Source organism: Neisseria sp. HMSC075C10 (assembly GCF_001815615.1).
GTDB classification, from domain to species: domain Bacteria; phylum Pseudomonadota; class Gammaproteobacteria; order Burkholderiales; family Neisseriaceae; genus Neisseria; species Neisseria subflava_A.
This window is the reverse complement of sequence record NZ_KV821266.1, coordinates 128487-182813: the sequence shown is the minus strand read 5'-3', so window position 1 is coordinate 182813 and position 54327 is coordinate 128487. Positions and strand designations below refer to the sequence as shown.

General features: G+C 50.8%; 69 protein-coding genes and 1 pseudogene (1 of these 70 cut by a window edge). 57 read left to right on the top strand and 13 right to left on the bottom strand.

Annotated features, from left to right (window positions below):
- The 3 genes in view from infB to rimP are tightly spaced (at most 27 nt apart) and all read right to left on the bottom strand, a layout consistent with a single transcriptional unit that may run on beyond the window.
- Positions 1–759 carry the 5' end (the start) of a translation initiation factor IF-2 gene (gene infB / locus HMPREF3047_RS08380; protein WP_070713318.1) on the bottom strand. Its footprint begins 2133 nt before the window's first position, so the window shows 759 of its 2892 coding nt (coding positions 1–759); its start codon is at positions 757–759; its stop codon lies beyond the left edge, outside the window.
- A gap of 11 nt (positions 760–770) precedes the next feature.
- Positions 771–2276 (bottom strand): transcription termination factor NusA, encoded by a 1506-nt coding sequence (nusA, locus tag HMPREF3047_RS08375; RefSeq protein ID WP_070713315.1) that lies wholly within the window; start codon positions 2274–2276, stop codon positions 771–773.
- A gap of 27 nt (positions 2277–2303) precedes the next feature.
- Positions 2304–2735 (bottom strand): ribosome maturation factor RimP, encoded by a 432-nt coding sequence (gene rimP / locus HMPREF3047_RS08370; RefSeq protein ID WP_003685973.1) that lies wholly within the window; start codon positions 2733–2735, stop codon positions 2304–2306.
- Between the two features lie 344 nt (positions 2736–3079).
- Between rimP and serC the strand changes: the two genes are divergently transcribed.
- Positions 3080–4186 (top strand): phosphoserine transaminase, encoded by a 1107-nt coding sequence (gene serC / locus HMPREF3047_RS08365; protein ID WP_070713312.1) that lies wholly within the window; start codon positions 3080–3082, stop codon positions 4184–4186.
- A gap of 62 nt (positions 4187–4248) precedes the next feature.
- On the opposite strand, the gene HMPREF3047_RS08360 is transcribed toward serC, so the two are convergent.
- The 3 genes from HMPREF3047_RS08360 to rnhA form a co-directional block, all read right to left on the bottom strand.
- The gene (locus tag HMPREF3047_RS08360) at positions 4249–5442 is read right to left on the bottom strand and encodes an LD-carboxypeptidase (protein ID WP_070713308.1); all 1194 of its coding nucleotides are present in this window, start codon (positions 5440–5442) and stop codon (positions 4249–4251) included.
- Positions 5443–5515: 73 nt separating this feature from the next.
- Positions 5516–5914: an HIT family protein gene (locus HMPREF3047_RS08355; RefSeq protein WP_070645494.1), complete on the bottom strand. Its 399-nt coding sequence runs from the start codon at positions 5912–5914 to the stop codon at positions 5516–5518.
- 322 nt (positions 5915–6236) lie between these two features.
- Positions 6237–6674 (bottom strand): ribonuclease HI, encoded by a 438-nt coding sequence (gene rnhA / locus HMPREF3047_RS08350; protein WP_036473212.1) that lies wholly within the window; start codon positions 6672–6674, stop codon positions 6237–6239.
- A 141-nt stretch (positions 6675–6815) separates the two neighbouring features.
- Here rnhA and HMPREF3047_RS08345 point away from each other — a divergent pair, with 141 nt between their 5' ends.
- Both HMPREF3047_RS08345 and tehB read left to right on the top strand, forming a co-directional pair.
- Positions 6816–7205, top strand: a complete 390-nt coding sequence (locus tag HMPREF3047_RS08345; RefSeq protein ID WP_003678731.1) for a PH domain-containing protein — start codon at positions 6816–6818, stop codon at positions 7203–7205.
- Between the two features lie 12 nt (positions 7206–7217).
- Positions 7218–8087 carry an SAM-dependent methyltransferase TehB gene (tehB, locus tag HMPREF3047_RS08340; protein ID WP_070713303.1) on the top strand — a complete coding sequence of 290 codons (870 nt, stop codon included), beginning with the start codon at positions 7218–7220 and terminating at the stop codon, positions 8085–8087.
- Between the two features lie 57 nt (positions 8088–8144).
- Here tehB and HMPREF3047_RS08335 read toward each other — a convergent pair whose 3' ends face one another.
- Complete coding sequence (locus HMPREF3047_RS08335) at positions 8145–8645, bottom strand: GNAT family N-acetyltransferase (protein ID WP_070713300.1); 501 nt, start codon at positions 8643–8645, stop codon at positions 8145–8147.
- A gap of 13 nt (positions 8646–8658) precedes the next feature.
- Positions 8659–9195 carry an isochorismatase family protein gene (locus tag HMPREF3047_RS08330; protein WP_070713298.1) on the bottom strand — a complete coding sequence of 179 codons (537 nt, stop codon included), beginning with the start codon at positions 9193–9195 and terminating at the stop codon, positions 8659–8661.
- A gap of 153 nt (positions 9196–9348) precedes the next feature.
- Between HMPREF3047_RS08330 and argS the strand changes: the two genes are divergently transcribed.
- Positions 9349–11067, top strand: coding sequence for an arginine--tRNA ligase (argS, locus tag HMPREF3047_RS08325; RefSeq protein WP_070713296.1), 1719 nt, complete (start codon positions 9349–9351; stop codon positions 11065–11067).
- Positions 11068–11224: 157 nt separating this feature from the next.
- On the opposite strand, the gene HMPREF3047_RS08320 is transcribed toward argS, so the two are convergent.
- Positions 11225–11581: a SpoIIAA family protein gene (locus HMPREF3047_RS08320; RefSeq protein ID WP_003745709.1), complete on the bottom strand. Its 357-nt coding sequence runs from the start codon at positions 11579–11581 to the stop codon at positions 11225–11227.
- A gap of 18 nt (positions 11582–11599) precedes the next feature.
- Positions 11600–12490 carry a DMT family transporter gene (locus HMPREF3047_RS08315; protein WP_070713294.1) on the bottom strand — a complete coding sequence of 297 codons (891 nt, stop codon included), beginning with the start codon at positions 12488–12490 and terminating at the stop codon, positions 11600–11602.
- Between the two features lie 173 nt (positions 12491–12663).
- Between HMPREF3047_RS08315 and HMPREF3047_RS08310 the strand changes: the two genes are divergently transcribed.
- The gene (locus tag HMPREF3047_RS08310; protein WP_070583580.1) at positions 12664–13011 is read left to right on the top strand and encodes a cupin domain-containing protein; all 348 of its coding nucleotides are present in this window, start codon (positions 12664–12666) and stop codon (positions 13009–13011) included.
- A 73-nt stretch (positions 13012–13084) separates the two neighbouring features.
- Here the strand turns inward: HMPREF3047_RS08310 and HMPREF3047_RS08305 are convergent, their stop codons facing one another.
- Positions 13085–13837 (bottom strand): CPBP family glutamic-type intramembrane protease, encoded by a 753-nt coding sequence (locus HMPREF3047_RS08305; RefSeq protein WP_070583579.1) that lies wholly within the window; start codon positions 13835–13837, stop codon positions 13085–13087.
- 206 nt (positions 13838–14043) lie between these two features.
- Here HMPREF3047_RS08305 and HMPREF3047_RS08300 point away from each other — a divergent pair, with 206 nt between their 5' ends.
- Entirely contained in the window at positions 14044–14442 is a 399-nt protein-coding gene (locus tag HMPREF3047_RS08300) for a DUF350 domain-containing protein (RefSeq protein WP_210389033.1), read from the top strand.
- Between the two features lie 201 nt (positions 14443–14643).
- On the opposite strand, the gene HMPREF3047_RS08295 is transcribed toward HMPREF3047_RS08300, so the two are convergent.
- Positions 14644–15486 carry an outer membrane beta-barrel protein gene (locus HMPREF3047_RS08295; RefSeq protein WP_070583578.1) on the bottom strand — a complete coding sequence of 281 codons (843 nt, stop codon included), beginning with the start codon at positions 15484–15486 and terminating at the stop codon, positions 14644–14646.
- A gap of 406 nt (positions 15487–15892) precedes the next feature.
- Between HMPREF3047_RS08295 and HMPREF3047_RS08290 the strand changes: the two genes are divergently transcribed.
- Positions 15893–16906, top strand: a complete 1014-nt coding sequence (locus HMPREF3047_RS08290; RefSeq protein WP_070713291.1) for an SPFH domain-containing protein — start codon at positions 15893–15895, stop codon at positions 16904–16906.
- A gap of 220 nt (positions 16907–17126) precedes the next feature.
- Here the strand turns inward: HMPREF3047_RS08290 and HMPREF3047_RS08285 are convergent, their stop codons facing one another.
- Positions 17127–17846 carry a S24 family peptidase gene (locus HMPREF3047_RS08285; RefSeq protein WP_070713288.1) on the bottom strand — a complete coding sequence of 240 codons (720 nt, stop codon included), beginning with the start codon at positions 17844–17846 and terminating at the stop codon, positions 17127–17129.
- 237 nt (positions 17847–18083) lie between these two features.
- Here HMPREF3047_RS08285 and HMPREF3047_RS08280 point away from each other — a divergent pair, with 237 nt between their 5' ends.
- From HMPREF3047_RS08280 to HMPREF3047_RS08050, 50 genes and pseudogenes are all read left to right on the top strand, one after another.
- Entirely contained in the window at positions 18084–18332 is a 249-nt protein-coding gene (locus HMPREF3047_RS08280) for a helix-turn-helix domain-containing protein (RefSeq protein ID WP_039862369.1), read from the top strand.
- Between the two features lie 74 nt (positions 18333–18406).
- Positions 18407–20407, top strand: coding sequence for a Mu transposase C-terminal domain-containing protein (locus tag HMPREF3047_RS08275; protein ID WP_070713429.1), 2001 nt, complete (start codon positions 18407–18409; stop codon positions 20405–20407).
- A 35-nt stretch (positions 20408–20442) separates the two neighbouring features.
- The gene (locus HMPREF3047_RS08270) at positions 20443–21357 is read left to right on the top strand and encodes an AAA family ATPase (RefSeq protein ID WP_070713285.1); all 915 of its coding nucleotides are present in this window, start codon (positions 20443–20445) and stop codon (positions 21355–21357) included.
- Positions 21358–21372: 15 nt separating this feature from the next.
- Positions 21373–21615, top strand: a complete 243-nt coding sequence (locus HMPREF3047_RS08265) for a toxin PIN (protein WP_004520480.1) — start codon at positions 21373–21375, stop codon at positions 21613–21615.
- A 27-nt stretch (positions 21616–21642) separates the two neighbouring features.
- Positions 21643–21882, top strand: a complete 240-nt coding sequence (locus HMPREF3047_RS08260) for a hypothetical protein (RefSeq protein ID WP_070713282.1) — start codon at positions 21643–21645, stop codon at positions 21880–21882.
- A gap of 99 nt (positions 21883–21981) precedes the next feature.
- Complete coding sequence (locus tag HMPREF3047_RS11440; RefSeq protein ID WP_162837291.1) at positions 21982–22137, top strand: hypothetical protein; 156 nt, start codon at positions 21982–21984, stop codon at positions 22135–22137.
- On the top strand, positions 22134–22256 hold the full coding sequence (locus HMPREF3047_RS11600; protein ID WP_256388732.1) for a hypothetical protein: 123 nt from the start codon (positions 22134–22136) through the stop codon (positions 22254–22256). The genes HMPREF3047_RS11440 and HMPREF3047_RS11600 overlap by 4 nt, the downstream gene beginning before the upstream one ends.
- Positions 22257–22443: 187 nt before the next feature.
- A complete protein-coding gene (locus tag HMPREF3047_RS08255; RefSeq protein WP_168165906.1) occupies positions 22444–22977 on the top strand; it encodes a type 2 periplasmic-binding domain-containing protein in 534 nt (177 codons plus the stop codon).
- Positions 22977–23174, top strand: coding sequence for a pyrophosphate-energized proton pump (locus HMPREF3047_RS08250; protein WP_070713277.1), 198 nt, complete (start codon positions 22977–22979; stop codon positions 23172–23174). Before HMPREF3047_RS08255 ends, HMPREF3047_RS08250 begins: the two co-directional genes overlap by 1 nt.
- Positions 23171–23527: a hypothetical protein gene (locus HMPREF3047_RS08245; protein WP_070713274.1), complete on the top strand. Its 357-nt coding sequence runs from the start codon at positions 23171–23173 to the stop codon at positions 23525–23527. Before HMPREF3047_RS08250 ends, HMPREF3047_RS08245 begins: the two co-directional genes overlap by 4 nt.
- Entirely contained in the window at positions 23524–24351 is an 828-nt protein-coding gene (locus HMPREF3047_RS08240) for a hypothetical protein (RefSeq protein ID WP_070713271.1), read from the top strand. Before HMPREF3047_RS08245 ends, HMPREF3047_RS08240 begins: the two co-directional genes overlap by 4 nt.
- A gap of 1 nt (position 24352) precedes the next feature.
- Positions 24353–24580, top strand: coding sequence for a hypothetical protein (locus HMPREF3047_RS08235; protein WP_070713269.1), 228 nt, complete (start codon positions 24353–24355; stop codon positions 24578–24580).
- 14 nt (positions 24581–24594) lie between these two features.
- A complete protein-coding gene (locus HMPREF3047_RS08230; RefSeq protein WP_070713267.1) occupies positions 24595–24798 on the top strand; it encodes a hypothetical protein in 204 nt (67 codons plus the stop codon).
- A 17-nt stretch (positions 24799–24815) separates the two neighbouring features.
- Positions 24816–25337, top strand: coding sequence for a host-nuclease inhibitor Gam family protein (locus HMPREF3047_RS08225; protein ID WP_070713265.1), 522 nt, complete (start codon positions 24816–24818; stop codon positions 25335–25337).
- A gap of 280 nt (positions 25338–25617) precedes the next feature.
- A complete protein-coding gene (locus HMPREF3047_RS08220) occupies positions 25618–26109 on the top strand; it encodes a DUF4760 domain-containing protein (protein WP_083315960.1) in 492 nt (163 codons plus the stop codon).
- Between the two features lie 146 nt (positions 26110–26255).
- On the top strand, positions 26256–26654 hold the full coding sequence (locus HMPREF3047_RS08215; RefSeq protein WP_070713263.1) for a gp16 family protein: 399 nt from the start codon (positions 26256–26258) through the stop codon (positions 26652–26654).
- 2 nt (positions 26655–26656) lie between these two features.
- Positions 26657–27136 (top strand): Mor transcription activator family protein, encoded by a 480-nt coding sequence (locus HMPREF3047_RS08210; RefSeq protein ID WP_070713260.1) that lies wholly within the window; start codon positions 26657–26659, stop codon positions 27134–27136.
- Between the two features lie 159 nt (positions 27137–27295).
- The gene (locus HMPREF3047_RS08205; RefSeq protein ID WP_070588113.1) at positions 27296–27841 is read left to right on the top strand and encodes an N-acetylmuramoyl-L-alanine amidase; all 546 of its coding nucleotides are present in this window, start codon (positions 27296–27298) and stop codon (positions 27839–27841) included.
- A complete protein-coding gene (locus HMPREF3047_RS08200; RefSeq protein ID WP_070588112.1) occupies positions 27838–28041 on the top strand; it encodes a hypothetical protein in 204 nt (67 codons plus the stop codon). The genes HMPREF3047_RS08205 and HMPREF3047_RS08200 overlap by 4 nt, the downstream gene beginning before the upstream one ends.
- A gap of 33 nt (positions 28042–28074) precedes the next feature.
- Entirely contained in the window at positions 28075–28311 is a 237-nt protein-coding gene (locus tag HMPREF3047_RS08195; RefSeq protein WP_070588120.1) for a hypothetical protein, read from the top strand.
- Positions 28283–28702: pseudogene (locus HMPREF3047_RS08190) on the top strand (hypothetical protein). Before HMPREF3047_RS08195 ends, HMPREF3047_RS08190 begins: the two are co-directional and overlap by 29 nt.
- Positions 28599–28916, top strand: coding sequence for a hypothetical protein (locus HMPREF3047_RS11675; protein ID WP_349267142.1), 318 nt, complete (start codon positions 28599–28601; stop codon positions 28914–28916). Before HMPREF3047_RS08190 ends, HMPREF3047_RS11675 begins: the two are co-directional and overlap by 104 nt.
- Positions 28913–29242 carry a hypothetical protein gene (locus HMPREF3047_RS08180; RefSeq protein ID WP_070713257.1) on the top strand — a complete coding sequence of 110 codons (330 nt, stop codon included), beginning with the start codon at positions 28913–28915 and terminating at the stop codon, positions 29240–29242. The genes HMPREF3047_RS11675 and HMPREF3047_RS08180 overlap by 4 nt, the downstream gene beginning before the upstream one ends.
- Before the next feature lie 11 nt (positions 29243–29253).
- Positions 29254–29520, top strand: coding sequence for a hypothetical protein (locus HMPREF3047_RS08175; protein ID WP_002213614.1), 267 nt, complete (start codon positions 29254–29256; stop codon positions 29518–29520).
- Positions 29517–29714 carry a hypothetical protein gene (locus HMPREF3047_RS08170; protein WP_049227001.1) on the top strand — a complete coding sequence of 66 codons (198 nt, stop codon included), beginning with the start codon at positions 29517–29519 and terminating at the stop codon, positions 29712–29714. Before HMPREF3047_RS08175 ends, HMPREF3047_RS08170 begins: the two co-directional genes overlap by 4 nt.
- Position 29715: 1 nt before the next feature.
- Positions 29716–30222 (top strand): DUF1804 family protein, encoded by a 507-nt coding sequence (locus HMPREF3047_RS08165; RefSeq protein ID WP_049226999.1) that lies wholly within the window; start codon positions 29716–29718, stop codon positions 30220–30222.
- 14 nt (positions 30223–30236) lie between these two features.
- Positions 30237–31847, top strand: coding sequence for a phage terminase large subunit (gene terL, locus HMPREF3047_RS08160; protein ID WP_070713253.1), 1611 nt, complete (start codon positions 30237–30239; stop codon positions 31845–31847).
- 2 nt (positions 31848–31849) lie between these two features.
- On the top strand, positions 31850–32047 hold the full coding sequence (locus HMPREF3047_RS08155; protein WP_063076052.1) for a hypothetical protein: 198 nt from the start codon (positions 31850–31852) through the stop codon (positions 32045–32047).
- A gap of 50 nt (positions 32048–32097) precedes the next feature.
- A complete protein-coding gene (locus tag HMPREF3047_RS08150; RefSeq protein WP_070713250.1) occupies positions 32098–33543 on the top strand; it encodes a phage portal protein family protein in 1446 nt (481 codons plus the stop codon).
- Positions 33530–34825: a phage minor head protein gene (locus tag HMPREF3047_RS08145; protein WP_070713249.1), complete on the top strand. Its 1296-nt coding sequence runs from the start codon at positions 33530–33532 to the stop codon at positions 34823–34825. Before HMPREF3047_RS08150 ends, HMPREF3047_RS08145 begins: the two co-directional genes overlap by 14 nt.
- Positions 34826–34828: 3 nt before the next feature.
- Positions 34829–35128 carry a glycine cleavage system H protein gene (locus tag HMPREF3047_RS08140; protein ID WP_070713247.1) on the top strand — a complete coding sequence of 100 codons (300 nt, stop codon included), beginning with the start codon at positions 34829–34831 and terminating at the stop codon, positions 35126–35128.
- 429 nt (positions 35129–35557) lie between these two features.
- Positions 35558–36508, top strand: a complete 951-nt coding sequence (locus HMPREF3047_RS08135) for a hypothetical protein (protein WP_070713243.1) — start codon at positions 35558–35560, stop codon at positions 36506–36508.
- Positions 36501–36863 (top strand): oxaloacetate decarboxylase alpha chain, encoded by a 363-nt coding sequence (locus HMPREF3047_RS08130; RefSeq protein ID WP_070713241.1) that lies wholly within the window; start codon positions 36501–36503, stop codon positions 36861–36863. The genes HMPREF3047_RS08135 and HMPREF3047_RS08130 overlap by 8 nt, the downstream gene beginning before the upstream one ends.
- 15 nt (positions 36864–36878) lie before the next feature.
- Entirely contained in the window at positions 36879–37868 is a 990-nt protein-coding gene (locus tag HMPREF3047_RS08125) for a major capsid protein (protein WP_070713239.1), read from the top strand.
- Between the two features lie 58 nt (positions 37869–37926).
- Positions 37927–38337: a phage protein Gp36 family protein gene (locus HMPREF3047_RS08120; protein ID WP_049323787.1), complete on the top strand. Its 411-nt coding sequence runs from the start codon at positions 37927–37929 to the stop codon at positions 38335–38337.
- Positions 38338–38340: 3 nt separating this feature from the next.
- Positions 38341–38772, top strand: coding sequence for a phage virion morphogenesis protein (locus HMPREF3047_RS08115; protein WP_070713235.1), 432 nt, complete (start codon positions 38341–38343; stop codon positions 38770–38772).
- 1 nt (position 38773) lies between these two features.
- Entirely contained in the window at positions 38774–39238 is a 465-nt protein-coding gene (locus HMPREF3047_RS08110) for a phage tail terminator protein (RefSeq protein WP_070713234.1), read from the top strand.
- Positions 39239–39250: 12 nt separating this feature from the next.
- Positions 39251–40009, top strand: coding sequence for a phage tail tube protein (locus HMPREF3047_RS08105; protein WP_070713230.1), 759 nt, complete (start codon positions 39251–39253; stop codon positions 40007–40009).
- Positions 40010–40118: 109 nt separating this feature from the next.
- Positions 40119–44174, top strand: a complete 4056-nt coding sequence (locus HMPREF3047_RS08100) for a phage tail tape measure protein (protein ID WP_070713228.1) — start codon at positions 40119–40121, stop codon at positions 44172–44174.
- Between the two features lie 103 nt (positions 44175–44277).
- Entirely contained in the window at positions 44278–44688 is a 411-nt protein-coding gene (locus HMPREF3047_RS08095) for a hypothetical protein (RefSeq protein WP_049323793.1), read from the top strand.
- A 46-nt stretch (positions 44689–44734) separates the two neighbouring features.
- Positions 44735–46576: a hypothetical protein gene (locus tag HMPREF3047_RS08090; RefSeq protein ID WP_239662119.1), complete on the top strand. Its 1842-nt coding sequence runs from the start codon at positions 44735–44737 to the stop codon at positions 46574–46576.
- 335 nt (positions 46577–46911) lie between these two features.
- Positions 46912–48270 (top strand): hypothetical protein, encoded by a 1359-nt coding sequence (locus tag HMPREF3047_RS08085; protein ID WP_283127043.1) that lies wholly within the window; start codon positions 46912–46914, stop codon positions 48268–48270.
- 130 nt (positions 48271–48400) lie between these two features.
- Positions 48401–48790, top strand: a complete 390-nt coding sequence (locus tag HMPREF3047_RS08080; RefSeq protein ID WP_070713222.1) for a hypothetical protein — start codon at positions 48401–48403, stop codon at positions 48788–48790.
- A 92-nt stretch (positions 48791–48882) separates the two neighbouring features.
- Positions 48883–49800 (top strand): hypothetical protein, encoded by a 918-nt coding sequence (locus tag HMPREF3047_RS08075; protein WP_070713218.1) that lies wholly within the window; start codon positions 48883–48885, stop codon positions 49798–49800.
- A gap of 3 nt (positions 49801–49803) precedes the next feature.
- Positions 49804–50181 carry a hypothetical protein gene (locus HMPREF3047_RS08070; protein ID WP_070713215.1) on the top strand — a complete coding sequence of 126 codons (378 nt, stop codon included), beginning with the start codon at positions 49804–49806 and terminating at the stop codon, positions 50179–50181.
- 11 nt (positions 50182–50192) lie between these two features.
- A complete protein-coding gene (locus tag HMPREF3047_RS08065) occupies positions 50193–52058 on the top strand; it encodes a hypothetical protein (protein ID WP_070713213.1) in 1866 nt (621 codons plus the stop codon).
- 83 nt (positions 52059–52141) lie between these two features.
- Positions 52142–52372: a hypothetical protein gene (locus HMPREF3047_RS08060; RefSeq protein ID WP_049323799.1), complete on the top strand. Its 231-nt coding sequence runs from the start codon at positions 52142–52144 to the stop codon at positions 52370–52372.
- A 75-nt stretch (positions 52373–52447) separates the two neighbouring features.
- Positions 52448–53704 carry a hypothetical protein gene (locus HMPREF3047_RS11505; RefSeq protein WP_070713208.1) on the top strand — a complete coding sequence of 419 codons (1257 nt, stop codon included), beginning with the start codon at positions 52448–52450 and terminating at the stop codon, positions 53702–53704.
- Positions 53705–53886: 182 nt separating this feature from the next.
- On the top strand, positions 53887–54006 hold the full coding sequence (locus HMPREF3047_RS11080) for a zinc finger domain-containing protein (protein ID WP_311457636.1): 120 nt from the start codon (positions 53887–53889) through the stop codon (positions 54004–54006).
- Between the two features lie 81 nt (positions 54007–54087).
- On the top strand, positions 54088–54327 hold a 240-nt coding region (locus tag HMPREF3047_RS08050), incomplete at its 3' end, for a DNA adenine methylase (RefSeq protein WP_141756568.1).

The following is a 54327-nucleotide window of genomic DNA, read 5'->3' as shown; positions in this document are numbered from 1 at the left end:
GGCGGCAGCACGACGGGCTTCTTCATCGCGTTGAGCCTGTTCTTCCACGCTGACGACAGGTTGCGGTACGGCAGGAGCAGCAGGTTTGGCTACCTTTTTCGCTTCTTTGCCTTTGCCGCCTTTGTCTTGTTTGGCTTTGGCAGGTTTTTTGGCTTCAGCTGGTTTTTCACCTTCAACGGATTTTTCAGACGGCTTGTTGTCTGCTTTAGCCTCAACTTTTGCTTCGGTCTTGGCTTCTACGGCTTCAACCGGTTTGGCTTCTTCTTTTTTGGCTTCGGCAGGTTTGCCTTCCGCTTTTGGTGCGGCTTTGGCTGCTTTCAGTCTGGCTGCTTCAGCCTCTGCTTTGGCGCGGGCTTCGGCCTTTGCGGCAGCTTCTGCTTCAGCTTTGGCTTTTTCTTCGGCAGCTTGAGCGGCTGCTTTTTCTGCTTCGGCTCTTTGGTTTTCTGCTGCTACTTTGGCTTTGGCTTCTGCTGCCAATTCTTCGGAAGAAGGAATGGTAACGGCACGGCTGCGGCGGCGTGTTTCCACTTTTACGCCGTCAACGGTGCTGACTTCGGTTTTTTTGCGGCGGATGCTGATGGTGCCGCTGTTGCTGCCGTTTTTCTTTTGCAGGTAAGCAGTCAACAGTTGTTTGTCGTCAGTGGTTATGCTGTCATTGCCGCTGTTTTTGTTGACCCCGGCTTCTTTCAATTGTTTAAGCAAATCATCGACGGGGCGGTTTAGTTCGGCGGCAAATTGCGCTACGGTTGTATTACTCATTCATTACCCCCTTAGTTATTTTCTTCAGTAAACCAGTGTTCGCGTGCAGCCAAAATCACTTTTTTGGCTTCTTCTTCGTCAATACCGGTAATTTCGACCAATTCGTCAACAGACAACTCGGCCAGATCATCGCGTTGGGTAACGCCGGCTTCGGCCAGTTTGCGCAACATATCGGAATCTACGCCGTCCAGATTGCGCATGTCTTCAGACACTTCACCCAGTTTTTCTTCTGCGGCGATGGTAATGGTCAGGATCGCGTCGCGTGCGCGGTTGCGCAGGGTTTCAACGATTTCTTCGTCAAAGCCGTCAATCGAGAGCAATTCTGCCGCTGGAACGTAAGCAACTTCTTCCAATGTGGCAAAGCCTTCTTCCACCAAGATATCGGCGGTTTCGTCGTCGATGTTCAAGTGGGTGGTGAAGAGGTTGCGGATAACGGCATCTTCGGCGGCATTGCGCTCGTCGGCTTCTTCAACGGTCATGATGTTCAGCTGCCAGCCTGTCAGGATGGAAGCCAGGCGGACGTTTTGACCGCCGCGGCCGATAGCCAGTGCCAGTTGGTTTTCGTCAACGATCACGTCAACCGCGTGTTTGTCTTCATCAATCACGATACGGCTCACTTCGGCAGGAGACAGCGCATTCATCACGAATTGGGCAGGCTCAGGAGACCACAATACGATGTCGATGCGTTCGCCGGACAATTCGTTGCTCACGGCGTTAACACGGGAACCGCGCACGCCGATACAAGTACCCTGCGGGTCGATGCGTTGGTCGTTGGCTTTAACGGCAACTTTGGCGCGTTGACCTGGGTCGCGTGCTACTTCGCGGATTTCCAACAGGCCGTCTGCAATTTCAGGCACTTCGTTGGCGTAGAGTTTGGCCAAGAAGTCGCCGCTGGTACGGCTCAAAATAACTTGTTTGCGGCCGGTATTGCCGATTTCGTCCACGCGCAGGAAGAGGGCGCGGATGCGGTCGCCGCTGCGGAAGTTTTCACGCGGAATCATTTCTTCGCGCGGAATCAGGGCGTCAAGTTTGCCCGCGACGACTTCAACGATGATGCCGTGGCGCTCGACACGTTTTACTGTACCGGAAACGATGTCTTCTTTAGAGGCGAGGAACTCGTTCAGGTTTTGCTCGCGCTCCGCATCACGGATGCGTTGCAGGATGATTTGTTTGGCAGTTTGCGCGGCTTGGCGGCCGAAGCCTTCGTTTGGCAGCTGCTCTTCGTAGTATTCGCCGATTTGGATGGTTGTGCCGGGAATTTCTTCTTGGATTTCCTCGATGGTTTTTTCTACGTCGGGGTAGGTGTAGTCTTCATCGGCAACAATCAGCCAGCGGCGGAAGGTTTGGTATTCGCCGGTATCGCGGTCGATTTCGACGCGCACGTCCATGTGCTCGCGGTCGGCTTTTTTCTTGGCAGCAGTAGAGAGAGCGAATTCAAGGGCTTTGAATACGACTTCCGTTTCAACGTTTTTTTCACTTGCCAGCGCTTCGGCCAGCTGTAACATTTCGCGACTCATTTTCTAGAATCTCCAAGTAATCGGTTTTTAAAATTTAAATTCGGGGCGCAAACGGGCTTTATCGATGTTGCTCAATTCGATTTGGGCAGTTTTGCCGTCGAAAGAGACGGTAACGATGTCGTTTTCGCAAGATTCGATGCGGCCGATGAAGTTTTTCTGACCATCAATCGGCAGGCGTGTTTTGATTTTGGCGTTCTGGCCGGCAAAGCGTACGAAGTCGGCGGCTTTTTTCAGCGGACGGTCAAGGCCAGGGCTGGAGATTTCCAAACGTTTGTAGTCGATGTCTTCAACCATAAACACGCGGCTCAGATGGTTGCTGACAGTGGCGCAGTCTTCGACGGTGATGCCGCCTTCTTTATCGATGAAAACGCGCAAATCGCCTTGTGCGGTCAGTTCGAAATCGACCAGCTCGTAGCCCAAGCCGGGCAGGGTTTTATCAAGAATGCTTTGAATATCCATGCTTCTCCAGAAGTACATAAACAAAAAAATGGCCGCGCGGCCATTTTTCGTGTGATTTGAAAAATTGGCCTATTATAACTGTTTTCAAGATAAAAGAAAAGTGTTGATTTGGCGTGGATTTTTTGAAGTGATTGCTTAAATGTAAAGGATAGGGTTGAGGCCGTCTGAAAAGGAAATTGTTGACAAGTTTTGATGTAGTGTTTTTGAAATTTTTTTTGAAAAACAAATAATTGGTATTTCTTTATTTTCAGGCGGCCTTGTATTTCCGGATTTTTCGTGCTTGCACAATGTGCAAGGCGGTTCTACAATTTCTTTATACCCACCGAATAAGAAAGAAGGCTGCAATGTCCGCACACCCGATTTACAATTTTTCCGCAGGTCCTGCCGTATTGCCGGAAGCGGTATTGCGTACCGCGCAACAGGAAATGCTCGACTACAACGGTACGGGATTCCCCGTGATGGCGATGAGCCACCGTTCGGATATGTTTTTGAGTATTCTGCATCATGCCGAACAAGACTTGCGCCAGCTTTTGAATATTCCGTCCAACTATAAAATCCTGTTTTTACAGGGCGGTGCGACCACGCAATTCAATATGGCGGCCATGAATTTGGCGTACGGTTTTGCGACTGCTGACGCGGTGGTAACGGGCAACTGGAGCCGTATTGCCTATGAGCAGATGAGCCGTTTGAGTAATGCCGAAATCCGTTTGGCCGCGCATGGCGGCGAACAATATGCCTATAAAAACCTGCCTGCGGTTGAGGATTGGGATGTCAACCCGAATTCTGCGTTTGTTCATTTTGCGATTAATGAAACCGTAAACGGCTTGCAGTATCAAAACGTCCCCAAACTTTCAGACGGCCTGCCGCCGCTGGTGTGCGATATGTCGAGCGAGATTTTGTCGCGTGAGTTTAATGTATCCGATTACGGCTTGATTTATGCAGGCGCACAAAAAAATATCGGCCCTGCCGGTGCGACCGTGGTCATTATCCGCGAGGATTTGCTGGAGCGTTGTCCAAACGATATTCCCGATGTGTTCAACTACCGTTCGCATATCAACCGCGACGGTATGTACAACACGCCTTCCACTTATGCGATTTATATGTCGGGCTTGGTGTTCCGCTGGCTGCAAACGCAGGGCGGTGTGAAAAAAATTGAAGCGGTCAATCGAATAAAGGCGCAAACCTTGTATGAGACGATAGATGGCAGCGGCGGTTTTTACATCAACGATATTCATCCTGATGCGCGCTCCAAGATGAATGTGGTCTTCAAAACCGCAAGCGAAGACTTGGACCGCCGCTTTGTGTTGGAAGCCGAGTTGCAGGGCTTGTGCCTGCTCAAGGGTTATAAAACCGTCGGTGGTATGCGTGCCAGCATTTACAATGCGATGCCGCTTGAAGGTGTGAACGCGTTGGCCGACTTTATGAAAGATTTCCAACGACGTTATGGTTAAGACTTAAGATAAAAAGGCCGTCTGAAACTGGGTTTCAGACGGCCTTTTGATTTGAACAAGCCTTATTCGGTGACTTCTTCAGTAATGCTGTCGCGGTAGATGGTGCTGTCGTAAGTCGGAACAGGAGGCGGCAGCAGGCTGTCGAGTGTCAGTGCGGACGGGTTCAGCGTAGGGTAGCCGCTGAAGGTTACGGAATAACCGCCGTTGCCGGTACTGCGGACTTTGGCATGCGCGCCCAAAGGGAAAGTGGTTTTGTTGGTGATGTGGCCGAATGGGAAGCCGGTCAACACAGGGATCTTGGCGGTGCGCGAAATGTGGTTGACGACGGCGGAGAAATCGTAGCTGGAGTCGTACACGTCGCGGATGGTGCCCATGCGGAAATCGCCGAAGATGATGGCGCGTTGTTTTTGCAAAACACCTGACAGATAAAGCGTATTGAGCATGCGCTCGATGCGGTAGGGTTGCTCGCTGACGTCTTCGATAAAGAGGATGCCGCCTTGAATATCGGGCATGTAAGGCGTACCGGCAAGGGAGGCGAGAACGCTGAGGTTGCCGCCCCACAATGTGCCTTCGACGTTGACATCGGCGCGTTGGATGGTCGGAACATCAACAATGTTGACGTTGTTGGTCGTGCCGCGGATGAACGAATCCATGGTAAATACGCTGGGGTCTGCTTTGCCGAATTCGCTGTACACCATCGGGCCTGCAAAGCTCATCATATTGCCTTTGGCTAACAGGGCGAGTTGGACGGCGCACACGTCGCTGAAACCGAAGAATAATGTGCCGCGTTCGCGCATTCTGGCGCCGAGTGAGGCAAAGTCAATTTGCGGCAGGATGCGTGCCGCGCCGTAGCCGCCGCGCAGGCCCATCAAGACTTTAGGCGTTTCGATACGGCCGCTGGCAACTTCTTGAAAGTCGGCGGCGCGTTGGGCATCGCTGCCGGCAAAGCGTTGGTAACGGCGGCTGCCTGCCTGTTGGTTGGTCACGGTAAAGCCTGCATTGTAGAGGCGGGTCAGGCCGGTGGTTACGCGGTTGGGATCTTCGGCGAAGCCTGACGGCGCAACAACGCGCAGAAGGTTGTCGCCGGAACGTGGCGGATGGGGTTGCTTAGGTTGCACGGTTTTGGCTTTCGCGGTGGTAGAAGTGGTTTTGGTTTGCGGCGTGGTGGTTGTGCCTGTGCCGCAGGCTTGCAACAACCCTGCGCCTGCCGCGGCAGAGCAGGTACGCAGGAAATGGCGGCGCGTGGTGGAGTTCATTGAGGTTTTCCTTTCGTTATATGTTCAGACGGCCTGAACTTGGCGTGTCGGACCTTACAGGCCGTCTGAAAGTTTAAGCGATTAAGTTTTTGATTTGTTGCGGCCAATTTTCGGGCAAGGTCATGCCGTGTTCGCGGACGGGCGCAGCCCAAATCGGCGCGGGGAAGTTGGCATCGTTTTCAAAGCGGGCGATGACGTGCCAATGCAGGTGGGGCACAACATTGCCGAGGCTGGCCAAATTGATTTTGGCCGGGTGGAAGACTTGGCGCATTGCGGCTTCAACCTGATACACCATTTCCATGATTTCGTTGCGTTCGGCAGAGGAAAGGTCGGTCATCTCGGAAACATGGTTATTCCAAATAACGCGGCAGAATGCGGGTGCGCCGGCTTCGTTGTGGACGGCGATAACGCGCAGGTTTAGCGTTTGCAGCAAAATGTCTTCGTTGTCGGCAGTGCAGATGGGGCAGGTCATGGTTTTTTCTTTCTCAGTCTGAATAGGAATCGGATGATTTCAATCAGGATTTTTAGAACGAGGTAAATGGCACTCAGAGATATGAATGCGAAAAGCCACGGTTCAGGTATAAACCACCACAATAAATAGGCGGGCGTGATTCAGTCGGCACATTTTTCGGCACTCTTAACGTGATCACACAAGCCAAAGCTAAAAAAATCATTGACATCATGAAACGGCGAATAGGCGAACATTAAGTGCTTTTGGCGTCACACAAATCAATGCAATGATAGCAATCCAAAAGAATGGTTTGAGATGTTTGAGTACAGTCATGGACGAAGTGTTATGCAAATTTTGCCGCCCCCTGATTGGCAAGTTCGTCGGCTTTTTCGTTTTCAGGGTGTCCGGCGTGGCCTTTTACCCATGTCCAGCGGACATCGTGTTGTTGAACCAGACTATCCAGTTCTTTCCATAAATCATCGTTTTTGACCGGTTTTTTGGCGGCGGTTTTCCAGCCGTTTTTTTTCCAACCGTGTATCCAGCTTTCCATGCCGTTTTTGACGTATTGCGAGTCGGTGCAGATGACGACTTGGCAGCGGCGTTTTAAGGATTTCAGGCCTTCGATGACGGCGGTCAGCTCCATGCGGTTGTTGGTGGTTTCGGCTTCGCCGCCGAACAGTTCTTTTTCGTGTGTGCCGTAGCGCATAAATACCCCCCAGCCGCCTGCGCCGGGGTTGCCTTTGCATGCGCCGTCTGTGTAGAGGTAAACGGGTTTATCCATGGGCATGTCTTTGTCGAATAAGGCGGTATCATAACATAAGGCCGTCTGAAATATCGGCAAATGCCGTCTGAAATATCGGCAAATACGGTTTGCGCGTGTAAAATACCCTGCACTTATCACTCGTATAGAAAGCAGGCAGATATGGGATTGTTCAGCGGCCTTTTGGGCAATGCTTCGCAAAAAGACGCCGATGCGGTGGAACGCGATTTGGCGAATATCCTGATTGATGGCGAACAGGTAAAAATGGCATTCAGCCTGGTGCGCGATTTGATTGTGTTTACCGAATATCGGCTGGTGTTGGTGGACAAACAGGGTTTGACCGGCAAGAAAGTGTCTTACCGTTCGATTCCGTATCGTTCCGTATCGCGCTTTTCGGTGGAAACCTCGGGCCATTTCGATTTGGATGCCGAGCTGAAGATTTGGGTTTCTTCCGGCGAAGCGCCGACTGAAACCTTGCAGTTTAAAAGCGACAAGAGCGTGATTGCCATTCAGAAAGCCTTGGCAGAAGCCGTGTTGAAACCGTCAAAATAGAAAGGAAATATGATGAGCGAACAGCAAGAATTGTTTTGTTACAAACAGATGCCGGTATGGACGGCGGACGAGATTCCCGAAGCCTTGTTGTCCAAACACAATACTGCCGCCGGTACTTGGGGCTGCCTCAATGTCCTCCAAGGCCGTCTGAACTTCAACGAAGTGGACGAGGCGGGCAATATTACGGCCACGCACGAGCTGACGCCTGAGAGCGGCGATTGGATTATCCATCCGCAAGCATGGCACTTTATCGCGCCGCAAACGCAAGATACGGAAATCCAACTGTCGTTTTACTGCGAGGCGGCGGACTATTTTAATAAGAAATACGGCATGAGCGCGACACATTCGGCCGTCCGTGCCGCCGAAGGCATCGTGCCCGTCGGCAAGGTTTTGGATATGGGCTGCGGTCAGGGGCGCAATGCGCTGTATTTGGGTTTGAAAGGTTTTGACGTTACCGCTGTCGATAATAATCCCCATGCGGTTCAAAACGTGGAAGAGCTGGCGCGTATCGAAGAACTGAATGTCCGCGCGTTTGAATACGACCTCAACGCCGCCAATATTCAGGAAAACTTCGATTATATGGTGGCGACCGTGGTGTTTATGTTCCTGATGCCGCGTTACGTTCCTGACGTGATTGCCAATATGAAGGAACACACCAACCCCGGTGGCTACAACCTGATCGTGTCTGCGATGGATACGGAAGATTTCTCTTGCCCGATGCCGTTCCCGTTCAAGTTTGGAGAGGGCGAGCTGCGCGAATATTATAAGGATTGGGAATTGGTGGAATACAAGGAAGAGCTGGGTTCGATGCACGCGAAAGACGAATTCGGCAATCCGATTCAGTTTAAATTCGTTACCATGCTGGCGAAGAAACCGGAATAAAGGTTTTGCTGTAAAAAAGGCCGTCTGAATTTAGTTTTCAGACGGCCTTTTTCGTCATCAATCCACAATTCTTTTACCCAAAATCACCACGTCTGCCAACATGGTGTCCAAATCGCAGACTTGCGGCAGCCGACCCCATTCTTCAAAACCGAAACGGTGAAACAGGTTCAGGCTCGGATAGTTGTGGCCGAACACAAGCGCGATGACGTTGCGGATGTCTAAGGACGGCGCGCGTTCGAGCATATGCCGCAACAGGATTTTGCCCACGCCTGCGCCGCGTATATCGTGGCGGACATAAATGCTGACTTCCGCGCTGATGTGGTAGGCGTAGCGCGGATGGTAGTCACTGAAACTGCCCCAGGCCAATACGGTGCCGTCGGCATCGTAAAGGGCGTAGATCGGGCGTTTGTCCGTGTGTGCGGCAAACCATATTTCGCGTTCGGCAACCGTGGTCGGCGACAAATCGGCCGTGGATTGGCGCGTGGCCACAGTGCTGTTGTAGATATCGACGATGGCGGGCAAGTCTTGGCGCAGGGCAGGGCGGATGGTGTATTGCATTTCAGATGGCCTGTTATTGAATCAGTTTGGAGATAGTCTTAAAGGCCGGATGTTTGGCATCGCTGAGCAGTTGGAACAAAATACTTTCGACATTGGAAATGATAATGCTCTGACGGCTCATTTGCGCCAAACCATTGTCGCGGTTGGCTGTTGTGCGTGAGGCGGTGCATTCGAAAGGCAGGGATACGGCGTAACCTTGCGCCTTCAAATCCAAGGCCGTCTGAAGCATACAGATATGCGCTTCCGCACCCACCAAAATAATGTGTTTAATGTCGTTTTTGCGTAAGATTTCCTGAATTTCGGGTAAAAACGCTGAGAATCGGGTTTTCTCGACAACAGGCGTACCTTCTGGCAACAGCAGTGATACGGCGGACACAGTGTTGCCCAAACCTTTCGGATATTGTTCGGTTACGGCAAAGGGTACGTCCAAAGCCGTCAAACCTTGAATCAGCAGGCGGCAGTGTTCAACCATTTCGTCCGCGCCGGAGAGGGCGGGCAGCAGGCGTTCTTGAATATCGACAATCAGACAAAGCGTATTTTTCGGGTTCATGGCTTTTCCTTTCAGACGGCCTTTACAGCAAAATCGTTGAATCAGAATGCAATCATATAACAAGCCGCTGGAAAAGTATTGCAGCTTGCCCTGTTTTAAAGCCCGAAATTCTTTTAAAATACCGCCTGATTTGAATTGATAGAGACCGACAACATGAATTTATACCAAACCGTCGAACGTGAAGCCCAAGCAGCCTTTGCCGCTGCCGGTTTGTCCGACAGCCCCGTCGTATTGCAGGCAGCGAAAAATCCCGACTTCGGCGATTTCCAAATCAACGGCGTAATGGGTGCGGCGAAAAAAGCCAAACAAAATCCGCGCGAGTTGGCGCAAAAAGTGGCTGAAGCATTGGCCGACAACGCCGTGATTGAAAGCGCGGAAGTAGCCGGTCCGGGTTTCATCAACCTGCGCCTGCGCCCTGAATTCCTCGCCCAAAACATTCAGACGGCCTTGAGCGACGCGCGCTTCGGCGTAGCGAAAACCGATAAACCGCAAACCGTCGTTATCGACTATTCTTCGCCTAATCTTGCCAAAGAAATGCACGTCGGTCATCTGCGTTCCAGCATCATCGGCGACAGCATTTCACGCGTGTTGGAATTTATGGGCAACACCGTCATCCGCCAAAACCACGTTGGCGACTGGGGTACGCAGTTCGGCATGTTGGTCGCTTATTTGGTTGAGCAGCAAAAAGACAATGCCGCGTTCGAGCTGGCGGATTTGGAGCAATTTTACCGCGCCGCCAAAGTGCGCTTTGACGAAGATCCAGCCTTTGCCGATACCGCGCGCGAATACGTTGTGAAGCTGCAAGGCGGCGATGAAACCGTTTTGGCGTTGTGGAAACAGTTTGTCGATATTTCACTCTCGCACGCCCAAGCCGTTTACGACACGCTGGGCTTGAAACTGCGTCCTGAAGACGTGGCAGGCGAATCTAAATACAACGACGATTTGCAGCCTGTGGTAGATGATTTGGTCGAAAAAGGTTTGGCAGTCGAAGACGACGGCGCAAAAGTCGTGTTCTTGGACGAGTTCAAAAACAAAGAAGGCGAACCTGCCGCATTTATCGTGCAAAAACAAGGCGGCGGCTTCCTTTATGCTTCCACCGACTTGGCATGTTTGCGCTACCGTGTCGGCACGCTTCATGCAGACCGCTTGCTGTACGTCGTCGACCACCGCCAAGCCCTGCACTTTGAGCAACTCTTTACCACTTCCCGCAAAGCAGGCTATCTGCCGGAAGATGTAAAAGCCGAGTTTATCGGCTTCGGCACCATGATGGGCAAAGACGGTAAACCGTTCAAAACGCGCAGCGGCGACACCGTAAAACTGGTTGACCTGCTGACCGAAGCCGTTGAACGCGCCACCGCTTTGGTGAAAGAGAAAAACCCTGAATTGGGCACAGACGAAGCAGGTAAAATTGGTAAAACCGTCGGCATCGGTGCAGTCAAATACGCCGACTTGAGCAAAAACCGCACCAGCGATTATGTGTTCGACTGGGACGCCATGCTTTCGTTTGAAGGCAATACCGCCCCCTACCTGCAATACGCCTACACACGCGTACAAAGCGTATTCCGCAAAGCCGGCGAATGGGACGCAACTGCGCCAACCGTTTTGACCGAACCTTTGGAAAAACAACTGGCCGCAGAGCTGTTGAAATTTGAAGACGTACTGCAAAGCGTGGCAGATACCGCTTATCCGCACTACCTCGCCGCCTACCTCTATCAAATCGCCACTCTGTTCAGCCGCTTCTACGAAGCCTGCCCGATTTTGAAATCAGAAGGTGCAACCCGCAACAGCCGCCTGCAACTGGCGAAGCTGACCGGCGACACGCTGAAACAAGGCTTGGAGTTGTTGGGTATTGATGTATTGAGTGTTATGTAAGTTTTTGAATAAAAACGATGAAAGGCCGTCTGAAACCTTGCAGGTTGCAAGGTTTCAGACGGCCTTTTTGATGCTTTAAAAAATATTGTGATACCGTTGATTTTGAGCCTAAGCGGTTTTGAATTTGCTCAGGTAATGCGTTCAGACGGCCTTGTCTTTATTTCAAATTGCTTGCCAACAACCAAGCCTGCGCTTCGGTAGCATCGCTGAAATATTTTGGGTGTTGGTTGGTCAGGAGACTGGAAAGGCGCGCGCCGAGTTTGATCCAGATGTCGTCGGTAATGACGGCAACGCGGCCGAAGTCGGTTTCGTGTTGGTTGAGGAATTTGATTTGCTCGACCGCCATATCGATGGTGAAGTCTTTTAGCATGGACAAATCCAACAGGATGTCGGGCAGATGGATTTTTTGTTTTGCGGCCAACAAGGCTTCTTCCAATTGGCGGAAATCGTCCAAAGTGAACTCGTTGTACAGCGCTACGTTTAAGCCGTAAGATTGTTCGCGGATGGAAATCATGGTGTTCTCCTTGTTAAATTATTGCTTCATCAGAAATTTTTTGATTGAGGCCGGAGTAAAACTGCTGAACACGCCGCCTGCAACAATGATAACCATGCCGGCGGCTTCCTGCCAAGTGATTTTATCGCCGAAAAGCAGTACGCCGGATAGGGCGGAGAAAACGACGGTTAGGTAGGAAAGCGAGGCAACGGTAAATTTCTTCCCGACCTTATAGGCGCGGGTCATGGCCAATTGTGCAATCATGGCGGAGATGCCGATGCCGGCCAGATAGGGCAGGGAAGACGCGGTCAGCGGATGCCAGCCGGTAAAGCAGCTCCAAATGGCGGACATAATCAGGCCGGTAAGCGACAGATAAAACACCACGCGCCAGCCCGGTTCGCCCAAAAGCGAGAGTTCGCGCACTTGCAAATACGCCCAGCCTGACATGGCGCCGCCTGCCAAACTGACCAGTGCGGCAAATTCTTGTCCGCCTTGAAAAGATGGGTTGAGCAACAGGATAACGCCGATAAAGCCCATAACCAAAATGGCTTGGGTATAAAGTGTAATTCGTTCTTTTAAAATGAAAAATGAAAAAATGGCAAGCCAGATGGAGGACGTGTAGTTGAGCGTGACGCCTGTTGCCAGCGGCAGATGTATGACGGAATAAAGCGTGCACATCATGGCAAGCGTGCCGATGACGCTGCGGTTGAGATGGGTTTTCCAATGCGGCGTGGAAAATGTGTTGCCTTGCGCTTTGGCCATGATGCCTAAGAACAGGGTGGAGACCAGCATGCGCCAAAAGACCAGCTCGCCGCTGGAAAAGCCGAAATGTGTAGAGGCGGCTTTGACGGAGAGGTTCATGACGGTAAAGCCGAGCGCGGCAATAACCACCCATGCCGAGCCGAGCGGATCTTTTCTGATGGTTTCCATTTGATGGGTATGTAAAGCGATTTTATTAATAAGAAAATATTATACAGGTCAATCAGGCCGTCTGAAAAATATCGTTGGGCTTCAACGGCCTTTTATTAGAAAATGAGAATTATTATTGAACAATGAAGTGGGTTTTTATAGAATGGGGGTTCTGTTTTTAAGAAAGGCTTGCCATGAAAGTATCCAATATTTCTGCCGTATTGCTGTCCGCTTTGTTTTCCGTTGCCGTTTCTGCCGCGCCTTTGGGGGAGGTTTCTTCCGAAAACGGTAAGATTTTCAGCGGCGAAAATTACATGGTCGTTAAGAAAGACATGAAGAAAGGGGAGCAGATTAAGCCGCACGATCATCCGGGTTTTAAAACGTTGATTTTTGCCGTTGGAAAAGGAAGCTTTGACGTGACGCTGAATCAGACTGAAAAACATACGGTCGGCGCAGGCTCGATTTTGCGGTTTGGCGGCGATGCAGTGATTGAGGCAGTTGCAACCGAAGATGCTGATGTGGCAATTACTTTGATTAAGTAAACCGATAGATAATAAAAGGCCGTCTGAAAAATGATGTTTCAGACGGCCTTGTTTATTCATACAACCGTTGCCATTAAGCGCAAATCAAATAGATGAAGCCGGAGCCGAAGATATCTGCCAAGGCGTGAATCAGGAAAAACGGCAGCAGGTTTTTGACTTTGTATTTGTAGAAGAAGTAGTACATCAAGCCGAAAACAACGCCGATAACGGTCGCCCAAAGCATGCCTTGGTAAGTATGGAAGGAGACGCGAACCAAGGTCGAATAGGCCAATGCTTGCCATTTGTATTTGTCTTCCACGCAGGTTAAAAGGCCGAGGAAACAGAATTCTTCGTAAAAGCCGTTTAAAAGGCCGTAGAGGATGGCCATCGGCGCAAGGGCGGCGAATTTGTCGAAGATGGATAATGGTTTGATGTATTGGAATATTTCAGTGGTAAAGTAATTGTAGCCGCCGCTTAACGAAGTCACCGCATCGGCGGTCAGACCCATCAGGATAAAAATCACAGGCGTCCAAAACAATACGCCTAAATTAAAGCGAATCGGCAATTGTTTGAAGTCGAAACGGCGAATAATGAGGTAAATCAGAGCAATAGCAAGCAGCGTCAACTGCAGGCTCATGTTTTCCGAATAAGCCACGCCGGTTACCGCAGTATCGCGCACTTCTTCGGTAGCAGCAGCTGTTTCCACTTGCGGCATCAGGCTGGCGATATAAAGTTGGGTAGAACGGTAGGCAAATTGACCGAACAGGATGGCGGTAACAATCAGCATGTCAAACCAGCGCAGATGGCGCAAAGGCTCTTTAGGGCGGATAGCGGCGAGCATGCTCATAATTCTCCTCTTTACTCTAATTAAATGGCAGTGCGCAATAGTTACATAAACATACAAAAATCGTCAACAATTATCGTAATAAAACATGAATTAAAAATCAGGCTGTTTCAGACGGCCTGAAGCGCTTCTAAAATGCCGTATTTTCAGAAGGGTTTATCTTCAAAAATATGGCATAATCACTTTATTGCAAACTAAGGAATCTTATCGTGAGTATTTCTCTGTCCCAATATCTGCTGTACCTGCAATATATGTTGGCAGGTATCGCCATGACTGTAGTTTTCGGTGCCGTATATCTGCGGATTACCCCCGCCGAAGAATTGCGCCTGATTAAAAACGGCAACCTTGCCTGCGCCTTATCGTTTGGCGGCGCGTTGGTCGGTTTCTGTCTGACGCTTGCCTCAAGCATTGCACACAGCGTCAGCTTCATCGATTTTATCCTGTGGGGACTTGCCGCAGCAGTGATTCAGATTTTTGTCTATTTCGCTGCAACAATGATGATTAAAGACGCTACCCCAGAACTTATCGGCAACAATGTCGCCGTCGGCGCGCTGTTTGGTGCAGTGTCCATCTCGATCGGCATTTTGAATGCGGCTTGCTTGACTTGATTTTGATGGTCGGTTGGATAGCAAAAGATGTGCTGATCCTGACTCCTGCCTGGAGAAATTATCGGTAGATTTTTTTGACTGATAATGGCTTATGCCTGATGGTATTGGCGTTATAGTGAAATTCTGAAAGTATCAAAAAATTCAGACGGCCTGTTATATACAAGGCCGTCTGAAACGTTTTAACTACTTAAACTCATCAAATTAGAAAGAGTATTGCAATCTTATGCCCGCTTCGTGGGTGTGGTTTTTAGGTTCTATAGATCCCAATCCATATGAGTCATACTCTTCCGTAACGGTAAGGTTCGATTCTTTAACTTTCCAGCCGCGATAGAATGGAGTGAGGCTGATTTTGGAGCCGTTAGCGAATTTTTTAGATATAGGCACTTCAACCTCAATCCCTTGTCCGCCGCCTTGTTTCATTCGGGTTTCTACCTGGTCGGGTTCGTAAGAATATTGGCGGCCTTTTACGGCACGATTGTAGGCAATGCGGGGAGATATCTCAAAGTTTGCAGGAAGGGCGATATTTACTCCGGTATTGATTTGCGCATATGTGGTTCGGTTTTTGCGGTCATAATCATTAGGATCAATGCGGCTACTTAAGTCTCTCAGAACACGGTGTCCCAAGCCGGCTCCGGCAGTAATGCTAAAGCGATCATTAATCGGGAGTGTATATTCGTATAAGGCACGGATATCGTATGCGCGGCGTGGTGCATTTTTGAGTGTAGCTGAGCCATAACTTGCTGAATCGTCGATATAATCCTCGGTTATATATTGTACGCTTCCTGTGTAATCTGTTTTACCGCGCGAATAACGGCCTTCTAATTTTGCCGCATGGCGATCGTTGAAGCGGTATTTTACGCCGGCATTAATAGACCATAAGTTGCCTTTTTGCTGCATTAAGCGACTACCATCTTTTTCGTATTCGCGATAGGTCTCGTTGTAATATTCGCTACCAACGGTAAATTCAACAGGGCGGGCAGCCTGTGTACTTACGGCAGCAGAGAGTACTAACACAGCAAAACAGAAATGAGCAGAATTTTTCATATAAATTCCTTTTACTTTATGAAAGCCAATGTGATAATTTGAAAATACAGCATGATGAATTTCTAGGATTTGGTAAATATTAACAGGTGTAGTGAACGCTTGGTATGGTGTTTAATGATTTTCTACCTGTATTTGTCTTTTTTATGATATAGCGCAGGTAAAAGCAGAAAAATAGTGTAAAACAGAGTCTGCATGAATTTTAATGATATATTAATGTTTCTGGGTCGGTTAGTGGGTTTAACACTAAAAATAGATACAGCCACTCACTCTATTCCCATGCATAAAGACATTTTGAATGTTAATATCGTATGACATTCTATTTATATAAAATAAGAGATATAACCAACCAGGCAAATTGACCTGACTGCCCATAAGTTATCCCTTCTTCTTCAAATAAGGAACTGCGATGTTCAACTTTATCAAGAAACAGTTTATCGACGTCATTCAATGGCCGAATCCCGATGACAGCCTGCTGATGTGGCGTTTTCCGATTGCCGATGAGGAGATCCAAAACGGTGCAAGCCTGACTGTGCGTGAGGCGCAGATGGCGATGTTTGTCGATGAAGGCGTAACCGCCGATGTGTTCGGGCCGGGACGTTATACGCTCAATACGCAAACGCTGCCAGTGCTGACCAACTTGAAAAACTGGGACAAGCTTTTTGAGTCTCCGTTTAAATCGGATGTTTACTTTTTCAATACCAAACAACAGCTCGCACGAAAATGGGGGACGTCCCAACCAGTTACCGTGCGCGATGCCGAGTTTGGCGCGGTGCAACTGCGTTCGTTCGGTATGTATTCTTACCGCATCAGCGACCCGGCAAAATTCTTTAAAGAAGTCAGCGGTGTGGCGGCGCAATACAGCGGCGTAGATTTGGAAAACCAACTGCGCAATATTGCAGTCACCCAATTGTCGGCCGCGTTTGGCAGCTCCGGTATCCCATTCTTGGATATGGCGGCGAACCAAGTTTTGCTGTCGCAAAAAATCGGCGAATTGCTTGGCGCGGAATTTGCCAAGCTGGGTTTGGCGCTGGAAAACTTCACTGTTGAAAGCATTACCTTGCCTGCGTCTATTCAGGCTGCGTTGGATAAGAAAATTTCAATGGGCGTTATCGGCGATTTGGGACGCTACACCCAATATCAAACCGCCGAATCTATCCCACTTGCGGCACAAAATGAAGGCGGACTTGCCGGAATCGGTGCAGGTTTGGGCGTAGGTGCCGGTATTGGTCAGGCGATGGCGGGTGCCATGGCGGGCATGATGCAGCCGAATACGCAACAGGCTCAGCAAAATGCTCAGCCGGCTGCCGAAGATCCGCAGGCTAAATTGGTGAAACTCAAGTCTTTGCTGGATGGCGGTTTGATTTCGCAAGAAGATTTTGATAAGGCCAAGGCTGAAGTGTTGAAGCAGCTGATTGGTTAATCAATTGAAGGTGTGGGGGACTGTTAGTTTTTGCACAAGGAACAAATAGAGTAAAAAAACGCCGAAATCTTCGAAAGACGTGGATTTCGGCGTTTTTTTGTATCCGGAAAAGTTACGCCAGCTTTTTCACAAAACCGCGCCGGAATGCGCGGTTTTTTGTTGAAAGCTGACGGGATTAGGGAATTTTTTAAAACTATTTTAAGAGGGTTTTAAAATGGATTTAATCAATACTCCGGCCATACCACTCAACACGTCCGATGATGGCGATGTCGTCTTGGGTATTGCTTAAATCTATTTCAAACGGTGCGTAACGTGGATTTTCGGACGTTACAAGCAGTTTGCCCGGTATGCGTTGCACACGTTTGACAAAGAGGTCATTGCCTATACGCAAGACATATAGGCCGTCACGCGGGTCGGTTTCGGCGTGATTGATGAGGATGGAGTCCCCATGATTGAGCACGCCCTCCATCGAATCGCCTTTAACGGTAATTACAGACAGCTTTTCCGGCTGTTTGGTCACATAGTTGTCAATCCAATATTTCCGGAAGGCCAAGCAGAATAAAGGTTCTTCGCCGAAGACCGGTGCGCCATACCCTGCTGCTGCGGCTACGTTGTAGCGCGGCACGAATACAAACTCCGACAAGTCGACAGGGTTGCCCATAGTGTCGGTGATTCCATCAGAATTTCTGCTTACAGAGAATGCTCCGGCGTTTTCCGGCCTGGCTTTATCGAGATACGGCAAGCCTTTGCCGGTCAGCAGCCAGTTTAAGTCACACCCGGTAGATTCTTGAATCTTTATAAGGGTTTCAGTGTTTGGAAGGCCGTCGTTATACCAAATCCGGTTAAATCCGGGCGGGCTCATTCCAATATCTCTTGCAATAACCGCAGGCTTTGGGTTATCGCGCCATAAGTAGGTCAATCTTTCTTTAAAAGTATTCATAAGCTATCTCTATATGTGGTTGCATACATAAAAATATCTATGCAACTTTCTATGCAACTAAATGTATTTGGTTGCATAAAATTAATTCGTTTAATAAACAAAAACATATAGAAAAACTAAGCGAAAGCTTATATTTTTCTCTATGCAACCGCTTTACATCTTATCTGGTTGCATATACTATTCAATCAACCAAGAACAAACGGTTAGAAAAACGGTTTAACGTATGGAGTAAGTGAAATGGTACAAAAAAACGCAGATTGGCACCGCGCAGATATTGTTGCAGCACTCAAAAAACGTGGTTGGTCAGTAAGAGCTCTTAGTGTTGCATCCGGCTTGTCGCCAAATACATTGAAAGGCGCATTGCAATTCCCTTATTTGAAAGGAGAAAAAATCATTGCAGATGCAATAGGCGTCCCACCCGAAGTAATTTGGCCGACACGTTATGAAGAACGTAATTTCAAGCCAGTATTAAGTGCTTCGCACTAATTATACGCAGATGTTTAGAAGAAATCATGCAAATGATTACAAATGAACTAAAAGCGGGATAAGTGGAGTTTTATATGCAAACAGATAGTCTTTCATCATCAGAACTCGCAAATTTACGGTTGCCAAATCTACAAGTATCAAGACAGGCGATTGAAAAACGAGCTAAGACACAAGGCTGGCCGTACATCGAAGAAGTTGGCAAAGCGCGTGGAGGCCGTCTGAAAAAATACTTAATCGCTTCGCTCCCCGCCGAAATCCGAGCCGCCATCATGAAACGGCAGTCGGACGAGCTGGCGGAGAAGATGCCGAAAACCTTGCCCCAAGTCAGACCGGGGACGGCGATGTCGGCTCAGGCACTGGCTGAAGCGGCCAAGCTGTTGAACGAGAAACAACGGTCGGTGGCGGATGCGCGATGTGCGGTGGTGGCGGCGGTATTGGGGATTAAATACCAATACGGTTGCTCTGCCAAGGCTGCGGTGGCTCAGTTTTTGGGCTTGCTGGCAGAAGGTAAGTTGGACGCGGTCACGCTTGGGAACTTGGAAAAGGCCAATGACCGCAGCCGGTCGGCGAAGGTTGGCGAACGTACTTTAGACGGCTGGATTTCTGCCTACCTTAAGGCGGAAAACGCGACGGAGCGGTTGGTTGCCTTGGCTCCGAAGACGACGAAGGCGGTTAAGCCGATTGAGAGCTACGGTTGGTTGCCGATGTTTTTGCAGTTTCACAATATTCCGTCCGCGCCAAAATTGGCGCACAGCTACCGCCGATTTGTGCAGTGGGCTGAAGCGGAAAATATGCCGGTCAATGATGTGCCTAATTTGAGTATGGTGCGGCGCGTTTGGGACAAGCTGCCGTTGATTATGCAGGAGCGCGGCAGGAAAACGGGGGCGGCTTATAAATCGCTGCTGCCTTATGTGAAACGTGATTGGGGGGCTTTGAAGCCGAACGATGTTTGGATCGGCGACGGCCATAGCTTTAAAGCGAAGGTGGCGCATCCGGTACACGGCAGGCCGTTTAAGCCGGAAGTGACGGTGATTATTGATGGTTGTACGCGGTTTGTGGTCGGTTTTTCGGTATCTCTCGCTGAAAGTTGTGTGGCGGTATCGGACGCTCTGCGTATCGGGGTCAAGCACTTTGGTTTGCCGATCATCTACTACTCGGATAACGGCGGCGGCCAAACCGGCAAGACGATAGACCATGAAATCACAGGTATCACGTCCCGACTGGGTATCCGGCATGAAACGGGTATCGCGGGCAATCCGCAAGGGCGCGGCATCATTGAGCGATGGTGGAAAGACAATCTGATTGAGATGGCGCGCCAGTATGAGACGTTTGCGGGTGCAGGGATGGACAGCAGCACGAAGAATCTGATGTACCGCAAGATGGAAAGTGCTTTTAATGCTTTGGAAAAAGGCAAGGATTTGACGGAGGAACAACAGAAATATTTGAAAAAACTGCCGAGCTGGTCGCGTTTTATCGCGGATGTGGTCAAGTGTATCGATGATTACAACAACCGTCCGCACGGCGAGCTGCCCCGACATCCGGACGGCGGGCATTATTCGCCGAAGGCTTATCGGGAAATGAGGCTGGAACAGGACGGTATCGCGCCGGATATGTTGTCGGCGGAAGAGCTGGCGACGATGTTTATGCCGCAGGAAGTGCGAAAAGTACAGCGCGGTTGGCTGGATTTGTTCAACAACTCTTATTTTTCAGTCGATCTGGCGGAGTATCACAAGGACGAGGTACGGGTCAGCTACGATTTGGACGATGCGTCGGCGGTCAATGTGTTTGATATGGACGGCAAGTTTATCACTAAGGCGCAGGCCAACGGCAATACCCGCGAGGCTTTCCCGACGGCTCGTATCGACCAACTGGCGGAAAAACGCCGAAAAGGCAAAATCAAGCGGGCGGAAAATGCAATCAAGCTCGCAAACGCGGAAGTCAATCCGGCTTTGGAACAGGCTGCGGTTTGGGACGAGCTGGGACATTTGGGCGGAAACGTCATCGAGGCGGAGTATGCGGTATTGCCGAAAACGGGCACAGACGATTTTGTGTTGTTTGAGGCGGATAGAAGTTAAAACGGTTTTAAACCTCTTTTAAAAGGACTAAAAAAATGAAACAAATCAATCATACATTGCAACAAAAACTGGCTGAATTTAAAGCCAAATCAGGCATGAACCAAACCCAACTGGCACGCGGTATCGGTACTTCGCCGGCATCCATCAGTATGTATCTGAACGGCACTTATGCCGATAAAGGCGGAAATTATGAAACCATCGAGCCGAAAATCGAGGCGTTTTTGGAGATGCAGGACAGCAAAGCGCGACGTGAAGAGCTGGTGTTGGGTTTTGTATCGACTAAGACGACCCGCCGAATCGCGGAAGTGATGCGCGATGCGCACGAAGGCGGCGAAACGGTGGTGATCTACGGTCAGGCGGGTTTGGGCAAGACGCAGGCGGTCAAAAACTACTGCGAGAAAAACCCTGCGGCTATCTTGATTGAGGCTAATCCGAGCTTTACGGCTTTGGTCCTGATGCGCAAGTTGGCGACGGCGGCGAAGGTATCGGCGATGGGCAGCCTGAATGATTTGTTTGAGTCTGTATCTGACCGCCTGCGCGATTCGGGCCGTCTGATTGTGGTCGATGAAGCGGAAAACCTGCCGTTACGCGCCCTTGAAATTGTACGCCGTCTGCACGACGAGACTGGCTGCGGCTTGGTGTTGAGCGGTATGCCCCGACTGGTGGCCAACCTGCGCGGTAAGCATGGCGAGCTGGTACAGCTTTATAGCCGAGTGTCGGTTGCGCTGAATTTGGGCGAATCTTTGCCGGATGACGAACTCTTTGAGATTGCGGAAGCGGCTTTGCCTGATGCGGACGAAGAAACGCTCTTGGAACTGGTTAAACATAGCAACGGTAATACGCGCCGGATGAGCAAATTGATGCGCGGCGCGGTACGCACGGCGAACAAGAACGGTATCAAGATGCAGGCCGGTATTGTTAAGAAATACAGCTCCCTGATTATCCGATAAGAAAGGCCGTCTGAAATGAGACACGAATATGCGGTACACGCCGGAGTCTATGAGGACACTTGGCACGATTATGAAACCCATAAACGGCGGAAGATTTGGCGGGCTGATGTACGCGGCAAGCGGAAAGAAGGCTTCGCATGGTTGCAAATCCGCCGACTGCGGAAACGCTTCGAGAGCAAAGAGGAAGCCAAGGAATGGGCTGCTCAAGTGAAGGCGGATTGGGTACGCAATAATTTTTTTGCCTTGAGAAAATATTAAGTAATTGATTTATAAGGAAATAGGAAAATGTCTAATTTGTTTTGCGAACGAAAAACCAAGTGGATCGGTTTGGCTTTTTGGTTGTTGTTTTGGGCGGTTTTGGTGGGAACAATGTTGCACAGCTGCTCTAAGCCGGTGGTATCGGCGGCGAAGTTGGAAATGTCACGCCGCGAGCGGATGGCGGATTTGGAGGCTCAAGCCTTGGGCGAGCAATACGAGGCGATGAGTACGGAGGAAAAAATGAAAGGGATTGTTTATGAGCGATAAGCCATTGAGCCCTACGGCGAAACAAGAGGCTTTGGATCGGGCGGTCAAGGAAATCCGCGCGAAATATGGCGATAAGGCGATTGTGAAAGGATGTGTGAAATGAGTTTTGGACGACGTAATACGGATTGGCAGGCTTGGGGACAACACCGCAGGCGTGCGACGGCGCGAATGGCGCAAAAAAACAGAGAGCGCGAAATTGAGGAATATCAGGCGCGTTTCAGACGGCCTGCCGAGAAGAAGGAGGAGAAAAAATGATTTGGTTTGTTGTCGGATTGGCTGTGTTGGTGCTGCTGGGGATTTGGCTTGAAATGCTGGCCCGAATCGTCGTATTGCACATGATAGGCAAATGTCATGACGGGTATGACGACAATTAAAACGGTAAGCCGTTGATGTTGCTCTATATTTTTTTGCCTTATTGAAAATATAAGGTATTGATTTAAAAGGAATTTAAGAAATGAATTAAAAAGAAATTACCGAATGGCTCGAAGACCGTGGCGAGCTGATGATCATGAAGAAAGACGGCGAAGGCTTTGTAATCGCTGCGCGTGCGCCGGACGGGATGTGGAAGACTGCCGAGGCGGAAACTTTGGCTCGGGCGATAAATTTATGGGAGGAAGCGTGATGAATATCACTAGACCAAATAAAGAAGACATTGACGCAGTATGGGAACTGGTCTCGTTTTTAAACAAAATTGCGCAGGGTTTGAATCCGGTTTATCAACCTGCCGACCCAGAGGATGAAGATGATTTCGAATATCTGAGTGATGCACCTGCGGATGAAGTGTTTGAAGCTTTGGAATATAAGTCAAGCAATGCCAATTTGCCTTGGATTATGACCGTATTGGATACCTTGCTGTCTTCGAATAACGACATTATTGACCAAGAATCTAATGTTTTGGATTTCTCGCCGAAATTTAAACAGGCTGTAAAGGATACAGAAAGATTGGATTTCTTAATGGAAGTCGGGTCAGCCGAATTTTCAAAACAAAATGGCCAGAAAACCTGTTGCAGCTTAACCGAATATGGCATTAGAGGCTATGGAAGCAATTACCGCGAAGCCTTGGATGATGTGATGGAAGAGTGGAAGGAGATGTGATGACTACCGGAATGATGATTTATCTATTGATCTGCGGGCTGATTGGTTTGGCACTGGTGGTTTTGGCACTGATGAGCCTGATTGAAAACTGGTTTAAGCAGCGGACTAAAGCTGTTGTTTTGGATGCCTGCGGTATGTTTTTTGGGTTGATTGTTGTCCTTGTGGCGTTTTTGGCGATTCTTGGGGTGATTAAATGATTGAAATAAGAGGTAAAAACTTTGTTGTGTACAACGCGAGTGAAAGTGTTTTGGAAAGCATCATTAAGGATGTTTTCTCTGGGGCGATGTTAGGGTTTTGTGTGTATATCAGCCATTGGTCAGCCTCAGTGTTTTGGACATTTATCAGCGGTTTGATGTTTTTGTCTTATCTGGGCATTAAGTTGGGCAGGTTGATGCGTGACAAGCAAACTAAGTTTGAAACTTGGTCAGATTTTAAAGCATGGATCGATAAGCAAGCCGAACTTGAAAATCACTTGGCAGGCAATGTCCAGATCGTAAAAGGCAATGGAAATGTACAGGCTGGTGGCGATGTTTGGAAGGATAAACAATGAACATCAAATGCCCGAACTGCGGTGCGGTGCATAGCCTGGACACCTTAATCAATGATGCGGAGGCTTCGGCGGTATTAAAGGCTGTATTGGAGATGGATGCGGAATTGGGCAAGGCGGCGATACGGTATATCGGTTTGTTCCGCCCCGCCAAGTCCCAGCTCTCTTGGGCGCGTACCGCGAAACTGCTGAATGAGTTGCTGCCGATGATTAAGGCGCAGGAGGCGGCGCGTGACGGGGTTTGTTTTCCTGCCCCTACCGAGGCTTGGATTCACGGTTTTAATGAAACCGTTAATGCCCGCGACCAAGGCCGTCTGAAACTGCCGCTTAAATCGCATGGTTATTTGTTGGAGATTGTGAGCCAGTGGCAGGGTTCGGGATTGCCCTCTCCCCAGCCCTCTCCCACGGGGAGAGGGGGCGAAGGTAGTGCGCCGTCCAGGCTGCGGCAGGGTGTGGCAGCCTTGGGCGAATGGGCGGGGAATGATTGGGCGAAACAGGAAATCGCGGCAGGATTTGCATTGCTCGCCGCACTCAATCTGCCCAACCGCCCCGCAGCGCAAGACCTGCCGGTAGTCGCAGAAATTTGGTATCGGCAACTGAAGGAAGCCAAGGAAATCGTCTCGCCGGAGTATGACCCGATACGGATTCAGACGGGGTTTAAGGTGTTGCAGGCGGCAGAAACATGGCCGCAACCCGCCGAACTGCGCCGCAACCTACCGCCACGGTTGATACCGAGGGCGATGCTGGCGAAGCCCGCGCCGGACAAAGAAAAAGGCCGTCAGAAAATGGCGGAAGTGAAAGATGTTTTAAACAAGAAAGGAAAGTGAAATGAAAGTGTATGTTTTTAAAATTAGTAATGAAAACGGTAAGTTAAAGATAGAACTCCCCGAAATCCCAATGGGTAAGCAAATTGACGAAGTTGATTTGATTGCTGGGCTAACCACGGAATTTATTGCAAGTATGTTACGTGATGCCCAAAAAGATCGTCGCAAATTCGTAATCGACGCATCAAATCAATTGGCTGTAATCCAGGCATATCAAAAAATCTTCAATTAAGGAAGGAAGAGAAAATGGCTAAAGTCATTATTACCATTAAAGATAGTACCAAAGACTTATTTGATTTTGAAATCAAAGGATTGGAAGAGGAAAGTGGAAAAACTCCTGCAATCTTTGCCGGACATGCCGCCGCCGGCTATCTGAGGAAAAGGCAAACAGCCCTCCACGAGAATTTTTTAAGTCAAATTTTACGAGACTTATCAGATCAAGATTTTTAGAACGAAAGGAAAAGAAAATGGCTAAAACCCGAATCAAACAGCCCGCTATCGAAGCGGCACAAGACAAAGCGGAAGTTACTGCGTTTATCCGCAAAATCGGCGACTTGCAGCGCGAAGTCAAACGCCTGGAAACCGAGGCAGGAGACAAAAAAGCGGTCATCGAAGAAGAATATGCCGCCAAAGCCGCGCCGATGTGTGCCGAAATCATGAGCCTGACCGAACGTGTGGCCGCCTACTGCGAGGCACATAAGGACGAGCTGACGGAAAACGGTAAAACCAAAACCGTGGACTTTACTACCGGCCTGATTAAATGGCGCATCCGTCCGCCATCCGTCAAGGTAACGGGCGTGGCCGCCGTCTTGGCTTGGATGTCTGAAAAAACAGCATATCAAAGCTTTATCCGCACCAAGCAGGAAATCGACAAAGACGCCATCCTGAATGAGCGCGAGCAGTTTGCGAATGGTCAGGTGCCGGGGATTAAGATTGTGTCGGGGCTTGAGGATTTTGTGATTGAGCCTACTGAGCAGGAGTTGGCGTAGAAGTGTTTTAAATTAAACAGGGAATTTAACAACGGTTTTAACAAACTGTTAAAACCGTTGTTAAATTTTTACAATACTAGATATGCTACTTTTACCTCAATATTTCTAAATCGGCACAATATATTGGATTCTATACTGGCAGTGGTAAATCAACTACTCGTACCGAATTCGCCAAATTATACGGTTTATATTAAAATCAAGCGGTGCTTCAAATTTGCACTAATAAGTAATTTAGAAAGGAAAAAGATGGATAAAAAATACTTAGACGGTTGGGACGGAAATGACTGAACTAGTTTCTAATTGTTACGAATATATCACGCCGATACTGACAGTTATCGGCGTTTTCATTGCAGCCTATGGAATATTTAGGAATACTGAAAATGCCAAAAAACGAGCTACAATCGATCTGATTATCATGCAACGTAACGACGAGGCACTGCAAAAAGCCATTACCCGTGTCAATGAAATGGCTAAGACAGAAGGCTGTATCTTTTCAACATACATTGCAGAAGCTGAAGGAACACGTGAAGATAGGGAAAACATCCTGAAGGTACTTAATCAACGCGAATTTGTTGCTGCCGGTGTGTTGCGTGGTGCTTTCCATGAGCCGCTTTTCAAAGAATTTGAATATTCTATCTTATTACGAGATTGGAATAATTTGAATGGGTTTATTCAAGAAATAAGAAGAAAACGTAATTCGCCAACAGCATTCCAAGAATTTGAGACACTGGCGAAAAAGTGGAAGAAAAAACCGCTTAAAGTAAAACATTAATTATTGCAAAGGTCGTCTGAATTATTCAGACGACCTTTTTTATGCCTGTCCGTTTCGCAAAAAAAACAGCGGTTTACTACAACATATAGTATTTTATCTGTATAATATGCGCTAATTAATCAATATATTGTGTTTTTGGGGTTGAAATGCGCCGGGCGTTGATTGCGAAAATTAAGATTGCTCAAAAGGAGCTGGGCTTGGATGACGGTACATATCGCGCGGTGTTGGAGCGTGTGACGGGCAAGCGGTCTTGTACCGAGTGCAGTATCCCTGAGTTGGAACGCGTGGTCGAGGATTTGCGCCAGCATGGGTTTACGCCGAAAAAAACGGCAGGCCGACGGCCGAACCGCCGTGAATCTGCCGACCCGATGATGCGCAAAATCGAAGCCCTGCTGCTGGATAACGGCTGGAGCTGGAATTATGCGCACGGTACGGCGAAAAAGATGTTTAAGGTTGACCGCGTGGAATGGTTGTCTGACGGCAATATGCACAAGCTGGTGGCAGCGCTACAGATTGCGGCAAACCGAAAGAAGAAGGAGGTATAGGAATGAGTGTAAGTTGGGAAATGACAGAGCAGGATTTTGAGGATGTGAAACATCTTCTGCCGCAGAGCGTGGTGGCGATGATTACGGTCATCGGGCTGGAAGCGACTTTTCACATGGTCAAGGTTTGGGGTGGCACAAATTATCCAATTTCCAACCGCCGTCGCAATACTCGTCAGAGCCGAATCTTGCACGCGCAACTGGTCGAGGACATCGGCGAGGAAGCTGCGGGGCGGTTGGAGCGAGCCTATGCCGGTCAACCTTTCTTGGCCATTCCGCGCTGCTGGGACGCGATGCGCGAGCTACGCAACCGATTTATCCGCCGCCAGTATGATGCGATGAGCGCGGAGGGTTTGAGCGATTTGGTTATTGTGCGCGAGCTGGTGTTGGCTCATCGGCTGTCAACGCGCAATATCCGATACATTTTGAAAGAGGCCGACCGCAATGCGGCGGCAAGAGCGCAGACGGATTTATTTGCAGCTTGATTGTGTTGTGTGTCTTGTGAGTGGACCTTTGCCCTGCTTTTTGCAGGGCTTTTTTTGTCTGCGGAACAGTAAGTGCATTTGTGCCGACCGTCTTATGCCGTCTGAAAAGGTTAAATAAGGTTTTGAAAATAAATTGTGATTTGATTTTCGGAGATGTTTATGGGCAAAACTGTAACTTTAACCGCCGGACACAGTAACACCGACCCGGGCGCGGTCAACGGCTCCGACCGTGAGGCGGACTTGGCGCAGGATATGCGCAACATCGTGGCATCTATTTTGCGCGATGACTACGGCTTGACCGTTAAAACCGACGGCACGGGCAAAGGCAATATGCCGCTGCGCGAGGCTGTAAAACTGATTCGCGGCTCGGATTTGGCGATTGAGTTCCATACCAATGCGGCCGTCAGCAAAGCAGCTACGGGCATTGAGGCGTTGAGTACCGTCAAAAACAAACGCTGGTGTCAGGTGCTGAGCAAGGCTGTTGCGAAGGCTACCGGCTGGAAACTGCGCGGCGAAGACGGCTTTAAACCCGACAATGCGGGCCAGCATTCGCGCCTGGCTTATGCACAAGCCGGCGGCATTGTGTTTGAGCCGTTTTTTATCAGTAACGACACTGATTTGGCCTTGTTTAAGACTACTAAATGGGGCATCTGCCGCGCGATTGCGGACGCGATTGCGATGGAATTGGGAGCGGTGAAGGTATGAAAAAGTCTTTGATTGCTTTATCTATTGCCTATTGTGCAAAGTTAAAAAACGGTTTTGGCGTACCGCCGTTACCTGAAATCAAAATCACGCCAAGCCCTGTTCGGGTAGGCTCTTTGAAACAACATCCGAGCCTGCGCTTGGGTAAATCAGGCGTGGCAGCCGCGAAACGTGCGGCGCGTAAACGCAAGGCGAGAAAGTAAGAAATATGATTGACGGTTGGGATGGTTATTAAGATGCGCATTTTTGACATTTTCAAAAACCCCGCGACAGGAGGCATTTCACATTCGAAGTTATGGGCAAACGTTGCATGCGCGGCGGGGACGTTTAAGTTTGTGATGTTGCCCGATCCATCGGCGGAAATTTGGGCGGTGTATTTGGGCATTGTCGGCGGCTATGCGGTGGCGCGCTCGTTTGTCAGCGTCAAACGTCAGGAGGTCGAGAATGAATCTCGTGAAACTGCTGGCGAATAACTGGCAGCCGATTGCCATCATCGCACTTATCGGCACGGGTTTGGCGGTGTCACACCATCAAGGATATAAGTCGGCCTTTGCCAAACAGCAGGCGGTCATCGACAAGATGGAGCACGATAAGGCGTAAGCCCTGCTGTTGTCGGCTCAAAACTATGCGCGCGAATTGGAACAGGCACGCGCGGAAGCTAAAAAATATGAAGTTAAGGCGCACGCCGTCGGCATGGCTTTGGCGAAAAAACAGGCGGAAGTCAGCCGTCTGAAAACGGAAAATAAAAAGGAAATCGAAAATGTCCTTACTCAAGACCGTAAAAATGCAAGCGGTAATTGTATTGACGGCTTTGGCTCTCACGGCCTGCAGCTCTACAACCGCGCCCTCGGCTACGGAAATTAAGGTTGTCGAAAAGGCGGTCATGCCGACACCGCCTGCCGCGTTGATGGTCGCGCCAGTACGCCCGAATCCGCCGAAAGACGGCAAGACGGCCACGCTGTTGGAACACGCCGCTGAGTTTGGCGGCTATGTTGCCGAACTGGAAAACCAAAACGCAGCGTGGCGCGACTGGGTCAACAGTCAAGCGGCAGTTGACGGTTCGGAGGGTGCGCGATGACGACTTATCGTGAGTTGGTGCAACGCACGGTCGCCTGCCGCCATGCGGATTTAGAGCTGGGATTGAGCCGCGCACGCGAGCAAGAGCCGTTTGTCATTCATGTTTCAGCCCTGTTTGATAAGGCAGGCATTGAGTACGCAGTGCGCATGGATAAGGATTTCCAGACGACCTTTTGTGTGGAGTTTTCCGCGACCGCCCCTGCTGATGTGATTGGTATTTTGCGGAAATATTACTCAGTCTTTTTTGACGGCCAAAAGGTCGAGGCGGCGAGTCGTCATCCCGAAGGCTATGCGGTGCGTATCGTATTTGGCGACGTGCCGGTTTAAAGGGGTTTTAAATGGACTTTGAATTTGGTTTTAAAACCCTGTGGCCAATTGCGACAGCGGCGTTTTGGTTTTGGGTCAACGGCATTTCAGGCCGTCTGAAAGAGGCGGACAAGCGTATCGACGACCTTAAAGAGGAGCTGCACGCGGTCAAGCTCTCTTATCACACCAAGCAGGATGCCAAGGCAGACAGCACTAATATTGCGGCGGCCTTGGAACGAATTGAAAACAAGTTGGAAAAAGTAAACGAAAAACTGGACAGGAAAGCAGACAAATCATGAGCGACCCGATTTTAGAAGCCTTGGCGCGTATCGAAGCCAAGCAGGATGACCTGCTTGCCAATCAGGCGCGCATGGACGAGGAATTGCAGCAAATTAAGAAAGACTGCAAGAAATCTGCTGCGGTTTATGGCGGTCTCGGCGGCGTGATTGTAACGACGGGTTGGGAACTGCTGCGAGCCAAGTTCGGAGGCTGATATGGCACACCCGAAAGAAACCCGCGAAAAGCTGCGCCGACTGTACGTCAGCGACGGCCAGACGCTCGAAATCGCGGCGATGATGTGCGAAATCCCAACAGCTACCGCCCGAAGTTGGAAACGTGCCGCCAAAGAGACCGGCGACGATTGGGACAAAGTGCGCGCCGCCTACACGCTGGCTGGCGGCGGCATCGAAGACTTGAGCCGCTCGCTGCTGGCGGGTTTTTTGGTGCAGTACCAGTCAACGATGACAATGTTGCAAGACACGTCGGTCGAGGAGCTGATGCCGTCCGAGCGCGCCAAATTGTTGGCGAGCCTGTCCGACGCATTTACCAAGACCGTGGCGGCAAACGCCAAAGTGATGCCGGAAACGTCAAAACTGGCGACGGCGATTGAGGTGTTGGAATTGTTCGGAGAAGTGGTCAAAGAGCGATACCCGCAACACTTGCAGGCTTATGTCGAGCTGGTCGAGCCGCTGGGCGTGGAAATTGAAAAGAAATACCGATGAAGGTCGTCTGAAAAATGAAGTCCAAAGAGTTTTTAAAGTCGCTTGCCGAATATGCCGCCCAACTTCGCCAAACCATCGAGGCGGAGGTGGACGGCTTTGATGCATCGCCCTCAGCCATTGCCGAACGTCGGGCGAAGGTATTAGACCCGGTCAACGGGTACGAGTATTTCGTCAATACCTATTTTCCGCATTACGTCAGGTCGTCTGAAAAGTCGGAGCTACATGAATTTCTGTTTTCCCGCCTGCCCGAAATCCTACAACAGCCCGAAGGCATCAACGAGGCGGATGCCGCCCCGCGCGGCGAGGCGAAATCGACGCTGGTTACGCGCTTGTTCTCGCTTTGGACGGTCATCACCGGCGCAAAAAAGTTTATCGTCATCGCGATGGACAGTATCGACCAAGCCTATCCGATGCTGGAAGCCATCAAGGCGGAACTTGAATTTAACCCGCGTTTAAAAACCGACTTTCCTGAGATGTGCGGACAAGGTCGGGTTTGGCAGGCGGGGACGATTGTTACCGCGTCCAACGTCAAAATCCAAGTCTTCGGCTCGGGTAAGAAAATGCGCGGCATGGTGCATGGTGCATTCCGCCCCGACCTTGCCATCCTTGATGATATTGAAAACGACGAGATGGTGCGTAACCCCGACCAGCGCGACAAGCTGGAAATGTGGCTTAAACAAACCGTCTTGCCGTTGGGCGCGGTCGGTACCAAGTTTGATGTGATTTATATCGGCACCATCCTGCACTACGACAGCGTGTTGAGCCGCACTTTGAATAACCCGTTTTGGAGTACGCGGAAATTCAAGGCGATGAAACGCTGGCCTGACCGCATGGACTTGTGGGACAAATGGGAAGAGTTGTATCGCAACGACGGCGCGGCGGTAGCCGAAGCGTTTTATCTCGCCAACAAAGACGAGATGGAACGCGGCGCGGTCACTTCTTGGGCGGCTCGCGGCGTATTGGCGCTGATGAAAATCCGCGCCCGTGACGGTCATGCGACATTTGACAGCGAGTATCAAAACGACCCGGTCAGCGGCGAAGATGCGCCGTTTGCCGAAAACATCAAATACTGGTCGGAGTTGCCGGACGATTTGGTGTACTACGGCGCGCTCGACCCGTCATTGGGCAAAGCGGGCGCGGGGCGTGACCCTTCGGCGATTTTGGTCGGCGGTTATCAAAAATCGACGGGGCGACTGTTTGTAACCGTTGCCCAAGTCAAAAAACGCCTACCGGATTTGATTATTGAGGACGTGATCCGCATCCAAAAAGAGGCGCGGGTCAAGCCGGTATTGTGGGTGGTTGAGACGGTGCAATTCCAAGAGTTTCTCAAGGATGAGCTGATTAAGCGCGGGGCGCGTTCGGGTGTGCATATCCCGGTGCGCGGTATCAAGCCGTCTTCGGACAAGATGTTGCGGATTGAGACCTTACAGCCGCATATGGCAAACGGGCTGATTTTGCTCAACCCCGACCAAAAGACCTTAATCAGCCAGTTGCGCCATTTCCCGAAAGCCGACCATGACGATGGCCCCGATGCGTTGCATATGCTGTGGATGGCGGCAACGACGGGCAATGTATCAAACAGAGCGCGGGCGATTGATTTGCCTGTGCCGATGTTGGAGATTTAACAATGTGTGATGGAAAACGTATAACCGCTCGTGAAAAAGAGCTGACAGAGGATGTTGAGTACCTCGAGCGTGGTTTGGATAAAGCGATTGCACATCTGCAAGAGGTTGTCTCCTGCTATAAGGCTGGGCGGCTATTAAATCTACATTTTATTGTCGCTGGAATTGAAGGTTTTTTGGCGGCTCGCGGCGAAGAGTATTGATTTTAAGGTCGTCTGAAAACGGTTTCAGACGACCTTTGGAGTAGAAAATTATGTTCGGATTGATTAAAAGCGCAACGCGAAAAACCGCCATCAAGACATTGACGAGCGCGACCGAAGATGCGCTGGAAAGCCTGTTTTCCAATATGGAGGGCACGGACGCGCTGCTTTCGCGTCTCGGCGTGGACAGGCAGCAGGCATTGGACGCGGTGGTAAGCGATGACGAGGTAGCTGCCTGTTTGGAGGATTTGCATTCCGCCATGCAGAACAAGGCGTGGCGCATTTATGGCGAGGACTTGAGCGACGAAGACAAAGACCGTCTATGGAAAACACTGAAACGCCATCTGCCCGCACTTGCCGAAATCGTGTTGACGGCGCGTTTGGGCGGCTATGGTGTCGGTCGGTACGTTTATCAACCCGAACCCGACGGCTTTTTGACGATTAAGCATATCAGCAACAAAAGCGGCGAATTGGCGAAATACGTTCCCTACCGCGACGGTTCGCTGGTGTATCGCGGCAGCGGTGGCGAGGAAGCCTGCAATACGGACGTGCTGTATCTCTTTATTACCCACCGCGCCACTTCAACCAATCCTGCGGGCGAAATGGCGGCGGCGCGGCTGTATGCGCCGGTTGCGTTGCGTAAAAAAGGCTTTGTCTATGCGGCGCAATTTATTACGCGCTACGCCCAGCCTTATCTGATTGCCAAAATCCAAGCCAACAGCAACGACGACCACGACAGCTTCATGAGCCGGTTTTACCGCTTTGTTTCCGGCGGCGCGTTGAGTATCGAACGCGAAGACGATGTGATGATGCTGCAAAACAGCGCGGATGGTCAGGCATTCCGCCGACTGGAAAACCTTGCCAATGCGCGTATCCAAAAAACGCTGTTAGGCAAAGTCAAAACCAGCGACCTTGAGACCGCCAGCCGCGCGAGCCAAGAAACCGAAGAAAACAACCGCGACGAGCGCATCGGCGCGTATCTCGCTCTGCTCTCCCGCGCTGCACAGCACTTTATCGACGCGCTTGTGATGGTCAACAACGCCTACGGCAAGCCGATTAATGCGCCCAAAGGCGTATGGTTTGAGTTTGAAGACGAAATCAAGGTTGATAAAACCCGAGCCGAACGCGACAAGATGTATATGGATACGGGGCAGCTCGTGTTGACCGAAACCTACTACCGCGACATCTTGGGCTTTGAGCCGGAACATTTCGAGCTGCGCGACCCGAAAGCGTCGTCTGAAAACTCTGCGTCCGCCAAATTCAGCCTGCGACTGTCCGACGGCCTTGCCCGCAATGCGCCTGATACGGCAGAGCAGGCAATCGCCCGACCGAAAATGGAAGCGGTGTTGGGTTTACTGGAAAACTGCAAAGACTACGCCGAATTTGAGGCGAAGCTGTCCGAACTTGATTTGAGCAAGGGCGACAATCTCTTGATCCAGCGTTTGGTTTCAGACGGCCTTTCGGCTTGGGAGGACGGAGCAGGCGATGGACGGGATTGAATACAACTTCGCCGGCTTAGTCGATAAAGCCGCTTTCGAGCATTTCAAGGCTAAGAAAATCCTGCCCGGATTCAGTCATTATGATGTCTGGCTATATCAGCACAGCCTTGCCTTTACCGTCGCCAAGATGATGGACGCGGATATGCTCGCCGAAGTCAAAGATGCCATCGAATCCGCGCAGCAAAACGGCACGACGTTTGCCGATTTTAAAAAGCGTTTAAAGCCGTATTTGATGGCAAAAGGCTGGTGGGGCGAGCAAGTGATGACCGACCCGCTGGACGGCGAGCCGAAATTGGTACAGCTCGGCAGTACGCGCCGTCTGAAAACCATTTTCAACACCAATATGCAAACCGCCTTTGCGGCGGGACAGTGGCAGCGGATTCAGGCAAACAAAAAAGCCCTGCCGTATTTGCGCTACAACCATTCCGCCGCCGGGCATCCGCGCGACAGCCATAAACGCTACTACGGCCTAGTCCTGCCGGTTGACCACGACATTTGGAAAGTCATCTTTCCGCCCAACGGCTACGGCTGCAAATGTTCGGTGTCCGCCCTAACCCGTCGGCAGGCGGAGCGCGAGGGCATCAGCGGCGAGCCTGATGTGGATATGGTCGAGTTTACCAATCCGCGCACAGGTCAAACGGTTTTGATACCCGACGACATCACGCCGAGCTTTGCGCACAACCACGGCGACCGATTGGGCGCGATGGACGCGCTGTTTGGCGAGAAAAACGGCGAAGAGGCACTGGCCGCCATGATTGCCGAACGCGAGACGTGGTTGAACAAGCGGTACAGCGTGCCGTCTGATAAAGTGGCGGTGTTGGCTTTGCCGGACAAGGTGTCGGAAAAAGAAGTGCGCAGGCTGACAAAAGCGCAGTCTGCCAACAATACCAAAGACCACGAAGCGAGAGCTGCGGCAGCGTGGCAGGCTGAAACGGGCGACAGGCTGGAAGTGTTCGATTTGGCGGTAGAAAAAGGCAAAGGGCAAGCCGATTATCTGATTGTTTCAGACGACCTGCCCCGCGAGCAATGGGTAAAACTGGATTTTATGTTTACCGAAAATCCCGACCATGCGGAATTGATGAACCGTTATTTTGCACACACCGCCGGGGCGTGGAATACTAAGGTCGACAAGATTCAGGAACATTTTGATAAAGCCGATATTGTCCCGCTTGATTTACGCCATCTGAATGCGGCAAACCGGCATAAATTGTTGCAGTATGTGTTATCATTACCAAAAGAACAGCGGGATAAAGTCCGCTTATTGGTAAAAATATCGGAGTAAGTCATGCCGTCTGAACTGTATGTCAGCCGCGAAGTAAAAGTATTTTTAGGCGGGAAAACCGCCCCGTCCGAATTGTTGGACTATCTGTACCCGCGTCTTGCTGAAATCGACAAGGAGGCAGCCGAGCAAATGCAGGGCGAGTTTTCGGGCTGCGTTTTTTCGATTGCGGATTTGTCCGCTGCGGCATTTGCCCGTGTGCGCGGATGGATACTTGAGGCTGCTGAAAAGTCCGAGTGGATTAAGCCGTACAAGTCCGATTTAAAAACCGCCCTGGAAGCCGATCCGAGATTTAAACCTGTATAACCCGAAGGCCGTCTGAAACCGATTCAGACGGCCTTTTTCATAAACGCTCAAATTCCACGTTTTAACGCGTTTATCGGTCAGGATAGGAAAAGATATGTCCGAGAGTTTAAATGCAATCTGACGCAGCCCTAAAAGCCCCCTGAAAACGTTTTTTTAAACCGCTGCCGTCTGCATTTTTGGATATGCCCCAAATTTGCGATTTTAGGCGGGTCGGATGCCGAAGATAGGCAAACCCCCGTTAGAATCTCGAAAATCAATCTAACGCGATTCTAAAGCGGTTTTAAAGTGGGTATTTTCATATTTTACGCATGAGGATTTTCAAAGGCCGTCTGAAACCTGATATTCGGGTTTTAGGCGGCTTTTGCATTTGGATTGGGAAGTGAAATCCTGCCGTCCGTCTTTTTGAACTTGGCAAGGCAAAATAGAGCAATGGATACGAACAACACCCCCCTCAAAATCAAATTGTCCGCCGCGCTGCCGGTTGCCCTGGCGACCGGTGCCGACAAGGTGCGTACTTTTAAAGGCGTTGCCAATTCGGGCAAGCCCTTCGGCTACGGCGGTTATCAGACAGTCGTCGATTTGGCCCAGCTGTCGCACAAAGCGTCCGTCCCCGTCCTGTTGGAGCATTCCCCAGTCAAGATGGCGGGCGTGTGCAGCCTGTCGGTAACGGCGGACGGCCTGATTGCGGAAGGTAGTCTGTTGTCCAACGAGTTTGGCACGCAGATCGCCGAAGCAGCCGACCAAGGTTTTCCTTGGGAAATGTCGGTTTACGCGCAGGCGGAATCCTACGAGGAGCTGGCGGCGGGCGCAGTATTGTTCGTCAACGGCAACGAGGTAACCGGGCCGGCCGTCATCCTGCGCCGTTGTGCGATACGCGAGGTGTCGTTTACCGCTGTCGGTGTAGATGGCGAGACGGAGGCGGTGGTGTTGTCGGACGGCAGTCCCTTGCCGGATATTTTTAAACAACCTTTGGAGTTATCTATGACACCCGAAGAAAAGAAAGCGTTTGACGACCTGAAAGCGGAAGTCGATACGCTCAAGGCTGAAAAAGCCGAAGCCGAGAAAAAGCTGAAAGAAGCTGAAGCGGCTGCCAAGAAAAACCAAGTCAAGGCGAAATTGTCCGCCGCCGGCTTTAAGGAAGGCGAAAACGGCAAGTTTGAAGGCTTGTCCGACGCTACCATGACCGTGCTTTTGTCTGCCGACATCGAAGCGGCGGAAGCCATGATTGCCGATCTGAAGCCGAAAGCCACCCAGTCTGCCGTACCACCCGCACTGTTGAGCGAAGGCGCAGGCAAAGACGAATCCGAACACACCGGCGAGGCGGAGGGCAAGTTCTCCGTAGCCAGCCACAAAGGCTTATTGGGAGGCTCTTATGTCTAAAGCCAAAACCGAAATCCTCGGCCCTGTTATTTCCGACTTTTTGAAATATGAAGCGACGCCGTTAACGCGCGTGGCTGTTGCTGCTTCGCAAGGCACAAAAGCCGGTACATTTGTTAGTTTTCCTCTCCGCAGCGAGTTCAAACTGCTGGCGTTGACGGATGAAGCCGACGGTAAAGTCATCGTACAGCCGCACAATTGCATCATCAATCTGGATCGATGCTCAGACGATGCAATCCGTGGCGGTACATCGAAAACGGGAGGTAATGTGATTGAGCATCTGAATAAAGATGGCGATCCATACGGCATCGTTTATGTTTTAAACCGTATTGTCAACCCGAATGGCAGCGAACTGTAACCACAAGGAAAAAATATGCCTTTATCTGACAACAGCAAATTTGGCGTGCAGGCTTTGACCACCGCCGTCAACAAAATCGACCCGGGCGCAAGCCAAATCCGCGAACTGGGTATTTTCGAACCCGAATATCTGACCACCACCTACGCCGACATTGAGTTCCAAGACGGCAAAGTCCACTTGGTAGCCAGCAAAGAGCGCGGCACGGCCGGCCAGGCGGTTGAAAGTCCGAAACGCACCGTGCGTACCGTCAAAATCCCACACCTGCCGATTCATGACGTCATCCGTGCCGATGACGTACAAAACCTGCGTGCTTTCGGCACGACCCAAGCCGCGACCGTCATGGACAAGGTCAACGAAAAGCTGGCCGGCGGCAAATCCGACCTTGAATACACCCGTGAGCACCTGATGCTCGGCGCATTGCAAGGCAAGATTTTGGATGCGGACGGCAGCGTGATTTTGGACATCAATACCGATTTCAAAATTACACGCAAAACGCAAAACATCGAATTGTCGAAAGACGAGACCAAAGTCGGCGCGGTATTGGACAAGCTCTTGTCCGAGCAACGCCAAAAATTCAACGGTGCGCAAGTGCGCGGCTGGGTTGTCTATTGCGGCATGGAGTTTTTGAGTGCGCTCAAAGAGCATAAATCCATCTTCGAAGTGTACAAACGCTTTGACGAAGCACGCGCCTACCGTGAAGGCGATACGCTCAATCCAACCGAGTTTGTCCACAAAGGTATCCGCTTTATCGAGTATGCCAACCATTTCGGCAGCGACGCCGACATCGGTGCGGACAAAGCCATTCTGCTGCCGGTCGGCCGAAACCTCTACAAAGAGTATTTCGCGCCTGCTGACATGAACGCGACCGTCAACACCCGCGCCCTGCCGTATTACGCCAGCCGCGAGAAATTGCAGCACGACAAAGGCTGGAGCCTGCATATGCAGTCCAATCCATTGCCGATTGCGCTGCGCCCCGAGTTGTTGGCAACGCTGACCATGTCTTAAACGGATTTCAGACGGCCTTTAAGGCAGTTTTAAAGGTCATCTGAAAACGGAGGACGGCATGATTACCATCCAAGACATGATTACGCGTTTCGGCGAGCAGGAAATGGCGGAGCGGTCGAATCATGAAAACTATGAAACCATAGATGAAGCGGTGATGGCGGCGGCAATCGCCGACGCGGAAGAAGAAGCGGCAAGCTACCTTCGGGCGGCGAAACTGTTTTTTACCAACGACACTGCGCCGCAGGTTTTGAAAATCAAAGTCTGCGACATTGCCCGCTACTACCTCTACGACGACGCGGTAACAGGCATTGTCGAAGAGCGTTATCAGTCGGCAATCGCTTGGCTGAAGATGGTCGTCAAAAATCCGAATATGCTGGACGAAAGCCGCGTATCGGATGACCGCAGACCGTCAACGTGTGCCGTTTATGTGAATGCCGAACCCGATTTACGGGAATGGCTGAAGGAGTAGGCAATGCGGATTACGGTATCGCACGACTTGTCGCGTATCGCCCAAAGCCTGAACCGCCTGTCGGGCAGGTTGAACGGCAGCCTTGAGGAGCCTTTACGCGCTATCGGCGGCATCCTCGAATCTTCGACCCGCCGCCGTATCGCCGAAACCAAAACCGCGCCTGACGGCAAACGCTGGCAGGATGTCAGCCCCGCTACGGCAGAAGCCAAAAACGGACGCGGCGGGATTTTGGTGGACCACGGCAACCTCTTGGCAAGCATTACGCACGAGGCATCGGCAAACAGCGTGATTACCGGCTCGGTAATGGGCTACTCGGTTTATGTGCAGGAAGGCACGAAAACCATGCCGGCGCGTCCGTTTTTGGGCTTGTCTTCGCAAGATTATCAGGACATTGACGATTTAATGTCCGATTGGCTGGAAGGATTGATTGTCTGATATGGCTTTAAAACAGCATGAAAACTTATTGGCGGTCTATCCCGAAATCCTAGGCCGTCTGAAAACCGTCAAAGGCATTAAGGCGGTCAAGGAGATTGGCGAACTTGCCGAGCTGCTCGCCCAAGGCGCAGCGAAACGCAAAGCCGCCCCGCTGGACGGCGCGGTCTATGTCGTTTACGGCGGCTCGACCTTTGCCGACGAAGCGAAAAACGGCAAATTCCTCAAATCGACGCTGCACTTTACCTTTGTTTTGGCGCGAAGCTATACCGCCAACGGCAAATCCACGCTGTACGAGGTCGGCGAGACTCTGACGGCAATCCAACGGTCGTTTTCAGGCTGGGACGCGGGCGACGAATATGCCGTTACCCCCTTCCGCCGCATCGCCTCGCCATCCATCGAATACAACGACGGCTTTGCTTTTTACCCCATTTCATTCGCCTGCGATACCGTGCAGGCGGCAAACTAAAGGAGCTGCCACATGGCAAAACAAAACGACCACGGCTTAATCTTTGAGGGCGACGTCAAGGTACGCAACCTCAATCAAAAAGGCTCGGGCTTTATCGAAATCGGCAACACCACCGCCCTGACCACGCAGACCAGCGTGGAAACCAAAGAGCGCGTGTCCAAGCAAAAAGGCACTTACGGCAGCGCATTGGACAGCTTGAAAACCGTCAAGCCCACCGAAATCGGTCTGAAGCTCGACACTTTCGACAAAGACAACCTCGCGCTTGCCCTGATGGGCGAAGCAGCCGTCATCGCGGCTACGGCGGATACCGTTACGGGCGAGACCGTGACCATCGGCAAAAAAGGCATGGCGTACAAACTGGCAAACGGCAATATCGACCCGGCTACTGTCAAAGTCAAAAACAAATCCCAAAACAATGTCGATGCCAATCATTTGGACATCAATGCCACCTTGGGCATGATTACCATCCTGCCGGCCGCCGATACCGTCAACGACGGCGAAAACATCACCGTCGACTACAAAACCCGCGATTCGGGCGGCTATAAAGTGTCCGCCGCGACATTGTCGCGCTTGGATTTGGAAATCTACGTCGACGGCCGCAACCGCGTTACCGGCGAGACCGGCATCCTGCATATCCCCCATGCCGTACTGGCGGCGGACGGCAGTATCGACTGGTTCGGCGACGACTTCAACGAAGCCGAATTTAAAGGCACGGCAGTGTTGGCTTCGGGCGAGACTTCGACCTATTCCTTCACGTCGTACAACAACTAAAGATTCGGTAATAAACAAAGGCCGTCTGAAACTGGCTTCTGCGTGTAGGCGCAGCGGCGGCAGGTTTCAGACGGCCTTTTTTAAACGGGGTTTAAAACAGGATTAAATAATGGCGAATATTCAGGCAGGTTTAGAGATTAAGGCGGGCGTGTCCGGCGTTGAAAACATCGACGCGCTGGCGCAGTCCATCGAGGCGGCGGGCATCGATACGGGCAAGCTGACCACCGAAGCGAAAGAGCTGGGCGCAACGCTGGCCAAAGCACAAGCGCAACAGGTGGCGATTGCGGAGTATAAGGCGTTGTCGGCGGAATTGGACAATACCGCAAAAGAAATGCGTGCGCTGGACGAACTGACCGCAACGCTTGAGAAATCCATGCGCGGCGGCGGTACGCAGCAACAGCAAGCGGATTTGGCGAAACTACGCGCCGAATCCGAACGGCTGGCAAAAAGCGAAACCGAGCTGACGGGCAAACTGTATGCCGCCCGCGACGCGATGGCGGTGTCGGGCGTATCCGTCAAAAACCTTGCCGCCGAGGAAGCACGGCTGTCGTCCGAATCCGCCGCCGCAACGGCACAGCTAGACCGCCTGACCGCCGAAGCGCAAACCCTAAAGGCCATCGCCGATGCCAAAATCCAGCTCGGTATCGATACCGACGACAAGGCGCGTCAGGAAATCCAAAAGACCAAAGACGCTTACGAGCTGCTCAAAGACAGCGGAACGCTCTCGCATGAGGAGCTGGCGCGCGCAGCGCAGTTGCAAGAAGGCAAAGTACGCGAACTCGAAGCCAGCCTGAAAGGCGTGAAGCCGTCTATTGCCGAGGTCGCTTCGGAGATTCAGGGCTTGGTCGGCGGCGCGGGCGGTTTGGCGTTTGCCACCCGCGAGGCGATGAAATTCGAAACCGCGATGGCGGGCGTGCGAAAAGTCGCCGACGGCACGGACGAGCAATACGCCAAGCTTTCAGACGAGCTGAAGAAAATGGGCGCGGAATTGGGCATTTCCGCCGCCGAAATGGCAGAGCTTGCCGCAACGGGCGGGCAGCTTGGCATCCCGATTGAGAAATTGTCGGAATTTACCGCCATCGCGTCCAAAATGTCGGTTGCCTTCGGTTTGAGCGCGGAAGAAGCGGGTAATGCCGCTGCAACGATTGCCAACGTGTTCCAAATCCCAATCGGCGAAGTGGAAAAACTCGGCGACGCCATCAACGTTTTGGGCAACAATACCGCCGCCCGTGAAAAAGACATTGTCGCCGCGATGGCGCGTATCGGCGGTACGGCGAAACAGTTCGGACTTGCCGCCGACGAAGCCGCCGCGCTTGCCGCCGCCTTTATCGCCTTGGGCAAACCGCCCGAAGTGGCGGCGACCGCCATCAATGCCCTGCTGCAAAAACTGCAAACCGCGCAAAATCAGGGCAAGGGTTTCCAAGACGCACTCGCGTCCATCGGTACGTCCGCCGACGAGATGGCGGCAAACATCGCTGCGAACCCGCAACAGGCTCTGACCGAGTTCCTGCATAAACTCGAAGGCTTGGACAAACAAAGCCGCGCCCTGACGCTCTCGCAACTCTTCGGTACCGAGTACAGCGACGACATTGCCCTCTTGGTCGGCTCGCTCGGCGAATACGAAAAGGCTTTGGGCTTGGTCGCCGACAAGGGACAAGTCGTCGGCGCGATGCAGAAAGAAGTGGCAAACGCCATGTCCACTAGCGAGGCGCAGATTGCCAAAGCCAAACAGGAAATCATCAACGTTGCCATCGAAGTCGGCGAAAAGCTGCTGCCTTTGGTGTCTTTGTTGGCGAGTACGGTAGGCGGTGTCGCCAGTGCGGTCGGCGCGATTACGGAAGAGTTCCCCGTTTTGACGCAGCTTGCGGCGTTGTTTGCGGCGGGTGCGGTTGCCGTTAAGGCTTATGAAGCGGCTGTTCGCCTGACTGGTGGTGCGGTATCGGCATCATTCGCGACCCAGCGTGTCGGGATTGAAGCAACCAAAGCATCCATCCTGTCTACCACTGTCGCTGCACGAGAGCTGGGCATCGCGCTCAAATCCGCTGCTGCCGGTAACGGTTTCGGTAATGGCGCGGCGGCTGCGGGAGCATTGGCTCAAAATCTCAAGACGGCGGCGTCCAATGCCGGATTATTGTTTGCTGCTTTTGAGGTTGGCCGTGGTGTAGGCGGCTGGCTGCGCGAAAATACGGATTTAGCAAAAATTTTCGGCGATAACCTCGCCCGTATTCCTGCCATTTTGGATAGCCTGTTTACCACCGGCGGTCTCGACAAGTATCACGAGTTTTTCAAAACCGAAGCCCAAATTAAGCGTGAGTTGGAGGTAGCGGATAAAAAAGCCCAGGAAGCTGCCGAAAAAGCCGCCGCCGCCAAGAAAAAAGCTGCCGAAGAAGAGGCAGCTGCCGTCAAAGCCCTGCAAGCCGAATATCGTGCTTCCGCCGCCGAACAAGCTGCGTTGGAGCGCAGTATGGCCGCCTTGCGTGCAGACGGTCGAGAAGCCAGCGACTTTTACAGTGAACTGGCAATCAAGCTGGAAAACGTGCGTACCAAAACCGCCGAACTGAAAGCCGAACTTGATAAGAAAAACGTCAAAATCAGCGCAGATACAGGCGAGCTTGCCGCGGCACAAAAAGCCCTTGAGGCTTTGGGTTTGACGGCGGAAGAAGTAACCACCGGCATGAGTAAAAAGGCGGCGGAAGGTATTGCCAATTTTTCGCGTGTTGCCTCTCAGTTTGGTAATGATGCCGAGCAGATGGGCCGGGTGTTTCAAGCCGCGCTCAAGCAGATGGACAGCAAAGAATCAACCGATGCTCTTTTGGCCGAATTGGAAAAGGTAGGCAAGCAATCCGGGCTGACGGCCGAGGAAATTAAGAAAATCGGAGATACTGCAAGGGAGTCGACTGACAAGGTTGCCGACGCCTTCGCGAAACTCGGCGTGGACAGCAAGGCCGTGATGACGGGAATCAGCAGCGATGCGCGGCAGGCATTTGCTGATTTTCAGACAGCCTCGACAGAAGCGGCGGCGGCCGGTCAAAAAGATGCCAAGCTAATACAGGCAGCCTTTGAGGCCATGATGGGCAAACTTAAAAGCAAGGAGGAATTTGCCGAGTTCCAGCACCAGCTCAAAGCCAGCGGCGACGCGGCACTGTTGACGCAGGAGCAGCTTGCCCGTTTGGGCGATGCAGCTTCGGGCGGTGCGGAAAAAGCCAAAGCCGCCTATCAAGGGCTGAACGATACTGCCGCTAAAACAGGCGAAGCCGCGAAATCCGCTCATGACAAAGGCTCGCAAGCGGCGGAAAACCATGCCCAATCGGTCAGAAAAGTGGCGACAGCCAACAAAGAGGCGGCAGCGGAGGCAGACAATGCAGCTAAAGCGGCGGCAAATGCATCTAAATCATTTAGTGATTACGGCTACCGTCTGACGCAAACGGCAGGCTTTTACAAGCTCAATAATGAGCAGCTGGATTTGATGAACCGACAGTTTTCCGGGATTAAGTTGGGCATGGAGGCCACATTCCGCGCTGCTCAGATGAAAGAGTACACGCAACAGATTTACAACGCGAATACCGCGATGCAAAGGCTGACCAATGCTTCTGCTCAAGGCGCAGTGACACAGGATATCTTGAACGATGCGGCCAGCGCGGCATCTCGTGCTGCCGATAAATTGGGGAATACTGAGCTGACAAAATTCCGCAATGCGATATCCGATGCCCAACGCCGGCTGAATGCCCTGCGTCAAGAAGCACATGATGCAACCCGCGCGCTTGAGGCCGAGCTTGCCGAGCTTAATGGCAATACGGAAGCGATTTATTCTTTGCAGCAAGAAAGAAAAATCCGTGAGCTGCAACAAAAACTCGACAATGCCAACCGCCTCAAACAAACCGACGTTGCGCGCGAATATCAGCGTCAAATCGATTTGCAGCAACAGATTTACAACAGGCAGCGCAGCAAGCGCGCCGAATCTGCCGCGCAAGAGCAAGTCCGCAACCAAGGTTCGTATGGTAACAGTAATGCCGCCCAGCGGTTGCAACAAATCGGCAATCCGCAGGTTAATATCGACCCGGAAAAGCTTAACCAAATTTTGGCGCAGCGCGACCAAGCGGTTGCCGAGAAAGCTGTTAACGGTTTTATGAATAGTTTACAAGCTTCATTAAAGCGCACGACATAATTCAGACGGCCTGCAACCATCTGACTGCAACCATGCCAAGCCCCGATTTTCGGGGCTTTTGTTTTAATAGGGTTTTGAGAAAAATACGCAAAGGCCGTCTGAAATGGCAAATCAAGAATGGACGCTGAAACGGAAAGACACCGGCGTGGCCGTACATCTGCCGCAGGATATGCGCTGGGACGATGAATTTGAATGGAGCAAGGTGGCGCAGGCCGCGCCGCAGCGCACCTTGTCGGGCGGATTGGTCATCCAGCAAGGAATTAAGGCAAACGGTCGCCCAATTACGCTGTCGGGCGATTGGGTGTGGCTTGATTTGAGTATCTTACGTACGTTGCGTGACTGGACGGACGTCCCCGAATTGGAAATGACGCTGACTCATTACGACGGCCGCGAATTTAATGTTATTTGGCGTACGCACAACGCGGCTTTGAACAATGTCGAGCCGGTGCATTACTCAACGCCGGAAACGGATAGCGAACGATACACCGCCCAGCTCTGCCTGATGACGTTTTAAGGTCGGCTGAAAGCAGGTTTAAACAGGATTTAAAAAGGTTTCAAACATGGAAAAAACAACGCGCCTGACGCAGCAGGATTTGCAGATTTACCCCAGCCAGCGCATGACCGATACGCCTGACGGCGGCGGTTTGATGGTCGGTCAGCCGCTGACCGGCGAGGATAACGAGATTTTCCCGCCCGTCTCGGACGTTGACCGTACGATGGGCAGCCTGGACGCGCGTCTGCTGTACCCTGCCGTCTTGCGCAATGATTCCGAGCCGCTTTACGGCGGGCATTTTGTCATTACCGAGCCGCCGACCTCTGAAAACGTGTCTTTTTTGGCGTTTAAGGCGTTCAACTACGGCGAGAGCCGCGCGGATATTATGCCGCGCATTGAGGCGTATTCCGTGCCGACGGTGGAGAGCCGCATGACGTTATTGGGTCGCCATTTGGCAGGCGTGCGCCTTGTGCAGGCGTATCAGCGCGTAGAGGCTCCTTTGCCGAAGGTTGGCGAGCGTTATTGTCTGCAATATGAGGAAAAAACCGAAGATGTGACGCGCCGTATCACGGAGTATTTCCGCATTATCAACATCGAAGATGAAGTGCGCATTTTCGAGATTCCAAAATCAAACGGCGAGGTCGAGGAAGTGCCGCGCCGTGTAGTCAAAATGGAAATCAGCAATCCTTTGACCCGGGATTTTGACGGTGTCGATTATCCGGTCAAAGGTTATGCCGCGCCTAAAGTTAAGATTTTAGAAACCCAAGTTGCAGATTCCGCGGCTTATTATGGTGTCAAACCTGTGTCAGACGGCCTTTCGGCAGGAGATGCCACGCTGACGGTGTCAAGCATTTACGAAAAGCTTGTACCGACCTCGACAGTCGAGACGCCCTATGCGGATGAATACCCTGTTCCCGGTGAAGCATGGGTCGCTGCTGCGCCGGAAAAGCAGCTTTTTGCGGGACATGTCGATAGTGGAACCTTAACTTTGCCTTCGGCTGTTTTACCCGGCAGTATCAAGATTGGGAACTACACAGACAATGGCTTCGGTCAACTTAAAAGCGGGGACAATATCGTCAATGCCGATTACGCTCATGGGCGTCTGAGTGGTTTGCCGACAGGTTATTACACGGTAACTGCGGTTCCGGGTGCTAAATCATCATCCGCTCGATATGCTTTTGCGGTAGAAATTAAAGAAACCAACCACGGTACATCATTTGCCCCTCTGCTTAGACCTAATCCTGCTTTGGGTAGTTTAAAAGTGTCTTTTATGGCTTTGGGAGTTTGGTATGTTTTGACCGATACAGGCGACGGCGTATTACGGGATGAGGCCGGTAAAAGTGTAGGTACGGTGTCGTCTGCAACAGGCAGTGTATTGCTTAATCTACCGTCTCTTCCGGATGTTGGCAGCCGTTTGGTGTTTCAATGGGGAGATTCCTCTGGTTTTACGTCTTTTGATGGCGGTAAGACGGGCGGGAATAATCTGCCCAAGGCAGCAAACGGGGAGTGCACTTATTCCCTGGGCCATCCAATTAAGCCAGGAACGCTGGTGCTTACTTGGCAAAATAACGGTAAGAAAAGAGCGCAAGACGATGGTGCAGGAAAATTAACGGGTGATGCAACTGGCAACGTGGATTATTTGAACGGCACGATTAAATTGCCGGCTTATATTGACTCTACTTCAGTTGATTATGTTTGTGATGAGCCTGATCGCATTCAAGTTGGCCTTGCTGATGGTCTTGGCTTGACCGCAGAGGAAAAAGGAGAGGTTTGGAATATCACACTGGGGACGGCGATACCTGATTGGCGCACTGTTTCTTTAACGGCTTTGGGAAGCTTTGAAGAATATACAAGTACAACTGTTTCAAACAGTTATTCTGGTTATGCAGCAGTAGCAACATTGGGATAGGATAAATAATGGGAATAAAAACTGGTTCAGGCGGTTTTAAAATTGTATTGTCCGCCAACCCTGCGAAAAATGGCGAGTTCGCAATCGGCGGTCGAAAAGTCGAGGGTGTAAGTGCTGTAGGCTCGACAATAATTGTACCTAAAACGGTGTTGCAGGTTGCCGGGCAGGAAAGACGGATAGTAGAGGGAAATATTTTAGGTACAAAATATAAGTACCTAGAATCGATTGAGACCAAAACAATAAACCGTTATGGAAAAATAGTCAGTTGGTATGCAGATTACCTCACTAGTGATCCAGCTTCAATAAAAAAACGTCGTGGCAGCTTGAACGGCGGCTTGTTATTTAATGTTTTGAACGACTTTGATCAAGGAAGCGTCTGTGTTTTTGATACCTGGTCATTTCATGACGGCGAGACAGAGATTATTGAACGAGGCGGTACGCTTTATAAGAATTGGAATGCAGTACAAGGTTCGGGCGATGCAGTCGGTACGTTGACTACTGACGGTAAAGTCATTATCAATGATCGTAATATTGCCTTCCTGAATCTTAAAATTACAGGCGGTATCGTACGCCAGCCACAGATCAAGGGTTATGGTTATGCAGGCCGCACGCCTGCCGCGCCGGTCAAGCCTGAAAGCTTTATCGTTTACGCGGGCAATGGCGAAATTGTCGGCAGAAGCAACGCTGCTGGGGAAATTACCGGCGGCATTACAGGCAAAATCGACTACGAGACAGGCTTCTACGAAATCAAGCGCGATGAGGGTTTTTACCCCGAAGATTTACGCTACAACGCCGTGACACAAGACAACCTGCCTTTGGATTCGTCGATTATCGGCATTGATGCCGTGCGCCTGCCTGCCGACGGCCGCGTCCCCGTGATTCGCAAGGGCGATATGATCGTGATTTCCAACCGCCTAAAGCAGGATTTGGGCAGCGCGTTTACCGCCGCTCAAAAAATCACACTCAACCGTCAAAATATCGACCGCCTCTGCTTGGTCGACAGCAAGGGCAAGCACGTCCTCGCCGAGAAATACACGGCAGACCTCAAGGCGGGCAGCATTACTTTTGCCGCGCCGTTGGACTTGTCGCAATATACCCTGCCGCTGACTGCCGTTTGCGCTTGGGAGGAGGAAAACCGTGTGACCGGCGTTGATATTTCAGGCCGTCTGAAACTCCAGTTTGCGATTGGGCGCAATTATCCTAAGGAGAACACATTTGTGTCTTCCGCCCTGATCGGCGGCGATTTGCTGGTACGTGCTACCGAGCCGTTTTCGCAACAGGCATGGGACAATGTGTGGAGTGATGCGCAACGCGGGGAGCCTATTTTGGCGCGTACCAATGTCAAAGACTACCCGATTAAGTTGGCCAGCAACGGCGCGATTACCGAGCGTTGGCTGATTAAATTCATTACTGCAACCCAATTCGAGCTTTACGGCGAGCGGCTGGGCTTGGTCGCTCAAAGCGATACCTTGACCGATCTTGCGCCGACCAATCCGGCAACCGGCAAGCCTTATTTCACGCTCAAGGCGGCTGCATTCGGCGGCGGCTGGTCGGTGCAGAACTGTATCCGCTTCAATACCTACGGCACGCCGTTGCCTGTTTGGATTTTGCGCAGTGTCCAGCCTTCGCCGGACAAGCAAAACGGCCGCGATGGTTTTACCGCGTGTTTGCGCGGCAATACAGTGGCAGAATAAAAGATAAGGCCGTCTGAATAGTACTTTCAGACGGCCTTTAAGTAAAATGGTTAATTAATTTGCATTTATACCTTTTATCTGTAAAATTGACCTTTTAATCTTTATTCAAATAGTGAAAGGAAGCGGGAAAATGGGGAAAGGCATGAAAATCCTTATTGTCGTGGTATCTATTCTAGTTGGATGTGCGGTATATAATTATTTTACAAAAAGTAATAAGAAAACAGAATACACGATGACCGTTTCGGAAATTGAAGCGGTTGTAGCTGTGAATTTCAACGAACTTATGCTTTGTAAAGGGTATGCCATGCAAGGGCGAAAAAAAGAGGCTAGTGATTGTTGGTTGGCAAATTACGAAAAAACAAAAGAAGGTACTAGATACGACACTGCGGTAAAAGAAATATATGCTATGGCTCAAGAAGATAAGTCCAAGCAAAAGGACATACAATTCTTAAAAATTGCACGATATATAGACATGAACCGCAGTGCATCAATGTATATTTTAGAGGCAACAAAAGAATAAACTTTGAGTGCAACTATGCCAAGCCCCGATTTTCGGGGCTTTTGTTTTAATGGGGTTTTAAATCATTGAAGTAAAAAGAAAGGCCGTCTGAAATGTTTGATACGCAACGTGTGCCGGTAAAGGTTTACCGCTGGGATGACGAGGGTGCGCCGCAGGTTGAATCGGCGGCAGGCAGCATTAAAACGATTTTAAAAGCCTGCCTGGTTACCGGTTATGGCGAGGGCAATAAGCGCAAGGACGGGCTGGGCTGGGAAATGGCGTTTGAAAAGACGCAAGAAGCCTGTTTCCGCAGTATGCACCCGAAGGCGACAAAGTGGTGGCTGGGGGTGGATGACTCAAAATATGGAAACCGTGCAAGATACGTTGATTTATGCGGTCTTTTGGAGCCGAAATCGGCAAAGGCGGGGAAAGTCAAACAAAAGGTTAACAACAGCAGTGGATTTCACAATTTCATCTACAAAAAAGACGACAGTAACCGGGATAAGATCCAATGGGTTGTGGTCGGAAATGAGCGCGCATTTACTTTAATTATTTTATGGCAGGATTATTGCTCGTTTTTTATTTTTGGCAATTTCTCCAGTCTCGCCGTGGCTGACGCCGCGAATACCCTGCTTGGATATGTGTCAGATGTAGACGAGAATTTTATTTATGGCAGTGGCAATGAAGTTGTTATTTTTGTGGTGCCAATGCGTGATTATAAGGGAGATGCTCCTTCTTCTCTGAGTCTTACAAGTAAAGCAGATGGTAATTATGGTAGCTATCCTAATCCTATTACAGGTGGTTTCATAGCGGATGATATTTATCTAAAAGAATTAATTGGTAGTAACGAATATGCCATTCGCGGATTACTACCTGGCTTTATGAAAATTGGCGAAACGATGCCCGCAGGAGACGTTATTTCGATGGGAACGGTTTACGACAATTTAGACGATAGCGAAGACAGATTTATGTATATCAATACAATTGGCGGGGGCTCTTTTTTGGTAAACCTCACGGCCTGGGAGCTGTAAGCCATGCCGAATTATGTTTTCCGCAGCCGTCTTGCCGTTAAACGTGGCAAGCTGCGCGGCAAAAACGTCAATCGCATTGGGCGAAGCCGTGCTGTCAAATCGCTGCATTGGAAATACGGCGGCCACGGCTATATCGCCGGCGAAGGTACGGGCATTGTTACGGTGGGCGGCCAGCCGGCTTCGCGCCGTATTTATCTGTTTGTCCGGCCTAATATGCACTGCATCGCCGATACTTGGAGTGCGGAAGACGGCAGCTACCGCTTTGACCGGCTCAAGGAAGACGAGGAGTATTTGATGGTGGCGACGGATTATAAAAAGCAATACGAGCCTGTTTCTTATGATTTTATTAAGCCTTATGTCGAGCGTGACGGCGGCGGTTGAGGCCGTCTGAAATGTCCGAAGACAAAATTTATGCTGATTCGGCGCGTATCCCTTTGCCTTTCGGCTTAGCGATTGGCTCCCGTCCGTCGTCCAGGCTCTTGCCGTTGGCTTTCAGGCGGCCTTTGCGCCATATTGAGGACGGCGGCGAGATTGTTCCCGATACGCCGCCTAAGCCTAATCCGTACCGCCCTCCGGATGGTTATGCGACTGTTTCGGGGGCGTGGGGCTTTGTGCAGCAGGCGGTGTCAACGCAGGCGGTGTGCGCGGCCGGTCGTTATGATTTGGGCGACATGGCTGCCCAAGTGTCGGGGATAACGGCGGAGGCTGTCGGGGAGGCGGTTTGTTTTCAGACGGCCTTTTCCGATATGCCTGAATTGGAAAGCTGCCTGCATGAAACGGTCGGCTTGTCTGAAGGGGTTGCCGGGTGTATGCAGGCGGTGCAGGCCGGAATGGATGGTCTGGACGGCTGTCTGCATGATGCTTTCCCCGATGATTTGTTCCTAAGCGGCTGTAATGCGGACCGATCGTCGGCAGGTCTTGGCGAGGCTTTGGCGGCGTGTTCGGAGAGTGTGTTTTCCGATGACGCGGCGGTTGGCGATTGTTTGGTATCGGAGGTGCGCGAGGCGGCGGTATTGGCACGCTGTGCGCATTCGCAAAGCCTGCCTGCTTTGGCTGTGCCTTGCGAGTATTATGAGATTCCGGTTGAGCCGGAGCCGGTGCCTGAAACTTATGTTTGCGGTATCCGCCCGCCTTCAAACCGGCTGAACCTGCGGTTTTACCGCAAAAAGATTGCACACGATGCACGCCATATTCCGCTGCCGTTTGCTTGTTTTGATACGGTAAGCACTCCTGTTTTAGACGGATATATCATGCAAAATATTATTAAGGCTACGGTTGACGGCCAGCCGATCGGGCTGTTTTCTGCGTCCTTTACGACTGATACTGCCGGTTATTGCTGGCAAGGCAGTTTGACGGTTTCGCCCGATGATTTCGCCAAGATTAATCCTGATGTCCGCCCGAAAGGCCGTGAGGCCGAAATCGAGGTGCAAATCAATGCGGATACTTTTGTCATCCTCGCCGAGGATTACAGCGACAACCGCCGCTTCGGGCAAAAGAGCTATACGGTAACCGGCCGCAGCGTTACCGCCCGTTTGGGCGCGGACTATGCGCCTAAAGGCCGCGGTACATACCGCAATCCGATTTATGCGCAACAAATCGCAACGGAGGTTTTACGCACGACAGGTGTGGATTTGGACGGCTGGACGATGGTTGATTGGTTGATTCCGGGAGACGTGTATTCGTTGACCGATAAAACGCCGATTGCTGTTTTACAAGAGCTGGCTCAAGCCGCCGGTGGATTTGTGGAGAGCGACCGCGCCCGACCTGTTGTCCGCTTTAAGCCTAAGTGGAAAAAGGCTTCTTGGGAGGTTTCCGATGCGCCTGCCGATGTCAGTGTCCCTGTCAGCGTGATTTTCAGCATCAGCGGCCAGCGCAATGTATCGGAGCGTGCCAATGGGGTTTATGTTTGGCCGAGCCATAACAAGGGCAAGGGTGCGGACGTGTACCGCAACGGCAGCAACCGCGAGCCGCGTGCTTCCGCGCTGACCAATACGCTGTATACCGACCAGCCGGTCTTGCTCGCCGCAGGGATTGCCGCTTTAAGCGAGACTGGCGTTCATAAGCGCGAAACGGTGTCTTTGCCGGTATCGGATAAATACGCCATTCCTATGGCGAATTTAGGCGAGATTTGGCAAATCAATGAGCCTACGGGGAGCTGGCAAGGCGTGGTGGTTGGTGTGTCGGTCGAAGTCAAAATCGAAAACGATGCGCCTGTCGTGACTCAAAATGTAACGATAGACCGCTATTTCGACGAGTGATTAAAGCTGGTTTAAAGATGCTTTAAAGGCCGTCTGAAAGCCATGTTCAGACGGCCTTTTATCTTTTTGTTGAGGATAACAAAATGACTAATCTGTATCAAAACCTGACGGCACTGCTCAAGCGCGAACAGCGCGGCATTGCCAAAATAACGGGCGATTTGGGCGGCGGCTCATGGGCGGCGCAAACGCAAAGCGGCGGCAATCTTGTTTTAAGCGGGCAAGCCGCTTTAAATCAGCGCGTGTTTTATGATGTCTTGAGTAACCGTATCCTTGGTCAGGCTCCCGATACGACTGTTTTAGAGCTTGGCGTATAAGGCTAAGTGCAGTATAGCCAGGCGTTGCTTTCGTATAACGTCTTAAAATAATTATTATTATTTTGAGGAGGTTTTATGCGAACTGAAGTGTTGGGTGTCGGTATTGGCGACATTTTAAAATTTGAAGCCACTACCTTGACGCGTGTGAAGGTAAAAGTGTCTGAGGGTACGCGTGCCGGTGATTGGGTCAATTTCTCTTTGCGTGACAATAAATTAGTTGCTTTAACCGATGAGCAGGACGGATACGCTCTTGTTCAGCCGCACAACTGTATTATTGACCTGCGTTATTGCGCCAAGCCTGAAAATATTGCTGATACCTTGCAGCAAGGCGACCGATTCGGCATTCAATATATTGGCGCACCGGTCGAGCATGAGCGTCATACCGTTATGCCGTCCGGCCCTGTGGTTCCGCCTAAAGAAGCGGAACGCCCAGTGGCTCCTCCTTCCCCTCCTTCTGTATTGAAACGTAGCCTCAACTTCTTCGGCGACTCCACCAATGCGCGTATCGGCGGTCAGGCTGTGAGTGTTGCCGCCGCTGAAAATCTGCCGGTTGTAAACAACGCGCAGGGCGGTAGCCTGGCTGCTTATGCCTTGATGTCGATGGACGGCAGTCCGGTGGAAGTTACTTTTAAAGTTGATACTATTCCGGCAAAAGCGAATGGCGTGATGGTTGATGGCGAGTTGGTTTACGGCGAAGGCGTTACGCCTTTCAGTATGCACTCTACCGTCGTTATTATTGGCGATGACATTGAGGCGGTCATGACCGGCCAAACCGCCAATATTAAAGTTATTCCGCGCGATAGCCAGGCTCATAGCGTTGTTCCGGGTAAAAAATATCCGGTACGCCTGAAAAACAGCGGCGGTGTCGATGGCATTTGCGTGTTGGCAACCGCAAAAAACGACATTAACGGCGCAAATGTCGGTAACTGGCAGACGGTTTTGGAGCGTATTAAAGGCTATGTTGAAAAATGTATTCAACAAGTTCAGCCTAAAGAGTCTCCCCGCTATATTGTCCTGACTGTATGGGCTGATAATAAGCCGGGTTGGGCTAAAGAAAACCACCCATACCGACATCAGCTCAAGGATCAATTTAATAATTGGCTCAAGTCTAAATATGGCAATAATGTCTTTGATATTGAGCAATATATTTTATCTGATCAGATTTGGACGGATAGCGGCCTCACGCCAAATGAGGCGGATAAAAAAGCGCAAACGGACGGCGTAATGCCGTTGTTACTCTCACAAGACGGCGGTGCTCATCTGCTTCCGGCGGTTGAGGCTAAAGTCGCTGAACGTATCATCGCAAAAGCGAAAGAGTTGCGCTATTTGTAGGCAAATATAAATAAAAGGCCGTCTGAATAAGGCGGCCTTTGGGGGGATTTTAAATATAAGTGGGACGGCGACGTAACAGTGCGGCAACACTGTTACGCCAGCCAAGCAGAGTATGCCTGCATTGACTTCTAAGGCCGCCTTAGTCTCTAGAGACCGAGGCATTCTATCTGATACAGGAGTGGATGCAAATGCAAATCTATCGTGAATTACGCTGTAAGTTTTGTGGGAAATTGCTGGCAAAAGGAAGCGGTTGTGTACAAATAAAGTGCGCTCGTTGTAAAAACATCAATTCTTTCAGCTAATTAATAAATCAAAAGAATGCCTTTGAGCATCATATTTAATCTGATTTAGAGCATCGCGAATGCCATAATTTAGGAGTATATATGATGCAAAAAATGCAACAGACATTACCTATTATCCCCTGGATGGGTGGCAAACGTCGTTTGGCAAAACATCTTTTGCCTATGTTCCCCGAGCATTCTTGTTATGTCGAGTTGTTTTCCGGTGGCGCAGCATTGTTCTTTATGCGCCCGGTTCCTGCAAAAGTTGAGGTGCTCAACGATATCAACGGACAGCTCATCAATCTCTATCGTGTGGTACAACACCATTTCGACGAGTTCGTC

Coding starts and splice junctions, on each gene's coding strand:
- HMPREF3047_RS08235 (WP_070713269.1), top strand. CDS start 24,353: ATGAAAGTGTATGTTTTTAAAATTAGTAATGAAAACGGTAAGTTAAAG.
- HMPREF3047_RS08180 (WP_070713257.1), top strand. CDS start 28,913: ATGACGACTTATCGTGAGTTGGTGCAACGCACGGTCGCCTGCCGCCAT.
- HMPREF3047_RS08115 (WP_070713235.1), top strand. CDS start 38,341: ATGCGGATTACGGTATCGCACGACTTGTCGCGTATCGCCCAAAGCCTG.
- HMPREF3047_RS11440 (WP_162837291.1), top strand. CDS start 21,982: ATGAGTTTTGGACGACGTAATACGGATTGGCAGGCTTGGGGACAACAC.
- rimP (WP_003685973.1), bottom strand. CDS start 2,735: ATGGATATTCAAAGCATTCTTGATAAAACCCTGCCCGGCTTGGGCTAC.
- HMPREF3047_RS11600 (WP_256388732.1), top strand. CDS start 22,134: ATGATTTGGTTTGTTGTCGGATTGGCTGTGTTGGTGCTGCTGGGGATT.
- HMPREF3047_RS08140 (WP_070713247.1), top strand. CDS start 34,829: ATGCCGTCTGAACTGTATGTCAGCCGCGAAGTAAAAGTATTTTTAGGC.
- HMPREF3047_RS08155 (WP_063076052.1), top strand. CDS start 31,850: ATGTGTGATGGAAAACGTATAACCGCTCGTGAAAAAGAGCTGACAGAG.
- HMPREF3047_RS08305 (WP_070583579.1), bottom strand. CDS start 13,837: ATGAGCATGCTCGCCGCTATCCGCCCTAAAGAGCCTTTGCGCCATCTG.
- HMPREF3047_RS08060 (WP_049323799.1), top strand. CDS start 52,142: ATGACTAATCTGTATCAAAACCTGACGGCACTGCTCAAGCGCGAACAG.
- HMPREF3047_RS08345 (WP_003678731.1), top strand. CDS start 6,816: ATGGGATTGTTCAGCGGCCTTTTGGGCAATGCTTCGCAAAAAGACGCC.
- HMPREF3047_RS08355 (WP_070645494.1), bottom strand. CDS start 5,914: ATGACCTGCCCCATCTGCACTGCCGACAACGAAGACATTTTGCTGCAA.
- HMPREF3047_RS08120 (WP_049323787.1), top strand. CDS start 37,927: ATGATTACCATCCAAGACATGATTACGCGTTTCGGCGAGCAGGAAATG.
- HMPREF3047_RS08310 (WP_070583580.1), top strand. CDS start 12,664: ATGAAAGTATCCAATATTTCTGCCGTATTGCTGTCCGCTTTGTTTTCC.
- HMPREF3047_RS08285 (WP_070713288.1), bottom strand. CDS start 17,846: ATGAATACTTTTAAAGAAAGATTGACCTACTTATGGCGCGATAACCCA.
- HMPREF3047_RS08170 (WP_049227001.1), top strand. CDS start 29,517: ATGAGCGACCCGATTTTAGAAGCCTTGGCGCGTATCGAAGCCAAGCAG.
- HMPREF3047_RS08145 (WP_070713249.1), top strand. CDS start 33,530: ATGGACGGGATTGAATACAACTTCGCCGGCTTAGTCGATAAAGCCGCT.
- HMPREF3047_RS08260 (WP_070713282.1), top strand. CDS start 21,643: ATGTCTAATTTGTTTTGCGAACGAAAAACCAAGTGGATCGGTTTGGCT.
- HMPREF3047_RS08265 (WP_004520480.1), top strand. CDS start 21,373: ATGAGACACGAATATGCGGTACACGCCGGAGTCTATGAGGACACTTGG.
- HMPREF3047_RS08200 (WP_070588112.1), top strand. CDS start 27,838: ATGAAAAAGTCTTTGATTGCTTTATCTATTGCCTATTGTGCAAAGTTA.
- HMPREF3047_RS08080 (WP_070713222.1), top strand. CDS start 48,401: ATGGGGAAAGGCATGAAAATCCTTATTGTCGTGGTATCTATTCTAGTT.
- HMPREF3047_RS08175 (WP_002213614.1), top strand. CDS start 29,254: ATGGACTTTGAATTTGGTTTTAAAACCCTGTGGCCAATTGCGACAGCG.
- HMPREF3047_RS08065 (WP_070713213.1), top strand. CDS start 50,193: ATGTCCGAAGACAAAATTTATGCTGATTCGGCGCGTATCCCTTTGCCT.
- HMPREF3047_RS08360 (WP_070713308.1), bottom strand. CDS start 5,442: ATGAACTCCACCACGCGCCGCCATTTCCTGCGTACCTGCTCTGCCGCG.
- HMPREF3047_RS08100 (WP_070713228.1), top strand. CDS start 40,119: ATGGCGAATATTCAGGCAGGTTTAGAGATTAAGGCGGGCGTGTCCGGC.
- HMPREF3047_RS08205 (WP_070588113.1), top strand. CDS start 27,296: ATGGGCAAAACTGTAACTTTAACCGCCGGACACAGTAACACCGACCCG.
- HMPREF3047_RS11675 (WP_349267142.1), top strand. CDS start 28,599: ATGTCCTTACTCAAGACCGTAAAAATGCAAGCGGTAATTGTATTGACG.
- HMPREF3047_RS08330 (WP_070713298.1), bottom strand. CDS start 9,195: ATGAACCCGAAAAATACGCTTTGTCTGATTGTCGATATTCAAGAACGC.
- HMPREF3047_RS08215 (WP_070713263.1), top strand. CDS start 26,256: ATGCGCCGGGCGTTGATTGCGAAAATTAAGATTGCTCAAAAGGAGCTG.
- HMPREF3047_RS08250 (WP_070713277.1), top strand. CDS start 22,977: ATGACTACCGGAATGATGATTTATCTATTGATCTGCGGGCTGATTGGT.
- argS (WP_070713296.1), top strand. CDS start 9,349: ATGAATTTATACCAAACCGTCGAACGTGAAGCCCAAGCAGCCTTTGCC.
- HMPREF3047_RS08195 (WP_070588120.1), top strand. CDS start 28,075: ATGCGCATTTTTGACATTTTCAAAAACCCCGCGACAGGAGGCATTTCA.
- HMPREF3047_RS08125 (WP_070713239.1), top strand. CDS start 36,879: ATGCCTTTATCTGACAACAGCAAATTTGGCGTGCAGGCTTTGACCACC.
- HMPREF3047_RS08130 (WP_070713241.1), top strand. CDS start 36,501: ATGTCTAAAGCCAAAACCGAAATCCTCGGCCCTGTTATTTCCGACTTT.
- HMPREF3047_RS08110 (WP_070713234.1), top strand. CDS start 38,774: ATGGCTTTAAAACAGCATGAAAACTTATTGGCGGTCTATCCCGAAATC.
- HMPREF3047_RS11080 (WP_311457636.1), top strand. CDS start 53,887: ATGCAAATGCAAATCTATCGTGAATTACGCTGTAAGTTTTGTGGGAAA.
- HMPREF3047_RS08150 (WP_070713250.1), top strand. CDS start 32,098: ATGTTCGGATTGATTAAAAGCGCAACGCGAAAAACCGCCATCAAGACA.
- HMPREF3047_RS08225 (WP_070713265.1), top strand. CDS start 24,816: ATGGCTAAAACCCGAATCAAACAGCCCGCTATCGAAGCGGCACAAGAC.
- rnhA (WP_036473212.1), bottom strand. CDS start 6,674: ATGGATAAACCCGTTTACCTCTACACAGACGGCGCATGCAAAGGCAAC.
- serC (WP_070713312.1), top strand. CDS start 3,080: ATGTCCGCACACCCGATTTACAATTTTTCCGCAGGTCCTGCCGTATTG.
- HMPREF3047_RS08275 (WP_070713429.1), top strand. CDS start 18,407: ATGCAAACAGATAGTCTTTCATCATCAGAACTCGCAAATTTACGGTTG.
- HMPREF3047_RS08075 (WP_070713218.1), top strand. CDS start 48,883: ATGTTTGATACGCAACGTGTGCCGGTAAAGGTTTACCGCTGGGATGAC.
- HMPREF3047_RS08320 (WP_003745709.1), bottom strand. CDS start 11,581: ATGATTTCCATCCGCGAACAATCTTACGGCTTAAACGTAGCGCTGTAC.
- terL (WP_070713253.1), top strand. CDS start 30,237: ATGAAGTCCAAAGAGTTTTTAAAGTCGCTTGCCGAATATGCCGCCCAA.
- HMPREF3047_RS08070 (WP_070713215.1), top strand. CDS start 49,804: ATGCCGAATTATGTTTTCCGCAGCCGTCTTGCCGTTAAACGTGGCAAG.
- HMPREF3047_RS08335 (WP_070713300.1), bottom strand. CDS start 8,645: ATGCAATACACCATCCGCCCTGCCCTGCGCCAAGACTTGCCCGCCATC.
- HMPREF3047_RS08240 (WP_070713271.1), top strand. CDS start 23,524: ATGAACATCAAATGCCCGAACTGCGGTGCGGTGCATAGCCTGGACACC.
- HMPREF3047_RS08270 (WP_070713285.1), top strand. CDS start 20,443: ATGAAACAAATCAATCATACATTGCAACAAAAACTGGCTGAATTTAAA.
- HMPREF3047_RS08220 (WP_083315960.1), top strand. CDS start 25,618: ATGACTGAACTAGTTTCTAATTGTTACGAATATATCACGCCGATACTG.
- HMPREF3047_RS08245 (WP_070713274.1), top strand. CDS start 23,171: ATGATTGAAATAAGAGGTAAAAACTTTGTTGTGTACAACGCGAGTGAA.
- HMPREF3047_RS08315 (WP_070713294.1), bottom strand. CDS start 12,490: ATGGAAACCATCAGAAAAGATCCGCTCGGCTCGGCATGGGTGGTTATT.
- HMPREF3047_RS08135 (WP_070713243.1), top strand. CDS start 35,558: ATGGATACGAACAACACCCCCCTCAAAATCAAATTGTCCGCCGCGCTG.
- nusA (WP_070713315.1), bottom strand. CDS start 2,276: ATGAGTCGCGAAATGTTACAGCTGGCCGAAGCGCTGGCAAGTGAAAAA.
- HMPREF3047_RS08165 (WP_049226999.1), top strand. CDS start 29,716: ATGGCACACCCGAAAGAAACCCGCGAAAAGCTGCGCCGACTGTACGTC.
- HMPREF3047_RS08230 (WP_070713267.1), top strand. CDS start 24,595: ATGGCTAAAGTCATTATTACCATTAAAGATAGTACCAAAGACTTATTT.
- HMPREF3047_RS08090 (WP_239662119.1), top strand. CDS start 44,735: ATGGAAAAAACAACGCGCCTGACGCAGCAGGATTTGCAGATTTACCCC.
- tehB (WP_070713303.1), top strand. CDS start 7,218: ATGAGCGAACAGCAAGAATTGTTTTGTTACAAACAGATGCCGGTATGG.
- HMPREF3047_RS08280 (WP_039862369.1), top strand. CDS start 18,084: ATGGTACAAAAAAACGCAGATTGGCACCGCGCAGATATTGTTGCAGCA.
- HMPREF3047_RS08295 (WP_070583578.1), bottom strand. CDS start 15,486: ATGAAAAATTCTGCTCATTTCTGTTTTGCTGTGTTAGTACTCTCTGCT.
- HMPREF3047_RS08290 (WP_070713291.1), top strand. CDS start 15,893: ATGTTCAACTTTATCAAGAAACAGTTTATCGACGTCATTCAATGGCCG.
- HMPREF3047_RS08105 (WP_070713230.1), top strand. CDS start 39,251: ATGGCAAAACAAAACGACCACGGCTTAATCTTTGAGGGCGACGTCAAG.
- HMPREF3047_RS08095 (WP_049323793.1), top strand. CDS start 44,278: ATGGCAAATCAAGAATGGACGCTGAAACGGAAAGACACCGGCGTGGCC.
- HMPREF3047_RS08210 (WP_070713260.1), top strand. CDS start 26,657: ATGAGTGTAAGTTGGGAAATGACAGAGCAGGATTTTGAGGATGTGAAA.
- HMPREF3047_RS11505 (WP_070713208.1), top strand. CDS start 52,448: ATGCGAACTGAAGTGTTGGGTGTCGGTATTGGCGACATTTTAAAATTT.